This window comes from Paludisphaera borealis (assembly GCF_001956985.1).
GTDB classification, from domain to species: domain Bacteria; phylum Planctomycetota; class Planctomycetia; order Isosphaerales; family Isosphaeraceae; genus Paludisphaera; species Paludisphaera borealis.
The window spans coordinates 5643040-5700710 of sequence record NZ_CP019082.1 but is presented as its reverse complement, the minus strand read 5'-3'; the positions used below and the strand labels follow the sequence as shown (position 1 = coordinate 5700710).

The following is a 57671-nucleotide window of genomic DNA, read 5'->3' as shown; positions in this document are numbered from 1 at the left end:
GATGTACACGGCCGTATCCCATGCCGAGTCTTCGGCGTCGGCGATGATGAAGGTCAGCGTGTTGCCCTTGCTGCCCGCGACCACGGCGCCGCCGAAGTTCATGAACGGGTTGCCGCTCGGCCCGACCAAGAGACCGAGGAGGGGGGTCTCCTGGTACTGTGAACCGTCGGCGCCCCTGGGACTGCCGTTGTAGTCGTTATAGCCGGTGTTGACCATGAACGGATTATTTATGTTCACCGGCTTGCCGCCGGCGAACGCGATGTTGACGCCGTTCAGATAGAGACCGAACACGTCATTGTAACTGCCGACGTACTTCGGATATTCCGCCGAGGCGAAGACGACGCCGAAATTGACGCTCGTGGTGTCCGCGGCGACGTCGAACGTGATGGTCAACTGCGTCGCGTCGAAAAAGCGGCTCGTTCCGGGCGACAACGGTTGAAGCAACCCCATCTGAGCGGGCTCGGCGGGCAACCCGTAGCTGGTGTCCGGAAAATGGCCAGGAACATAGGGCCCGCTGCCGTCGTCAGCCGCGTTTCCCGTACTCAGTACGATGCCCGAGCCCGGTAGATTGTAGTTGTTCGGGCCGTTGGTCGTGTACAAACCAGTCGACGTTTCGCCGGTGCTCGCGCTCTGATTCAAAAGCGAATAACCCGTAACGTGAACCCCACCCGTCCCTCCGGCCAACAACGCATTCACCAGAGCGGCGACGTCGCTGGAATTGGTCACCGAGACGCCGCCGGCGTTCGCGGGCGCGCACATAGGCGCGAATGCCAGAACTGAGGCGAGAGCGACCCCAGCCCGAATCGACTTTGCCATAACATGCGACTCCAGAAGTTTAGATGCAAGGCGACGCGGCTGCGTGTTCTCTTCCTTGTGGCCTACCATGAGAGCGCCTGACATTGCATACGAAAAGCGCCAGCGTGTCAAGCACCGCACATATTAAAGCCTATTAAGTATCATCCTTTTAGTAACCGATAATTCTTCAGAAGATCCTCATTGGCCCTAGACCGGCGCAAAACGAAAAAATCCCCGAAAATCCAAGGGATTACAGGGGTTTGGCGAGGAACGGCGAGGAGGGACGGAGGCCGCCGCGGGCGTGAAGCCCTTCTCGGCGTCAGGCGAACTCGGACGTCCGTCGGATGATTCCGTCGATGATCAGATGAGGGTCGAGCCACCGTTGCTTGGGCGCGACGCGGGGCGCGTATCCGTCGGCGGATTCGGGTCGGAACCGGCGGATTTTCTCCAGGGTTCGGTCAATCGCCGGAATTCGGGCGGCGTCTAGTTTAGCGAGTACTTTGTCGTCTTCGCTGAGCAGGTCGTCGTCGACGAGCACGCCCTGGCGGAACCCCTCGCGGAGCGCGTCGGCGAACTCGTTGTAGATGAACGCCTCGATCGGGCTGGCCCACCAGTCGCGGTTCATCACGGCGAACAGGTCGACGACGGTCCGGGCCACCTTGACGTCCGAGAACACGATCGTCGCGTCGACGACCGATACGTCGCCGAGAATCCGGTCGACGTCGCCCCGCCTCACGACCTGGCAGGCCATGCCGTCCCGGAGGAAGTAGTCGAGTCGGTCGGCGCAGAGCCATGGCAACGGACGCTCGAGAATCGGGTACCGCGCGTCGTCGTAAAAATCCTCGGGCGCGAAGCCCAACCGGTCGAGGGCGTCGGCGACGTCGGGGCGGTTCAGCAGGATCGGCTTGAGGCTCTCGTGATGGTCTTGTTCGGCCGAGGTGACGAGAAAATCGACGGCGTGCGAGAACGCCGTGTGCGAAATGTCGTGCAACAGTCCCGCAACCTGCTCCTGGCGGCCCGCGCCGAGCCGACGCAGCAGGTGGAACACGCCCAGGCTGTGCTCGTAGCGGGTCACGTTCTTGAACGGGAAGGCGATGGCCGATGGCCCCGCCTGGCGAATCCCCTTCAGCCGCTGAAACGTCGGCCCCTCGATCAAGGCGAGAATCTTCGGGTCGGAGACCTCGACTCTCCCGTAGACCCGATCGTTCCAAACCATGAAGCTCGCCCCTACCCCGCTCCGGGCTCCGTCGCCGCGCCGTTCCCACTCCTTTGATGATCCGGCTCCAAACGGCGATTTGCAAGAGGAGTCGAGTACCGCCGGCCTGACCGATGGTTGAAACCGCGACGAATTCTGAGCCGGTTTTAACCCGTTCTCAGGAAGCGTTCTAAGGTCACAGACAGGGGTTCTTGCGCGACGGTTCCCGCCGCGCCCCACGCAGCTCATCAGTGTCCGGAGTCGAAGCGATGGTGAAGAAGCGTCGGATTCGCGGTAAGGACGGAGATCGGTCGCTCCAGCCAGTCGCCGAGCAACTCGAAGCCAGGACGTTGCAGGCCGCCAAGCCTCTCGCGGGAGGCGTGGACGCATTGGCCCTGGGGGACGTTAACGGCGATCGAGTCGTCGACCTGATCGTCGCGGGCCATGAGGGGTCGAACCACAGCGTGACGATCTACGACGGCATCGGCGCGAAGGACTCGTCGACCTCAACAGGGGTCGGCGTCAAGGTCCTCGCCAAGCTGGTCAATCCGCTCGGGGCGAACTCGGGCCCGCTGTCGATCGCCGTGGGAGACTTCAACGGCGACGGCGTGTCCGAGCTCGCCGTCTCGGCCCAGACCCGCGTCAACGCCGGACCGGCCAAGCTCGCGACGTACCAGTTCCAGCTCACGGGCGATCCCGATTCGCCGCTCGGCCAGCCGGTGACGTTCGTGCCGATGGCCCAACCGTTCGTCTTGCCGGCCGCGACGGTCAATAGCCTGTCGCTGGCATCGATCGATCTGAACAATGACGGAACCGACGAGATCGTCGTGGGGGCGTCGAAGGCGTCGACGCAGACGCTGTCCGTCTTGTCGTTCGGCAATGGCGCCTGGTCGCAGACAAGTTCGATCTCGCTCCCCTGGAGGATGTCGCACGGCGTCGGCCTGGGCGCCGGCGACCTGACAGGCGACGGCAAGGACGATCTCGCCGCGATCGACGAGTCGTCGGGCCGGGTCTCGGTGCTCGACGGCGGCTCGTCGACGTGGACGTCGTCGATCGCGCCGCTCAAGCGAAACAACAGCGGAGCCCGAGTGGCGGTGGTTGCGAATGAAAACGCGGCCGGGGCCCTCGTCGTGACCTCCGGCGGCGACCGCAACCCGACCGCGGCGATCGTGAACTGGTCGACGGGCAAGTCGCAAACAATCAAGCCCAGGTCGTCGCCGGGCAGCGGCGCGCTCGTGCCGCTTGGGGGCGGGTGGGTCTACCAGCGGAGCAACATCAAAATCGACGGCTCGTTCGCGGTGAGCGACGGCCCGAACACGCCGACCGTCCTGTTCGGCTCGACGCGCGGGCAGTCGGTCGTCGTGCAGGGCTTCGACGCCTCGCTCCGGCCCAGCAAGGCCGATACGACCGTCGAGCCGGTCCTCGGCAACGCGAAGAAGGGCGCGACGTTCTACTCGCTGCAGGCCCCCGACACGTTCTCGGAGACCGGCCAGACCAAGGTCGACGTGTCGCCGCTGGTGGCGTTCCCGAACCTCGTCTACAACTCCCCCTACTCGATCGACCTCTCGTCGATGCCGTCGTCGATCTACAACGGCCTGTGGACATCGACCCCGATCTCCACGACGACGAACGACCCGTGGGGGCCGGCTCGCGTCGCCAACACGCCCCCCACGATCCCTTCCAAGGACTCCGTCACTTGGCTCCAGGGCCGAATCCTCGCCGCCTACAACACGTTCAACGGCCAGGTGACGTACCAGCACCACTACGACCCGCGCTGGCTGCCAAGACAAGGTCAGCCCTGGAACGCCGTGACCACCGGCTACCAATGGCCGGGGGTCGACTGCACTAACTTCACGGCCTTCGCCTACGCCGACGCCCTCGGGATCACGATGAACAGCGCCACGACGGCCCAGGCCGCGATCACCTCGAACGCGGACGTCACCATTCCCGAGTCGATCGCCAGCCACGTCAATCTGCAAGTCCTCGGCCCCTGGACTAGCTATGAGGCGATGGTGAAGGACCTCCAACCGGGAGACATCCTCTACATCAATCCGAGCGCGAACACGTTGGCGCCGGGGTATGTAAGCGATCCCAGCAAGGTCACGCACGCCATCACCTGGCTCGGAAATTTCGGCAAGGGGGCGACGGAAGCCAACCAGTTCCTCATCATCGACTCGACGGTGGACGACCCGCCGCACGTCGACGCGAACAACCACCTCATCCCCACGGGCGTCCACATCCGCCCGTTCAGCCCGCCCGGTTCCGCGACGAACGCCTGGTACGCCTCCCACGTCGACCACGCGCTGCGGATCATCGCCGATTAAATCTCCAGTAAGACCCCGCACCGGCGGACCGGGCGGGGTCTTGACGGAGATTTCCTCACCGTCGACGCCGTTCATTGAAGTCCGACTACTCCGTTGCAATTGTCGGTGGGGCGAGTCACCATGATCGGTCTACGTCGCAAGCGCGTCTCGACGCGCGGCTTCCTGAAGACGCACCGGGGTCGACATCGCCCGCTCTGGGCGGCGAGGTTTCGCATGAGTAGGTTTACAGACCTGAGAGGGCGGGCGTCCGTCTTCGCCGTGGGGCTTCTTCTTTCGACGGCCGTCGTCGGTCTGACTGGCGCAATGAACGCGGAGGCTGGGACTTTGAGCAAGGTGGCATTCGGCAAGACGCCGGACGGCAAGACAGTCGACCTCTACGTGCTCCAGAACGGCCGGATCACCGTCAAGATTTCGACCTACGGGGCGATCATCACCTCGATCGAGGTTCCCGACCGCGACGGCAAGCTCGACGACGTCGTGCTCGGCTTCGACGATCTGACCGGCTACCTGGGCAAGCATCCGTACTTCGGCGCCACGGTCGGCCGCGTCGCCAACCGCGTCGCCAAGGGGAAGTTCACGCTCAACGGGCACGAGTACACGCTGGCGACCAACAACGGCCCCAACACGCTGCACGGCGGCCTCAAGGGCTTCGACAAGGTCGTCTGGAAGGCCGAGGAGCTGGAGAGCGGCGACGGGCCGTCGGTCCGGCTGTCGTACACGAGCCCCGACGGCGAGGAAGGCTATCCGGGCAACCTGTCGGTCAGTATCCTGTTCACCGTGACCGCCGACGACAAGCTGAAGATCGAATACACGGCCGAGACCGACAAGGCCACGCCGGTGAATCTCTCGAACCACAGTTACTTCAACCTCGGCGGCAAGAACAGCGACACGATCCGCGACCACGAGATCACGCTGAACGCCGACCGCTACACGCCCGTCGACGACACGCTGATCCCCACCGGCGAGATCGCCCCCGTCGCCGACACGCCGTACGACCTCCGCAAGCCGACCGTGATCGGCGCCCGGATCGATCGCCTTCAGAACGAGCCTCGCGGCTTCGATCACAACTTCGTGCTCAACAACCCGGACGGGAAGCTGACCCTCGCCGCGCACGTCTACGACCCGAAGTCGGGCCGCGTGCTGGAGGTGTCGACGACCGAGCCCGGCGTCCAGTTCTACACCGGCAACTTCCTCGACGGCACCGACAAGGGCAAGGGGGGCGTCGCCTACAAGCAGCATCAAGCCATCTGCCTGGAAACCCAGCACTTCCCGGACTCGATCAACCACCCGTCGTTCCCCAACACGGTCCTCGAACCCGGTAAAAAGTACTCCCAGACGACGGTTTACACGTTCTCGACGAGGTGAGCGCGGCCGACGTCTTCATGTCGGTCCATTCTTCACGGTCCCCTTGAGATTTCCCGAGAGACTTCGCGAGCGGCGGCGACCGACCCATTCAAGGCGTCGGAGCGCCCCCTTGCGTTCGACAGGAACGAGCATGCATACGACACTGGCGTGGATCGATTACTTGATCATGGTGATCTACTTCGCCTTCGTGCTGGGGATCGGCTTCGCGCTGAAGCGCTATATGAAGACCAGCGCCGACTTCTTCCTGTCGGGCCGGTCGATCCCCGCATGGGTGGCGGGCCTCGCGTTCATCTCGGCCAACCTGGGCGCCCAGGAAGTGATCGGGATGGCCGCGTCGGGCGCCAAGTACGGCCTCGCTACGTCGCACCTCTACTGGCTGGGCGCCATACCCGCCATGGCGTTCGTCGGGATCTTCATGATGCCGTTCTACTACGGCTCCCGCGCCCGGTCGGTCCCCGAATACCTCCGGCTGCGGTTCGACGAGAAGACGCGGGGGCTGAACGCGATCGCGTTCGCCCTGATGACCGTCATGTCGTCGGGCATTTCGATGTATGCGATGGCGCTGCTGATCGAGAACCTGCACATCTTCGACTCGCTGATGCAATCCCTGGGTCTGCCGATGAGCTGGATCTTCCATCTCAGCATCGTGGTCGCGGCGATCATCACGCTGGGATACGTCTACCTCGGCGGCCTCACCAGCGCGATCTACAACGAGGTGCTCCAGTTCTTCCTGATCGTGGCCGGCTTCTTCCCCCTGGTCTTGCTCGGGCTCAAGAACGTCGGCGGCTGGGACGGCCTGGTTCAGAAGGTGCCGAATGGTTTTACCCACGTCTGGCAAGGGATGACCAGCGCCGAGACCAGCCCGCTGGGCGTGGAGGTGTTCGGACTGGCGATGGGGCTGGGCTTCGTCCTCTCGTTCGGCTACTGGTGCACCGACTTCCTGGTGGTTCAGCGAGCCATGGCCGCCGATTCAATGTCGGCGGCGCGCCGCACGCCGTTGATCGCCGCCGTGCCCAAGATGATCTTCCCGTTCCTCGTCATCCTGCCGGGCTTGATCGCCGTCTCGCTCCCCACGCCGACGGCCGTCGAGGGGACGACCGTGAGCAAGGCCGAGGCGATGGGCAAGGGGATCATCCCGGCGAAGCTCGACGCGTCGGGCGAGGTCAAGCTCGACACCGACGGCAAGCCGGTGCTCGACTACGACCGGGCCATCCCGAACATGCTGCTCCACTACCTTCCGACCGGCATGCTCGGCCTCGGCCTCACGGCGCTCCTGGCCAGCTTCATGTCGGGGATGGCCGGCAACATCACGGCGTTCAACACGGTCTGGACCTTCGACATCTACCAGGCGTACATCAAGCCCCAAGCGAGCGACAAGCACTACCTATGGATGGGGCACTTCGCGACGTTGTTCGGCACTCTCGTCTCGATCGCGGCGGCCTACGTCGCGACGAGCTTCAACAACATCATGGACCTGCTCCAGCTCGTCTTCGCTTGCGTCAACGCCCCCCTGCTCGCGACGTTCCTGCTCGGCATGTTCTGGAAGCGGGCCACGGCCAACGGAGCCTTCTACGGCCTGCTCGCGGGCATCACGGCCGCGGCGATCCACCACGGCGTCAGCCTTCCGCAAGGCTCGACGGCCGGCGTCAAGGGGGGATGGATCAGCTACCTCTGGTCCGGCGTCCCCATCACCTCGTATCGCAACGAGATGGCCCAGAACTTCTGGGCGGCGATCTACGCCTGGACGGTCTGCTTCGTCGTGACGATCGTCGTCAGCTTCTTCACCAAGCCCCACAGGGAAGAAGACTTGACCGGGCTCGTCTACTCGCTGACGCCCCGAATCGTCGAGCATAACGTCGTCTGGTACAAGAAGCCCGAGGCGTTCGGCGTCGTCGTGGTCCTGGCGGCCATCGCCCTCAACGTGATCTTCAGATAAGGTTTGGATCCAGATGAATCTCGACATCCGCGTTCCCATCGGCCTCCTGTTCCTCTCGCTGGGGGCCTTGATCACCGGCTTCGGCGTCGTGACCCATTTCACCAATCCGGAGTTGTACGCGCGCTCGCTCGATATCAACGTCAACATCTGGTGGGGACTGGTGATGCTCGCCTTCGGAGCCGCCATGTTCTACTACGGCCGCCGGGCCACGATGCGGACGGCCCAGGCTCCTTCTCAAGCCCCTTGATCGAGGAGTCACTCCACCTATAGCGTTCGGGTGGAGCGACCGGCTGTCGGGTGCTCAGGGATTTTGTCTGGTCTCGGGGAGTGAGCGGTGATGCGGCCGTTGGCTCGACTTTGTGTACGCCAGCACGCCCGGAAGCGTCTTGAGGGCGTTGTCGATCCTGCTTGGGACGAGTACAAGCGACGACGTCATGTGTTCTGGCTGGCGCTCCTCCTGATACCGCTCTGGCTCTCCGGAGCCATCGTCCTGGAATTTCTCACCGGCCGCGAGTTTCCTCCCACCGGTTGGGTTACCTTACTGACTGTCTTACTGCCGCCGATGCTCTGCCTCATGGTCGCCCGTCTGAGGCTGATCTTCTGGCCCTGCCCATGTTGCGGACGACCTTTCTTCCTCAGGTTGGGCAACTACTGGTTCACTCGACGGTGCCTCCACTGCGGTCTGCCGAAGTGGGCGCCGGGCAAGGCAAAATCCTCCAAGTTTATCCCGTTAGATCAACGCGATTCGATCGTGACCGACGATTTCGATTACTGATCGTCGGTCGCCCAGGGTCCGTCGCCCAGAGGTCGGACTTGGATTTAGGTTCTTGATGTAAGCTTACCACCCTTCGCGGGCGAGAACGCCGCGTGCCGACCCGCCGGGGCATCGAGAGACGCCGCCATGCCAGTCTTCCCTCTGATCGCCGCCGCCGCCGCGCCCGCCGAATCGCTGTTCTCGCTCGGCGTCGCCGACCTGGTGATCATCGCCGCCTACTTCGCCATGGTGCTGGCCATCGGCCTGTACCTCAAGGGCCAGACCCAGACCGGCGAAGACTTCTTCATGGCCGGCCGCGAGATGACCGCCTGGATCGCCGGCCTGAGCTTCCTGTCGGCCAACCTCGGCTCCCTCGAACTCATGGGATGGGCCGCGGCGTCGTACCAGTACGGGCTGCTCGCCGTTCACTGGTACTGGATTGGCGCGATCCCGGCCATGCTCTTCCTCGGCATCGTGATGATGCCCTTCTATTACATCTCCAAAACCCACTCGGTCCCCGGCTACCTCCAGCTCCGGTTCGGCGAGCCGAGCCGGGCGCTCGCCGCGATCTCGTTCGCGTTCATGACCGTTCTGATGAGCGGCATCAACATGTACTCGATGGCCTTGGTGATGAAAGTGGTCCTGGGCTGGGACATCAACTTCAGCATCTGGGTCTCGTCGCTGACGGTCGCCGCGTACGTCGCGCTCGGCGGCCTCAAGTCGGCGATCTTCAACGAGGTGCTCCAGTTCGTCTTGATCTGGGCCGGCGCGCTCCTGATCCCGATCCTGGGCCTGTACGAGGCCGGCGGCTGGGCCGGATTGCAGGCGAGGATCGCCGAGCAGCTCGGCCGGACCGACTTCACGCACGCCTGGAGCACGCTCGGCGGGTTCCAGGACAACCCGATGGGCGTGCACTGGACGGGGATCGTCTTCGGCCTCGGCTGGGTGATCTCGTTCGGCTACTGGACCACCGACTTCCTGGTCGTCCAGCGGGTGCTCGCGGCCAAGGACCTCCGCGCCGCCAAGATGGCGCCGATCATCGGCGCGGCGTTCAAGATGATGGTCCCGTTCATCGTGATCGTCCCGGGCCTGCTGGGCCTGGCGCTCCTGCCCGACAAGCTCGTCGGCGAGGCCGAGGCGGTGGCGACCGGCGGTCACAGCTATAACGAGGTCTTGCCGCTGATGCTGGCCCGATACTGCGGGCCGGGGCTGCTGGGGCTGGGGATCACGGCCCTGATCGCCGGCTTCATGGCGGGAATGGCCGGCAACGTCAGCGCCTTCGCGACGGTCTGGACCTACGACCTCTACCGCGCCTTCATCAAGCCCGACGCCGACGACGCCCACTACGTCGCGATGGGCCGCTGGTGCACGATCCTCGGCGTCATGGCGAGCATCGGCACGGCGTACCTGGTCATGGAGTTCCAGAGCATCATGGACTACGTCCAGGCGCTCTTCAGCTTCTTCATCGCCCCGCTGTTCGGCACCGTGATCCTGGGCATGCTCTGGAAACGCGCAACGTCCGCCGGCGGGTTCTGGGGCTTGCTGATCGGCACGCTGTCGTCGATCGCCATGTGGGCCTGGGTGAAGCTCGACCCGAGCGCCTTGCAGTACGTGGCCCTCTCGCCGCACGCTAAGGACATGGCCGAGAACCTTTACCGGGGCCTCTGGTCGTGGATCATCTGCGTGGTCGTCACCGTGGCGGTCAGCCTCTGCACACGTCCCAAGCCCGATTCGGAGCTGGTCGGGCTGGTCTACGGCTGCACCTCGATCCCTTCCGAGCAGGACGTCGCGCTCTGGAGGCGGCCGATCTTCTGGGCGTACGCCGTCGCCATCGTGTTCGTGGCCCTCAACCTCTATTTCTGGTAAGGGGGAGTCGTCGATGAAGTCAAAGCCCGAAGCCGTCTCGATCTGGTTCTTCGTCGGCGTCCTGCTCGCCTTCTACGGCGTGGTCATCACCGGCGAGGGCCTCTACCATCTGGCCGTCCCCCCCGAGCGCCCGGTCGTCCTGGCCTGGCTGCACGCCGACCTCTGGTGGGGCGCCCTGCTTCTCGCGGCCGGCCTGTTCTATTGTTACCACTTCGCGCCCAGGAAGGTCGACCGCTCGGCCGAGAATGACGGGGCCTGAACGCGACGGGAGGCACTCGCATGCTCCGCGACGTCTGAACTCGATCAGAACGGGCAGCCGGTGCCGCTGGGGGCACGGCCTCCCGTCCGGGTCATGCTGGTGCTCGACCGAGCCTCGTCGAACGGCTCCGAGGACTCGATCTCAAGCAGCCAGCGCTCGAAGTCGGTCGAATTCAGGGTCGCCCGGGCGCGGTCCCAGCGTTGGTCGACCCAGCTCCAGAAGTCGAAATCGATCGTGGAGACGGTCGCCTGGATCGCGGCCCAGAGGGTCCAGCCGACGTTCGACAGGAGGATGTTGAGCTTCATCCGGGCGAGCCTGTCCGGGTAGGCGTCGCCGAAGTACGCGGCGCACGCCTCGACGACGCGAGGCTCGTCGTACTCCTGCTCCTGGCAGGTGTTGCCGAGGTCGAACGTCGGATCGTTGTTGCCGCTGTACTCGAAGTCGATCAGCCAGAGCCGCCGGCCGTCGTCCAGGATGTTGGCCGCCAGAAGATCGTTATGACAGGGGACCGTGGCGATCGGACGACGGGCGAAGGCGGACTCGATGCGCCCGACCATGGGCATGTAACCGAGATAGTCGTCCGGGATCCGAATCCGAAGCTCCTGCGTGATCCGAAGATAGCGCCGGATCACTTCGAACATGTTGAAGTCATGGAGGAAACGCGGCCCCGCGTGGAGATGCCCGAGCGCCCGGGCGATCTGAGTGGGCATCCCGGGGCGATGCATCGAGGCCAGCGTCATGGTCTCTGCGGGGATGAATTCGAGGATCAGGACGTTCAGATCGGGAATGTGATGGACGACCTTCGGAGAGATCCCCGTCTCGGCCGCGGCCAGCGTGTTGTGCAGTTCGTTGGCGCGGTCGATGGCTAACCATTCCGTCCCGTCGCCGGGAACGCGCACGACGAATTCCTCTCCGTCCACCGTAACGTGGTAGGCCTGGTTGGTCAGGCCGCCGATGAGAGGCTCGACGATGGGAGAACGGGTCGACCAGGCGGGAATTCGGTCGATGACCTGTTCAATCGAGATCGCCATGCATTCCAACCCTGGTAATGGTTCTTGAGGAGGCGACCCTTCGGCTCGCCTGGAGATCCAATCTCCTGGCGCGTCGAGGAATCGGTGCGATACGAAGGCGAGTTCCGCGGACGATTCGGCGTGACCTCAGAACGGGCAGCCGGTGAGCATTTCGCCCTGCGGAGCGCCGGTCGTGTCGATCGGCTGGACGTCCATGCCGGCGAACTTCGCGAGACGGGCCGAGACCTCATTGAGCATCTCGACCGAGTAGCCCGGCCAGAGTTTCTCGATCGTTCCGCCCTGCGAGACGAGCGCCAGGTACGCCGAGCTTTCCGCCTTGTAGTCGTGGATGATCGTCAGATCGACGTCGCTCAGGATCGGGAAAGCCGCATGGTTGACGCGCCCCCATTTCCCGGCGCGATTGACGGGGCCGTCGATGACGCCGAAGAACGGGACCTTGGCGCCGTAGGCCTCGAACAGCCGGTTGAAATAGGGCTGGGACTCGATGCTGCACGGGCAGCCTTCCTTGATGAAGGCGAGGACGACCGGGCCCTTGCGAGTCAGCTCGGCGAGGTCGTAGGTCTTGCCGTCGGTGGCCTCGGCCCGGAACGCCGGGGCGGTCGTCCGCGCAACCTTCTCGGTGGCGGCCAGCATCTCGGACGTGACCAGGTGCTGCTTTTCGCTCTCGATCACGACGAATCCCGAGCCCTCGTCCGGCTTCGGTCCGGTGCCGAGCACGGCCCACGAGTAGACGGCGAAAACGGTCGCGAGAACCGTGAAGGCGCCCACGATCGTCAGTTGGTTCTTCGGCACGGTGCGGTCTCTCCGATGAAATCGGCTAGCCGCCGCCGAGCGCTTTGAGGCGGACGGCGGCGGGCTTGGCATGCGGCGCGTCGGGGTGTTCCTTGGTGATTCGATTATACCGCTTACAGGCCGGCTTCGTTCGTTACAGCGCGTTCTGCGTCTCCGAAACCGTGTTTTCCGGCGAAAGCGTGCGCCGAACGCCCTCTTCCAGGGTTGTAGCCGGCTTCGAACACCCCGCGTCACGGAGCTTGCTCATCTCGGCCTGCGTGTAGTTCTGGTATTGCTTGCCGAGTTCGGCGGGCATATCGATGAACTGGATTCGGGGCTCGCGTTCGAGAGCCGCGAATACGGCCAGGACCAGGTCCTGGAACGTCCGGGCGACGCCCGTTCCACTATTGTACACGCCCGTCGTGTCGGGGTGCTCCCAGAGCCAGAGCATGTGGTCGATACAGTCCTCGACGAACACGAAATCGCGCCGCTGGCCGCCGTCGGGATAGGTCGGATCGTTCGACCGAAAGAGTCGGACCTCGCCGGTTTCGAGGATCTGCCGGCGGGCGTGCCAGACCACGCTCGCCATCTTCCCCTTGTGCCGCTCGCGGGGGCCGTAGACGTTGAAGAACTTGAGCCCCGCCCAACCGGCCGGCTCGGGCGCCCCCTTGGCGACCTCCGCGAGCGCCCAGACGTCGAAATCGTTCTTGCTCTTGCCGTACAGGTTCAACGGCCGCAGCTCGGTCGGCGGCGTGTGATCGCTGAACCCCTGCGAACCGTCGCCGTACGTCGCGGCGCTCGACGCATAGTAAAACGGCAGACCCACCTCGGCGCACCATTCCCAGAGCCGGCGGGTGTACTCCACGTTGTTGCGCAGCAAGTACGACCAGTCGGTCTCGGTGGTCGAGCTGCACGCCCCCAGGTGGAACACGGCCTCGACCGATCGATCGAGGTCGGGCAGATCGCCGAGGAACTGGTCGAGCGGAATGAACTGGAACCGGCCCAGTCCGGCCCAGTTGACGGCCTTGGCGGCGGTCGGCGGGTCGTCGACCAGCAGCAGATCATGCCCCAGCCTCGACAGCCGGTGGGCCAGGTTCGAGCCGATGAAGCCGGCGGCTCCGGTAATCGCGATCATCCGTGTCTCTCCACCGCGAGGCTGGCGTAAAGTGACGACTTTACCAACTGATTACTTCGTCAAGAAGCCCTGTCGAAACCATCCGGCCTCGCGGCGGATCCAGGCGAAGGCTCAGCGGCTCGCCGATCGCGACTTGCAACGGAGTCGCCAGGGTACTACGGTTTCGTTGAATCGGCGTCAATCTCGCATCGTAGAGCACGGCTGGTCGACCGATTCCGATCCGTCGGCCGCCTCCTGAGAAGGGAATTCCATGCGTATGGTGCGCTACCTACTGATGAGCTGCGTCGTCGTCCTGGCGACGGCCGCCGCGGTTCCTGTCGCCGAGTCCTGTTCCCGCATCCTGTGGAATGACAACGGCCTGGCCGTCGTCGTCGCCCGCACCATGGATTGGCCCGAATCGACGGAGCCGATCCTGACGGTCTTCCCGCGCGGCCTGAAGCGCGACGGTGGCCGGCTGGGGTCGGTCGACGTGGTCGAGGACAACCCGATGAAGTGGACGTCCAAGTACGGCAGCCTGGCGACCACCATCTATGGTATCGGCACGGCCGACGGAGTGAACGAGCGCGGACTGTCGGCCCATATGCTCTACCTCCAGGCTACGAACTTCGGCCCGCGCGATGCCTCCAAGCCCGGCTTGCACGCCGGTCTCTGGGCGCAGTACCTGCTCGACAACGCCGCCACCGTGACCGAGGCGCTCGAATCGCTTAACGCCGTCCAGGTGGTGATGATCGAGGCGCGCGGACATAAGGCCTCGGTGCATCTGGCCATCGAGGACGCCGGCGGAGACTCCGCGGTGATCGAATTCGTCGACGGCAAGCGAGTTGTCCATCACGGCCGCGACTACAAGATCATGACCAACGACCCGACGTACGAGGAGCAGCTCGCTCTGCTGAGAAAGCAGGACTTTTCCAGGCCCAGCAGCGACACGCCTCTGCCCGGCAACGTGAGCGCCGTCGATCGGTTTCAGCGAGCCGCCTACTTCAGTGCGATGCTCCCCAGGCCGAAGGACGACCGCGAAGCCGTGGCCGCGGTGCTTGCCATCGCCCGCAACGTATCGGTCCCGTTCGGGGCGCCCTATCGGAAATTCGGGATCTACAACACCGAGTACCGGACCGTGATCGACCTCACGAACAGGCGGTATTTCTTCGAGTTGGCCACCAGCCCGAACGTGATCTGGATGGATCTGGCGAAGTTGAATTTCGCTCCCGACGCCCCGGTCATGGTGCTGAACCCGGACGACCTCAGCCTCTCGGGAGAAGTCTCGGGAAGGCTCGCGAGAGCGCCCAAGGCACCGTTCTGAGCGGCCCCGTGATCGACGGCGGCATGAATTGGCCAGCGGCTGCTCTGGGCCGCGGTGAGAACGCGGCGCGGGAACCACTTTCGAGAAAGCGTCCCTTCGCACCTCAGGGTTTCATTGACGAACGCGAGGTGCTTTGGTAACTTGAGAGTCCCTTCGGCACGACCAATCCGGAGGGCCTGCCCGGTTCGAGGAGAGGTGGCTGAGTGGTCGATAGCGACGGTTTGCTAAACCGTTATACGGCTAACACCGTATCGGGGGTTCGAATCCCCCCCTCTCCGTTAAGCTTTACTACAACGCCCAGAACGAGGCCGTTCGCGCTAGCCTAGCACGGTGTTTTTTTTTATCCGCCGCACGTCACGCGCGGCGGACAGCCCCCGAGCCGATCGGCGGGCGTCATCCTCCCGCCGAGAGCGGAGAACGTTCGCAACTTCCGCCGGCCTTTGCCGACGGCTGCGTCTCCTCTGCCGGAATTCATGACGATGGTGCTTTCCGATGGACGACCTGACCGTCCAAGAAAGCCCACGGCGCGGGCCGAGTTCGCCCGCGCTCCGTGCCTTTTGAGGAGACCCTCCGCGCTCAGTTCTGGTCGATCCAGTTGACGCCGCTCGACCACCAGGAGGGCGTCCGGTTGACGCGCGGGGCGTAGTAGTTGCTGCGCGGCGTCGGATAGACCACCGGAGACAGCGCCGGCAGATTCGGGTTCGAGAACGAAACTCCCGGAACACCGCGAACGACGCCGTCGTAGCCGCGGCTGTACGTCATCACGGGTGCCGACTTCGAACGCATTGGCGAGAACGGGCCACTCAGGGCCATCGACCCGTCGCCGTAGATCCCCAACGGCGAATAGCCGCCGCCGATCGGCGACGCTCCACCCACCATAATGTAGGGCGTCGGCTCAAACGTCCCGAGCGTGGGGGGGCCGGCGCAGACCGCGCCCGGCGCGTCGCCGGCGGCCCGAAACGATTGACCAAAGGCCGTCGTCGCGGAGAAGGCCGACAGCACGACCAGCGCGCCTTGGACCCAGGCGGCGCGTGAGAGAACCACGGCGAGGCCGATGGCTCGCGAATGCGGATTCATGAAGTACCTCAGGGTGCAAGCTCAAGGGAAACCGCCAAGAAATCCTCGCCGGCCGTCCGACGAGGCGACTTGAGCAAATTTACCTCACGAATCACCGCCGAGGGGGGATTTCGCGGAAGGGACGCGAAATTCCGGATCGGTCAGCCTGAATGGCGCGCCCGCGGGATCAGCCCATGCAGGTCGTCAAGGATGCGAGCGACGCCCGCCCCGACCGGCGAATGCAAGAGGTCGTGGAGCTTCGACATCAGCTCCCCTTCCCGCATCAGGACGCCTTCGTGGTTCGCGACCGCCGCGCGGGCGACCGGCTCCATCGTGCGGACGCTTTCGCGCTCTTCGCTCAAGCCGCGGATTCCTCGGAGAGCGGCGGCCGGCAGGGTGAGCGGTCCGCCTTCGGCCGGAAACCAGTCGCGGATCTCCCGAGAGTGCGAAGCCGGCCGGGCCGGCTCGGAGCCGGCGCGAACCGCGGCCGCGTCGTCGTCGTCTCCCAGCAGCTCGTCCATCGAGACGTCGAGAGCCACCGCGATCCGTCTCAGCGTGCCCGCTCGTGGCAATCCGGTTTTGCCGCTTTCAATCTGGTACAACGCCGTGCGCGAGATCTCCGCGCGGTTGGCGAGTTCGTCAGGCCCCCATCCCTTGGAGTATCGGAAATCTCGAACGCGCTGAGCCAAAGAAATCATGGTTCATCCTCGCCGCTGAGGTCTCGAGATGGAATCGATCCCGATCGCACGATAGAACGCAAACAAAGGCAAGGCAACGCCACGCAGGGCTGCATCGACCCAACGCTGATTGTCTCAAATTAGCATAGCACGGATACCCGAAAATGTACGAAACATGGCTTTCGGCGTCAAGTCATCTATAAAACGCAAAACATGGCGTAAGAAGAAATCCCGCACTAACGGCACCGTAATCGCGATTCTCAATAGCTTTACGAATTCAACACCGACCCCGTCACCCGTCTAAGTTGGCTCGTACCTGGCTGAAGGAAAGTGCACCAGGATGCACCTATCAGCAACGCATCCCCCTGAGCGGCTCGACTTCAGCGCCCTGACGCGACCCGGATGAGAACGGGAAGAACGCACAAATCCGCTTGGACCCGCCTCGATCATTCTACGACACTTCGGGGGCGAAGGATCGAGGAATCGAGGATCTCCTCGACTTGTTAGGCTCGGGACGCTCGATTCAGAACGTGTGCGTCCGTCTCCACCGATTCGCCCAGATGAATTCTAGGTCGCGATCGTCGTGGGGGAAGGCTCTGAACGAAGGAATTCAGGCCTTTTGGTCGAGTTCCTTGAGAATGGCCACGAGGAGCTGAGGGTCGCGTTTGTCCAGCAGGTGGGCGATCCGAGATTCAGGAAACTCGAGTTTGGTGAGGGCTTCCTCGACGCGCTTCCAGAGCTTGTCTTGCTGTTTGCCCTCGGCCAGATAAAGGTCGGTGGCGAGTTCGGACAGGCGTTGAAACGCAATCGCGTCGAAGTTTTTGTAGTAGCGATCGATGATTTTCTTCTGATATCGCGAATAGTCAGCCATTGGTTTCATGCTCTCTCGGCTACGTTCTCTTATGGCCCGCAGCGCCCATCGTAGCGTTTCGGGCCCAAAATCCGCCAACCCTTTGGATTCCTCGTGTAAAGACGCGGGGCGTCACGGGTTCCGGCTTGGGAATCCGTGTCGCCCCGGTCGTTTCCATGCGGTCGATCGCGGAGGGCGGGAACCGATACGATCAGACCGCGCCGCCGACGGCCAGCGGGACCGCTGAAGCCCCGGTCGGGGCGTTCGATTGCGCAAGGTAGTCTTCGAGGGTGCGGTGCAGCCTGCCGGTCAGCTTCGAGGCGTTCTTGGCCGTCGGCAGTGTGACCACTTCGCGGGGGGCCGCGACGGGCGTGACCGTCCCTTGAGCGGTGACCTGAGGCGAGTAGTCGACGTTGACGTTCGTGGCCAGGCTCGGCGAGGCCACGTCGAGGCTCACGCTCGACGACGACGCGGGGACCGCGGTGGGGTCGAGGATGGCCGAGGGGTTGGTCACGGCCAGCTTTCGCAGGGCCGTGTACTGGGTGTCGATCTTGGAGTTCCTGTTCATCAGGAAACCCAGCCGGTTGCCGGCCCGCTGCGACGCGTACGGGACGTTGACCACCTGGTTCGACGAGACCACGTCCTTGCCGTCGAACGTCTTGGCCGTGAAGGTCAAGGTCTGGAGGCCGGGATCGGCCTGGATGTCCTTCGCGTTGAAGACGAAGGTCTGGCCGAGGAACGGACTACGGGGGAACCGGTGCGGCAAGGTCGCGATCGGCTTGGCCCCGGCGAAGTCGACCGTCGAAGGATCGATCGTCGCGGGATCGAAGCCGGACGTCCCCTGGATGTACACCCGGACCAGGTCGCGGTGGGTGTTGTCGATGATCCGGTGTTCATGCGGGTTGATCAGGATCGGCGGCGAGATCGGCGGGCAGACCACCGGCGGCGTCACGGGGGGCGTGGCCGCGCTCAGCAGCACGGGCTGTTCCGGGAAGAACGCCTCGCTGATCGGCCCGTCGACGCTCGACCCCGCGAAGGCGCCGACGTTGAACACCGCCGTCGGCGCGATCGGCTCGCCGGTGATCGTCTGGTAGAGCGTGTCGAAGTTGATGATCGACAGCTCCATGTTGGGATGGGCCGGATCGTTCTGGGTGTAAATGTTGCCCTGGAACTGCGGCAGTGGCGTCCCGAACGTCGGGGCGACGTTCGGCCCCGCCTGGTTGGCCGTCGCGACCTGGAAGACCTTGGCGTCGACCCCCGGCGGCGGCGTCTGCGGGAAACCGGCGACGATCTGGGCCGTGCCCGTGCCCAAGAAGTCGAGGTAGACCCCCATATACTCGGTGCCGCCGAAAGTCGCCGGGTCCTGAACGCCCAGGCCTAAAGCCGTCACAGCGGGGTTGACGCTTCCGGAGTTTCCGTTATTGTCTGCGTCACCGGCAATCACCGCGCCTGGATGATTCAGGCTCGGCGGTTGATCGATGCCGATGCTGAGCGTGCCGTTGTTGTCCGGAGAGTAGGAGACCCGCAGTCCGTTGATGTCGAAGCCCGACACCTTGACCAGGCTCTTGAGTGCCGCGTTCCCGATGACCGGATGCTGGACGTTCGCGTTGTCGGGCAGGATTACGACGCCTGGACTTTGTGTAGCGGGAAAATCGATTGGGACGTTTCCCGTGAAGGTAACGCTCAGCATTTGCCGATGATCAAGCTGTTCCATGGCGATGCCGGCGTTGCGGACGGTCCTCAGGCTGCCGCGACGGCGGCGCCACGAGCCAACAGCTTGCAGCAGTCTTGCGAATAGCGACATCGCGCCATCGTCCTTTCTAGCGGGGTCCTCTCCCTGGAAGGGGAGATCGTGGTGGGCCGATCCCGAACGATCCCTGGTGAGGCCGGGGGTCATTCGGACCGGCGGTAAGCATCGAATCGATCTGTCATCTTGGCCGTCGGGAGGAGCAATGGTTTGCTCGACTCGCCCGAGGTCGCTTGAACGCCTGGCATAGATCGTCCCGGCTGACGCAATTCCGCGTCACGCCCAACTCGGCTTCCGCGGGACGAATTGACCATACGTGGAAGGAGTCTCGTCATGGTTTACCGTCGCCTTGGCCCGTGGAGCCTCGCACTCATTGTGCTGATCGGAATCGGTTCCTCCACGAGCCGGGCCAGTGGCATCAACTTCACTGGCAACGTTGAAACCGATTTCCCCCAGAGCGATGAGTCCACCCAGATCGTTCCGGTCAACGCGAACCCCAACGACATCGGCCAATCGCAGTGGATCACCGATAACAAGTGGGTTTCCGGCTGGAGCGTGAAGGACATCCGCTTCAGTTGGGATCAGAAGAACGACGTCCTCTACGTCGGCATCAACAACTGGGCGAACCCCAATGGCGTCATCGCCCCGTTCGGCCAGGCCAACGGCAACCCCGCGGGCACGCCCGAGACCTACGACCCGTCCCATCTGGGTTACGGCAACGCCAACAGCGACAAGTCGGTCGCGGTCATGTTCTCGCGAACCGACCCCGTCAATGTCGACCAACCCGGCTCGCCTGTGATGATCGCCGGCGTCCCGGCCGACAAGTCGAAGAACGGCCCGGGCACCGACGGCTTCAACATCTCGACGGTCGACACAACCCGGTCGGATTCCGGCCTGGGCTACATGTTCGGCAAGAGCCTGATGGGGACGACCAGCGATTCCCTCACCGGCAACCTGGCCTACGACCCTTCGCCCGCTCATCCCCAGCTTGAGTTCGCGATCAAGAACTTCAGCAAGGTCTTCGACCCGACGAAGCCGTTCTGGATCGAGATGTACGCGGGCTCGGGCATCGACGGCGTCGCCGGCGAGTCTCATATCTCGTACAAAGTCCCCAGACTGGCTCCGCAAGAAACCCCGGAACCTACCACGATCCTGGCCTGGACGCTCATGTCCGGCGGCATCGCCTGGCGCGTACGCTCCAAGAAGCGTGCGAAGGTCTGAAGTGTGATTCGATAAGCATGAAGGCATAAAACGCTTCCCTGCGCAAAGCGGCGGCCCAATCCAGGGGTCGCCGCTTTTTTCATCGGTCCGCCTCGGGCTGTTGGTCTTCCTCTTTCTCCACTTCCTCCCATCTCCCCACCGCGCCCTTCTTACGTCTCATCCCGCTTCCCGAGACCGCGAATCTTCCCAGGGCCACGCGACCGAACCAGATCCCGCATCCTCCACCGTCGAACATCGATGGAGGAGGGTCGCCGCGCGTCGGGTTTGACGGGGATTCCCGGCGTTGGTTAGTTTGAGAATTGACGATTCATCGTCCGTTCCTCATTCGAGCGCTCACGAATATGCGACACCTCTTGCGCCGGCTGAGCCTGTCGGGATTCCTCTTCGTCGCGGCTGGGTCGGCCATGCCGTCGGGCTCGGTCGACGCTCAAGAGGTGCCCGAGTCCTCCCCTGCCCCGCAGCCCGCGCCCAAGTCGTCGGCGAAGAAACCGCTGGGGCTTCGCATCCTCGCGCCCGTGGTCTGCAAGTCGATCGAGGGCTACGAGGATTACGAGACGTTGCCCGACGCGGAGCTGACCAGCGATGAGAAGTTGCTGGTCTACTACCGACCGAAGGGCCACAAGGTCGTGCGCCAGGGCGACGAGTACGTCGCTCACCTCATGCAGGACGGCCAGGTGCGTCGACTCGGCCAGAAGAAGGTGTTGCTGCGGAAGGCGAAACTCCTCGACTACGAAGCCAAGAGCGACATCCCGCCCGACGAGATCTACATCCGCAACACGTTCTCGCTCAAGGGCCTCCCCCCCGGCGAGTACGAGTACGACATGATCCTCAAAGACCTCAACGCGAAACCCGCGACCGTGACCGTGACCGAATCCGTCAAGTTCCGGGTCGTCGCCGCCAAGCTCCCCGAGGCCGAGGCCCAGCCTGAAACCAAGCCGAGGTCTGGCGCGCGGTTCTAGAGCAGTCGTCGCGAGAATCCTTCTCTCCCCGGGAGAGGGAAAGGTTTGCCGATACGATAATGCGACGAAGCTACACACGCCGTCCCGCTCTTTCTTGTGGTTCGGGTAAAGTGGTGATCTCGATGAATTCGACCTGGATTTCAAGGGGGCCGAGGCTTGAACACGTTGCTACGGGCGATTGACGTGGAGCTGCCGATCATTCAGGCCCCGATGTCGGGGACCGCGACGCCGGCGATGGCCGCCGCGGTATCGAATGCGGGGGCGTTGGGTTCGATCGGGGTCGGGCCCGTGGGAGCGGAGACAGCCCGTCGGATGATCCGCGAGGTCCGGGCCGCGACGGATCGTCCGTTCAACGTCAACGTGTTCTGCAACCGTCCGGCCGTCGCCGACGAGGCGCGCGAGGCCGCCTGGCTCGCCAGGCTCGCGCCGGTCTTCGCACGCTACGGCGCATCACCCCCGAACGCTCTGAGGGAGATCTATTCGAGCTTCGTCGAGGACGACGCGATGCTCGCCGTGCTCGTGGAGGAACGGCCGAAGGTCGTGAGCTTCCACTTCGGCCTGCCTTCGGCCGACCGCATCGCCGCGTTGCGCGCGGCGGGCGTGGTCCTATTCGCGACGGCCACGAGCCTGGCCGAAGCGCGGGCGATCGCCGACGCCGGGATCGACGCGATTGTGGCGCAAGGCTACGAAGCGGGGGGCCATCGCGGCGTCTTCGACCCCGACGCCCCCGACGACCGCCTCGGGACGATCGCCCTGACGCGACTGCTGGTTCGCAATCTCGACGTCCCCGTCATCGCGGCCGGCGGGATCATGGACGGGGCCGGGGTCGCCGCCTGCATGCTCCTGGGGGCGAGCGCGGCGCAGTTGGGGACGGCCTTCGTCGCCTGCCCGGAGTCGGCGGCCGACGCGGGTTATCGAGCCGCGCTCCAGGGCGCTGGCGCGGAGCACACCGTCATGACGGCGGCGATCTCGGGCCGGCCGGCGCGATGTCTCGCCAACCGGATCACGGCCCTCGGCGCGGAGGCCGAGCCCAGCGCGGTCCCGGACTATCCGATCGCCTACGACGCCGCCAAGGCGCTCAACGCCGCCGCCAAGGCCGCCGGCGAGACGGGTTTCGGCGCCCAGTGGGCCGGCCAGGGCGCGCCGCTCGCCCGCGCGCTCCCCGCCTCGGCCCTGGTCGCGGCGATCCGCTCCGAGATGGATCAGGCGCTCGGGCGCGCGAACGGCTGAGCCCCACGGCTCACCCGTCGGGTCGTGCCCCCTTGTGTCAGGTCGAGCGGATCACCGTGATCCGCTCGCGGAACTGATCGCCCGAAAGCAGCTCCAGGGCCCCCTGAAGCGCGAGCTGCTTGGCGTGCCAGGTGCGGACTTCGCCGCTCACCATCACGAGCCCTCCCTTGTCTTCCTCCACAACCAGGTTGCGGATCCTCCCCTGCGTGTATTGGCGAACGTGGCACTCCACCTCGTGGGCAAGCGACGTTTGAGGAATCGACTCAGCGGTGGACATAAAGAGATGCTCCATCCAAGTTGTCTATCTTGGCGGCAATCGTGAATGGCATCGGGCGCTGGGGACCAGTCCAACCGATCTCTTCAGGATGTCGCAGCCATCTCGAAAGACAAGGAAATTCTATTCCGGAGCAGGAAGAATTTCAGGAAGATTCTCGCGCCGGCGCGTCCATGATCCAGATTCGTCCCGGCCCCGATGCAGGGGCCGCCGACCCACCCTTGCCTGGCATAGCGTGTTTACCATGGCGCGCGACCATCCGTGAGAAAGAGCAGCCTCGAAGGAAAAAGGCCCCTTCATCAATCCCGTCGTGGTTGCGAGAGTTGAACGAGGAGCGTCTCCAGGACGACTCGGGGGTCAAGGAGGCTGCCTCCCTTGATGTCGAGGTCGGCTTTGAGGAGGAGCGCCGGCAGTTGGTCGACGCGGGCGGGGCCGAGGTGTGCGTGTTGCTTGGCGGTGCGGTCGAAGGCGAACGGAGCGATGCCGGCGGTCCGGCAGGCGTCCGCCAGGCTGAGCCGGGCCGAGCGGAGGCGGCCGGCGTGATGGACCTTCAAAAGTGAGTAGGTCATCCCGGCGAGCAGTGGAACGGGGTGTTCGCCGGAGGCGATCAGGTCGTCGAGAAGCTTCGCCGCCATCGCGCCTTTGCCTTCGGTCGCGGCGTCGAGTACCTTCCAGATCGTCTCGATCCGGCCCGCTTCCACGAGTCGCGCGACGTCCGCGCGGAGGATCTTTCCGGAACCCGCGGTCGAGATCGACAGCTTATCGAGTTCGGCGGCCAGAACGCCCAGCTCAAGGCCGACCAGCTCAAGGAGCAGTTTGGCCGCGTCGGGTTCGAGCTTCGAGTCGAGCTTCGCCGCGCGGGCCGTCAACCAGGGGATCAGGTCGGCCTCCGTGGGGGTCGAGCAGTCGACGGCCAGGCCCGATTTCACCAGCAGCTTGGCGAGCCGGGTGTTCCCCGGCCACGATTTGACGACCAGAACCAGGTGACCCGTGGCGCTGGGCGACTCGAAGTAGCTCTCCAGCTCCTTGCGGTGGCTGGTCACGAACGGGTCGGCGTCGTCGATGATGACGACCCGGCGCTTGGAGAAGAACGGCAACGTGTACAGCTCGTCGACGACGTCGGCGAGCTTGGCCGCCGCCCCCTCGAACCGGCTGGCCCCGACCTCGTCCGGCTCGGGCAAGGCGGCCCGAACCACCGCGCGCACCGCCTCGCGACGCAGATAGACGTCGTCGCCGTAAATCACGTAGACCGGCTTCAACTCCTGCGCCGAGGCGCTACGCAACCATTCCAACCCCCGCATCGCCGCCCCCTCCCCGCTCCATCCGTTCCGAATCGAGGCTTTCGACCCACCGCGCATCGTCTCACAAAGCCGCTCCCCTGACGAGCGGGAAACCACCCGGAGTCCTCCATCGCGTCTTCTCCAAAAGAATCGTCAAGAGACGGTCTTGACCCGTCCGAACCAGATCATACACTTGATTGAAACGACTGTTTGAAACATCTGTTTTGGAGACGGAGCGGGGCGGCATGGCGGTTCAAGATCCGACGAAATTGCGATTGCTGGAAGCCGCGGGCGAGGAGTTCGCGGAGAAGGGGTTCGAGCTGGCGCGGGTACGAGCGATCTGCGAACGGGCGGGCGCGAACCTGGCGGCGGTGAATTACCATTTCGGCGACAAGGAGCAGCTTTATCGCGAGGTGTTGCTGGAAGCGCATCGTTGCGGGCTCGACCCTGCGTCCGAGCCGGCGGTCGCGCCGCTTTCGCCGGCCGACAAGCTGCGGGCGTTCATCACGCATTTTTGCGAGCACGTCATCGCGTTCGGCGGCGCCGATTCGTGGCAGACGCGGTTGATGATGCGCGAGATCGTCGACCCGACGCCGGCGCTCGAATTTCTGGTCCGCGAGTCGATCCGCCCCCGGTTCGAACAGCTCAAGGCGATCATGCGGGAGGTCCGTCCCGAGGCCGACGAGCAGCGGCTGGACGTCCTTTGCTTCAGCGTGATCGGCCAATGCCTGCATTACAAGACGGCGCGGCGGGTCATGGAGCGACTGATCGGCGACGACCGGTATCAGGCGCTCACCGCCTCGTACCTGGCCGATCACATCGCCGAGTTCACCCTTGCAGCGTTGGGGTTGGGTCCGCCGGCCGCAAGCCCGGTCGCCGTCGCCGAGGTCCGTTCTTAATCACGAGGATTCGATCATGAACTGGATCGCGCTCAAGATGCTGGTGGGCGACCGGGCCAAGTTCTTCGGGATCGTGATCGGCCTGACGTTCGCGGCGGCCCTGATCACGCAGCAAGGGTCGATCTTCTGCGGCCTGATGCTCCGAACCTGCGCCCAGGTCACTGACATCACCGGCGCCGACCTCTGGGTGATGGACCCGAGCGTCCGGTTCATCGACGACATCAAGCCGATGCTCGAGAACAACCTGCCGAGGGTTCGCGGCGTGAAGGGGGTGAAGTGGGCCGTGCCGCTTTACAAGGGGAACGGCCGGGCGAAGCTGACCTTCCTCCCCGACGCCATGAAGGTGAAGACGTTCCCGGCCGATCGGCTCGAACGCGACCGCCAGCGCGCGAAGCAGTCCGCCGCGCCGTCGAACGCGTTCACGAAGGTGCTCGACCTGGTGGCCCCGAGCGGCGAGGAAGCAGCGACGCCCCCGGCCCGGTGGTACAGCCCGAAGCTGATCAACGTGATCGAACAGGTGATCCTGATCGGCGTGGACGACGCGTCGATGGTCGGCGCGCCTCCCGGCGGCCCGATGATCGGCGCGGAGCCGAAGGGTCGGATGTGGGTCGGCTCGCTTGAAGACCTGCGCCGGCCCGAGTCGATCGTCGTCGACCGGGTCGGTCTGCGGAAGCTGTACCCCGGATGCCATCTCGACGAGCCGTTCGCCGACCCGCCCGAATCCGACGACGCGTACGTCGCGCGGTTGCGACGGTTCGTCGAGTCGACCCCGGAAATCGAGATGAACGACCGTCGCGCGGTGATCGTCGGCGTCTGCGAGGCGACCCGGACGTTCCAGTCGAGCCCCGTCGTCTACACGCTCTACAGTCGGGCCAAGCAGTTCATCCCGATGGAGCGGAAGATGCTCACGTTCATCCTCGCTCAGACGGCCGACGACGAGAACGGCGCCAAGATCCCGCCGGCGGTCGTCGCCGAGCGCATCCAGCGGCAGACCGGCCTCGGCTCGCTCACGAGTGAAGCCTTCATGTACCGGACGATCAAGTATTATTTGATTTACACGGGCATCCCGATCAACTTCGGGATCACGGTCTTCCTCGGCTTCCTGGTCGGGACGGCGATCGCCGGCCAGACGTTCTACAACTTCACGATCGAGAACATCCGTCAGTTCGGCTCGCTCAAGGCCATGGGGGCGTCGAACCGACGGATCGTCGGCATGATCCTGTTGCAGGCGGCGGTCGTGGGAGCGATCGGCTACGGGATCGGCGTCGGGTTGTCGACGCTGTTCGGCTTCAAGACGCTCGACCGCTGGGGGAACCCGACCGAGCTGGCCTACTTCACCCCCTGGCAGCTCCTGCCGACCACGGCCGCGGCCATCATCTTCATCTGCGTCCTGGCCAGCCTCGTGAGCGTCCAGCGCGTCATCCGGCTGGAGCCGGCCATCGTCTTCCGGAGCTGATCGCTCAGCCTGATCGCGGGGAAGGCTCGTCTCGGTGCGAACAGGGGAGCGGGGGATCGTCATGTCGGGCGCATTAGCTACAACCAGGGCCGGCGAGGGGGCTGCGGGCCTCCAGACGGCCGTGCGGATTCGAGAGCTGACGAAGCACTTCGGCTCGGGCGATCAGCGGGTCCAGGCTCTCGGCGGGATCAATCTCGACCTGTACGCCGGCCAGATGTCGTTGATCGTGGGCCCATCGGGATGCGGCAAGACGACGCTGCTTTCGGTGATCGCCGGCATCCTCAACGCCGACCAGGGCGAGGTGACGATCTTCGGCGAGGACGTCACCAAGATGAGCGACCGGGCCAAGACGAAGTTCCGGGCCCGGCGGATCGGCTTCGTGTTCCAGCAGTACAACCTGTTGCCGGCGCTGACGGCCGCGGAGAACGCGTCGATCCCGCTGGTCATCGCCGGTTGGAGCAAGGCTCCGGCGGTCCGTAAGGCGGGCGAGGTGCTGACGGCCGTCGGCATGGGCAAGAAGCTCCAGAGCCTGCCGTCGCAGCTCTCGGGCGGCCAGATGCAGCGCGTGGCCATCGCCCGGGCGCTCGTCCACGACCCCCACCTGCTCGTCTGCGACGAGCCCACCGCGGCGCTCGACCACGACACGGGCCTGACGGTGATGGAGTTGATCCGCGAGTCGGTCGTCCGGCCCGACCGCGCCGTGGTCGTCGTCACCCACGACAACCGCGTCTTTCATTTCGGCGACCGGATCGCCCACATGGACGACGGCCGCGTCGTCGAGATCGAGGACCGCGACCGTCACGCGGCCGCCTGATTCGACACGACCTGATCCCTTCCGATCCTTCACGTCTCTTCCTATCGGACTCGATCTCATGATCACGCGAATCGTGCTGCCGCTGGTCGCCGTTCTCGGAGTTTTGCTGGCGGTCCAGAGCGTCTTGCCCTACGAGATGAGCCTGAAGTCCGGCAAGCCGGTCTTCAAGAGCAAGGCGCCCCCGGCCTCGACCCCGTTACAGCCCCCTCCGGAGCAGCCTTCCCGATTCCGCGAGAGCATCCACGGCATGGGCCTGGTGGAGTCGCAGCGTGAGAACATCCCGATCGGCACCTCCGCCCCGGGCCTCGTCACCGAGGTCTACGTCGACGGCCGGCCGGACTACCGGCCGCCGCACAAGCGGGTCGGCGACCGCGTCAAGAAGGGCGAACCCCTCTTCAGCATCGACGACCGTGAGCTGAAGGCCGAATTGCAATCGCGCTCGGCGGCGCTGCTGGCGGCCGAGGCGCAACTCGGGAGGCTCGAACGGATGCCGAGGGCCGAGGACGTCCCCCCGGCCGAGGCGGCCGTCGAGGAGGCGCAGGCCAAACTGCTCGACGCCGAGGCGGCCTTCAACCGCGACTCTCAGCTTTTCCAGCGGAAAATGCTCGCCGCCAGCGACTACGACCGTGACCGCTACACGGTCCAGGCGGCCAAGGCGGCCCTGGCCAGGTCCGAGGCCGACCTGGCGAAGCTCAAGGCCGGCGCGTGGAAGGAAGACATCGCGGTCCAGCGCGCGGCGGTCGTCGAGGCCCGCAGCCAGGTCGAAAGCGTCAAGATCATGCTCGACCGCCTGGTCGTCCGCGCCCCGGTCGACGGCGAGGTCTTGCAAGTCAACGTCCGCCCCGGCCAGCTCGCGACGCTGTCGTGGAAGGAGCCGATGGTCGTCCTCGGCGAGGTCAAACGCCTCCACGTGCGGGTCGACGTCGATGAGAACGACCTCTTCCGGTTCCGCGAAGGCGCCCCCGCCGTCGCCACCCTCAAGGGGCAGGTCAAACCCGAATTCCCCCTCGAATTCTTCCGCATCGAGCCCTACGTGATCCCCAAGCGAAGCCTCACCGGCGACAACTCCGAACGTGTCGACACCCGCGTCCTCCAGGTCCTCTACATCCTCCCCGACAACCCTCCCGCGCGGGTGTACGTCGGCCAGCAGATGGACGTGTTCCTCGACGTCGGCGGCTCGTGAGCGTGCGTTCCTCGGGCGTCGGAACCGGCCCAGGCCGACTTGTCCTCATATCCGCGCCGAAGCGACTCCTCTCCCTCAAACGTCACGCCAAAAGAAGAGCGCATCCCATCGTAAATTAAGGGGAGACGCTCTTTCTCAATCCGGCGAACGAAGAAATTCGTTGACGGCCGCCCCCAGGTTTTCAGCGACAAATCGTCATGCCCCAGTTTGGGGCGCCCGACCTCATGAAAATGGGAACTGGGTCGTGCCGTGAACACCCTCCGAAGCAAGCCCGAAGCGCCAGCGAGTGAATCAGCGTGGGGCCGTCGGAACCATTCACTCGCTGGCGCTTCGGGCTTCCATTCCACTCGGTCCGAATACAAGCTCGAAGCGCCAGCGAGTGAATTTCCCATCGGCGGGTCGAATCCATCCACTCGCTGGCGCTTCGGGCTTCCATTCCACTCGGTCCGAATACAAGCTCGAAGCGTCAGCGAGTGAATTTCCCATCGGCGGGTCGAATCCATCCACTCGCTGGCGCTTCGGGCTTCCATTCCACTCGGTCCGAATACAAGCTCGAAGCGTCAGCGAGTGAATTTCCCATCGGCGGGTCGAATCCATCCACTCGCTGGCGCTTCGGGCTTCCATTCCACTCGGTCCGAATACAAGCTCGAAGCGTCAGCGAGTGAATTTCCCATCGGCGGGTCGAATCCATCCACTCGCTGGCGCGTCGAGCTTGTATCGGGGCAGGCCTTCGCGAGGCCATTTTCAGATCAACAATTCGCGATTCTCTGGAACCGATTACGAGCCTGAAGCGCCAGCGCGTGAATCATCACGACGGCGGACACGGAATTCACTCGCTAGCACTTCGGGCTCGTATTTCGATGGCTCGAAAGGGAACCGTCGCGACTCGTCCCGTGCCCCGGGGATCGCCCACCCCTCATCTGCAAATCGGCGAGATCGAAGCCAATCCGCCCGGTTCGCTCGGCACCGCTCAGGACTGCGACGAGCGATCTCGACAGCCCGAATCCACAGTCGTTTCCAGCCGATCGAAGCCAATCCGACGTCCCAACATAAGCGACGAACAGACCTGACGTTGCGTCGAATCGGCAACTCAATGGCCGACGACGAACGAAGCCAATTCGCCACCCCACGCCACCACCTGGCGGCGAGAGTGGACATCAGGTTGACCGTGTCGTTTCGGCGCGAACGAAGCCAATCCGCCCGGCTCGCTCGGCTGGACGTGGAAGCGACCAGGACGGACGACATGCCGGGAGACGTTTGGGCTCGAAAACAGGACGAACGGACCCAATCGGCCGGGGTCGCTCAGGTGGTGTACTCGGCGTTGAGGCGGATGTATTCGGCGGTCAGGTCGCAGGTCCAGAACCGGATCGAGGCGTCGCCCCGGGAGAAAAGCAGGCGGAGGTGGACGTCGCGGTTGGCCCGGATGTCGGCGGAGAGGGCCGAGGCGTCGAAGGCCGTCGGCGTTCCCAGAGCGTAGACCGAGACGCCGTTGATCCAGAGGGAAAGCTCGGTCTCCTCGAAGGGGACCCCCGCGTAGCCCGCGGCCGAAACGATCCGTCCCCAGTTGGGGTCGGCGCCGTGGATGGCGGTCTTCACGAGCGGACTGTCGGCCACGGCCCGGGCGAGGTTCCGGGCCTCGTCGCGGTCGGCGGCTCCCTCGACGTCGATCGTGATGAAGTGGGTCGCCCCCTCGCCGTCGTCGGCCATCTCCTGGGCGAGGGTCCGGCAAGCCGAGCGGACCATGTCGGCGAACGGCTTGAGGTCGTCGCCCCGAAGGATGTCGTTCGAGGCGGCTCCACTCGCGAGCAACAGCACCGTGTCGTTGGTGCTGGTGTGGCCTTCGACCGAGACGCAGTTGAAGCTCTCCTCGACGGCTTCGGAGAGGATCGGCTGGAGGTCGTTGGGCCAGACGGGGGCGTCGGTCAGCAAGAAGGCCAGCATGGTCGCCATCCGGGGGCCGATCATCGCGGCTCCCTTGGCGATGCCCAGCAACGAGTACGCCCCCGCCCCCTCGCCGTGTTGGAGCGAGACGATTTTCGTGCGGGTGTCGGTTGTAAGGATTGCCTGGGCGGCGGTCCGGAAGCTCTCGGGATCGGCCGACAACCCCGGCGCGGCGGCGACCAGGCCGGCTTCGATCCGGTCCATCGGAAGCTGATGGCCGATCACGCCGGTCGACGCGATCAGGACCTGCCGGGCCTCGCAACCGAGCAAGGCGGCCGCCCGCTCGGCCGTCTGGCGGACGCTCGCCTCGCCCTGGGCGCCCGTGGCCGCGTTTGCGTTCCCCGCGTTGACCACGATCGCCCGGACGTCGTCGGCCGGTAGGTTCTCGCGGCACCAGCGAACCGGCGCGGCGCACACGCGATTGGTCGTGAACGTGCCGGCCGCCGCGCAAGGGCCGTCGGCCGCGAGGAACGCGAGGTCCAACCCTCCCGAAGGCTTGACGCCCGCCTTGACCGCCGACGCACGAAAGCCCCGGGGCACGACGATAGGCGGCGACTCGCTCATGGACCTCGGCCTCGACGCAAAAACCAGAGAAAACGACCCGTTTCCAGCCATCAACTTACTTCAGGACAACCCAGATGCCTAGTGCCCCTGCACCTGAATCCCCCGGATACAAACCACCAGGACGCCGTCGGGCCCCCCAACCTCATGATAAAGGGCTAGCGGCCAGCGGCGTCCGAATACAAACCCTCATGACGCTGCTGGGACACCCGGCCTCATGAAAATGGGGATCGCGGTCGGCCGGGTCCGGTAGGGGCGCCCCTTGTGGGTGCCCGGTTCGTTTCACGCCGACCGCTCACGCTCGGCGATCGGGCACCCACAAGGGGCGCCCCTACGGCAAACCACAGACCGGTGTTTTTAGAGCAGCCCGAAGCGCCAGCGAGGGATGATTTTCAATTTCGCCGAGGCGATCCCCTCGCTGGCGCGTCGGGCTTGTACTTCGGAGGACCCTCTCGGCCCCCTTGCTCTCGAACCGCATGCGCCGACGAGGCCGATCTTGCGGGCTGACTCGACTCTGCCGATACGATCGATTGCATGACGTTTACTGAAAATGCAGGCGGGATAAGTAACTGACGTAACATCTGGGAGGGAAGTGCGGCCTGGGGAGCCTGGACCACTAGGATATTTAGGTAAACATCCTGAAGGGGGAGCCGGTGGCGCGACGAACAGTAAAGGTGGTTGGCGGCCCCGTTCCCGAGGCGGAGTCTCTGGGCTCGAAGGTCGTATGAGCGCCGAAGTCAGTCGGGAGTGTATCGTGGAGCGTCCGATGTTGAGAAAACTACCGTGGCTCGCCCTGCTGGCCCTAGGACTGGGGCTCGGGGCCGTCACTCGCCCGGCACAGGCTAGTTATGCTGGTGGTGCCTCGCTGCGCATCTGCCCCGTGCCCCAGGAATGTTGCGGGCACACCCAATATCAACTTCAGCGTCAGACAGTCCTCCGGAACGTGCAGGAGACCGTCTATGAGACGCAACAGGTCCCGTACACGCGGACCGTCTGCGAGACGGTCATGCAGCCGCGGACCGTTCAGACCGTCCGGAACATCGTGCAGAATCACGTCCGGGAAGAGGCCTACACGGTCAATCGCCCGGTGTATCGCACGGTGAGCCAGCAGGTCAATTACACGGTTCAGCGGCCGGTCACCCGGACCGTCTGGAAGAGCGTCGCGTACACGGTCCAACGGCCGGTCCGCGAGACGCACTATGAGACGCGGGCCTACACGGTCAGCCGACCGGTGCGGGAAACGACCCTGAAGACGTGCTACTACAACGTCAACCGGCAGGTCCGCGAAACGTCGTTCAAAGACGTGACGTACAGCGTCTGCCGGCCGGTGCAGGAGACCGTCTTCAAGACCGTCAACGAGACCTTCTGCCGTCCCGTGCAGGAGACGGCGTACAAGACCTGCGTCTACACGGTGTCGCGACCGGTCCAGAAGACCTGCTACCGGACGGTGCCGTACACGGTGCAAGTGCCGGTCCAGACGACCGTCATGCAGAGCCAGCCGTTCACCGAGATGGCGCCCGTCCGTCAGACCGCCTACAAGCAGGTGGCTTACACGGTCTCGCGCCCCGTCCGCGAGACGGTCATGAGGGAGTGCCGCTACACCGTGCAAGTGCCGGTGAAGCGGACCGAGATGCGGACCTGCTCGTACACGGTTTCGCGGCCCGTCCGCGAGACGGTCATGAAGGAGTGCCGCTACACGGTCTGCCGTCCGGTCCAGACCACGACCCTGAAGACGGTCTCCAAGACGGTCTGCCAGACCGTCACCGAGACGGTCATGCGAGACGTCTGCGAGACGGTCTGCGTCCCCAAGACGATCGTCAAGCAGGTCTCCAAGACGGTCTGCGAGCCGGTCACCCAGCAGTACTACGTCCCCGGCAAGACGGTCTGCATCAACGGCTGCCTCGTCCAGACCCCTGGAACCTGGTGCACCCGGACGGTCAACTGCCCGCGCACCGTCGTCGAAGACGTGGTCTGCACGGTCTACGAGTCGCAGACGGTCCGCAAGCAGGTGCCGGTCACGGTCTGCAAGCAGGTGCCCACCACGGTCACCGAGCAGATCCCCGTCACCACCTGCCAGATGGTCTCGGAAGAGGTCGTCAAGCAGGTGCCGGTCACGACCTGCCGGATCGTCAACGAGGTCCAGACCAAGCAGGTCCCGGTCACCGTTTGCGAATACGTGGCCCAGGAAGTCGTCAAGCAGATCCCGACCACGGTCTGCCGGACCGTCCAGGAAACCTGCACCAAGACGGTTCCGTACACCGTCTGCACGATGCAGCCCCGCACGGTCACCCGGTGCGTGCCGGTGAGCGTCACCAAGCTCTGCTCCAAGACCGAGTACCGTCAAGACCCGTACACGGTCACGACGTATGTTCCTGAGCAGTGCGTCAAGCAGGTGCCCTACACGGTCACCAAGCTGATCCGCGAGTGCCGCACCAAGCAGGTGCCGGTCACCGTCACCCGGATGGTGCCCCAGTCCTGCGTGAAGCGGATTCCGATCACGACCTGCCGCAACGTGACGGAGACCCTGTCCAAGCAAGTTCCGGTGACGACCTGCCGGATGGTTAGTGAAACCCGCACCTGCCAGGTGCCGGTCACGACCTGCCGGATGGTCGCCGAGCAGTGCGTCAAGCAGGTCCCGCAAACCATCTGCGAGACCGTGACCGAGCAGCGCGTCAAGTGCGTCCCGGTGACCGTCTGCGAAATGCAGCAGGTCGCCTGCACCCGCAAGGTGCCGTACACGACGTGCAGCCAGGTCGTCGACAGCAAGGTGGTCTACGATCCCGTGACCGTCCAGCGCCAGGTGGCCGACACCAAGACGGTCTGCGTCCCCCGGACGATCTGCAAGCAGGTCCCGGTGGAAGTCTGCGTCAAGGTCCCCGTCGTCACCCAGTGCCCGCCGGCCGTGCTGCCGTCGTCGCAGACCGTGGTGGCCTCGCCGCAGTCGACCATGCCGCTGACCACGCTGCCCGCGTGCGACGCCTGCGACGCCAAGCACCCGTTCTTCAGCAAGGGCCTCCGCCTGTTCCACTAAGCCCCAGCCGACAGAACCGGCGCAACCAACCCAACCCCCCGATTCAGGACAGCCCCTTCGGCGCTCCCTGAACGACGAACGTCCACCGGCGGCTCACCCGCTTCCGGTGGACGGCTCGTTTCGAAGCCGGCCCGACCCGGCCCGGCTCAGCCCGAGGCCAGCTCGGCGATCAGCTTTTCGAGCCGGGGGCGAAGGTGGGCGAAGGCTCGCGACCGGTGGCTGAGCTGGTGCTTGACCAGGGGGCTCAATTCACCGAAGGTCTTGTGGTATTCGGGGATAAGGAACATCGGGTCGTACCCGAAGCCCCCTTCGCCGCGCAGCTCGCGGATGATCCGGCCGCGGCATTGGCCGTCGGCTTCCAGCCGGATGTTGCCCTCGGGGTCGGACACGGCCAGGGCGCACCGGAAGGCCGCCCCGCGCTGGGCGTCGGCGGTCGCGGCGAGGGCCTCCAGGAGCTTGCGGCAGTTCGCCATGTCGTCGCAGGGCTCGCCCGCGTACCGGGCCGAGTAGACCCCCGGCGCGCCGTCCAGCGCGTCGACGGTCAGCCCCGAGTCGTCGGCGAGGACCCATTTCCCTGTCGCCAGGGCCGTCTCCGACGCCTTCTTGCGGGCGTTGCCGGCGAAATCCGGGGCGTCCTCGACGACCTCGGGCAGGTCGGGATAGGCGTCGAGCGACCCGATCTCGATCCGATCCATCCACGGCCGACGTTCCCAGGGGGGGGCGATCAGGTCCGCCATCTCGCCGCACTTCTTGCGGTTGCGCGAACCCAGCACCAGGCGGATCAAGGGAGCGGACGCAGGCGAGGACGCGGTCGGAGCGCTCATGGGGGATCGTCAACCCGGTCTCGATGACGCCGCGGCGCGGGCCGCGACGAGGGTGGAAACGAACGAAGTCGCCGCCGTCGCCCTCCCTGTCGGGACGGCGCGGCGACGACTTATTCTCGCTTACGGCGAGTCGAGCGAGAAGAGGCGGCCAGCGCCTCCCCGGCTCATTTCTCGAACTGGGTCTTAATGACCGAGAGATCCGTCAGCATCGTGGCCGGCACGATCATCGTGTCGACGGCTCCGCCGGTCCGCTTGCGATCCATCAGAGGAACGGCCATTTTCACAAGGGCTTCCCGGACTTGCACGGCCTGCGGATCGCGATCGGACTGGAACGAGCCGATGTAGACCCGGCTGGCGGTGCGGTCGTGGAAGACGTAGATCGGCTGGCCCAGTTGCTGGACTTCGCGGTCTTTCTTGAGGGCCGCCGCGAGTTCCTCGGCCTCGCCGGCGGCCTTCCGCAGCGGGCTGTTCAGCAGCGCCAGCGGACCGCGGAAGTTCTCGTCCTTCTCGTTGAACGTCGTGCGGCCCGAGAACTCGGCGACCTGGAGAGTGTACTGGCCAGGGCAGTTGGCGATGCTCCAGGCGGTCGTGTTCATCCGCACGATCAGGTCGTCTCGCTTGTGGGGATACAGATCCTGGGCCGAGACGTACGGGTTGGTCGTGCGGATCGACTTGATCAGGCCGTCGCGCCAGGGGAAGATCGACGACATGCCCTCAAGGCACTTGGGTTTGATCTTCTTGACCTTGTGGTGCAGTTGCTCGCTGGCCTTCAGGGTCTTCTCGTCGCCGACGAGGACGGCCGCCTCGTCATACGTCCGGAACTTCTCGGGTATTTTGACATTGCCTTGAATGGCGCGAGGATCGGCCTGCGGGGGAATCCCGCGAATGTTGTGCTTGCCCGGCCAATCCTTGTCGCGGAGGATGTAGGCGGGTAGGTGGTATTCCTCGCGCAGCTCCTTGCACAACGCCAGCGCCATCTTCTGGCTGTCGGGACCGCGGAACACCTTGGCCATGACCATGAACGGCCCGTTGTTCTTGGTGAGCAGGTAGGGCTCGATCGGGTCGTTGGGCAAGTCGATGGTCGGGGCCTTGAGCTGATCGACGGGCGTCGGCTCGGGAACGGCCGTGACGGTCGGCGCGTTGATCGCGCTCTGGACGGCGTCTTCGTGCAACTCGGCGGCGGCCGGCGGCTCGGATGCGGCCCGTTTCGGGGCGGTCTGCGCCCAGGCGGTGCCGCCCGCCAGGGAGCCGAGCAGCGCCAAGGTGGCAATCGGCGATTTCATGGGCGATCCCCTTCCATGTCGGATCATGAAGTGGGAATGCGTCGTAGACCGAATCGGTCCATCGTCCCACTTCGAGTTCTGGCCCCGGTCATCCTTGCCGGTGGTCGGATTTCGGCCGGGGCGGGCGTCCCCTCCGGCAAGACATGGGCGGGACTTTAGCAAAAGATCCGAACCTTGCCCAGAGCGATTCCGCCCTCCCAACCCAGGAGAGGGACCGGGATCACGCGGGCCACGGCCAGTCGGCACCGAGGGCCTCTTTTTGGAGCGTGGCGAGGCGGTCGATTCCGGCTTCGGCCAGGTCGAGCAGCTCGGCGAGTTGGGGACGCGAGAAGACGCCCCCCTCGCCGGTCCCCTGAACCTCGACCAGTCCCCCGCCGCCGAGTCGGACGACGTTGACGTCGACGTCGGCCGTCGAGTCTTCGGGGTAGTCGAGGTCGAGCACCGGACGGCCCGCCACGATGCCGACGCTGACGGCCGCGATGCTGTCGCGAAGGATCGTCCCGGCGCGATCGCCGAACTTACGCTTGAGTGCGTCGGCCACGGCCACGAACGAGGCTGTGATCGCCGCGGTCCGCGTGCCGCCGTCGGCGTTGAGCACGTCGGCGTCGACGTGGACCGTACACGGGCCGAGCGCCTTGCGGTCGACGATCGCGCGCAGGCTCCGGCCGATCAGCCGCTGGATCTCGGTCGCGCGGCCGTCGGTCCGGCGCTGGACGCGGGTCGGCGTGCTGCCGGGGAGCATCGCGTACTCGGCCGTCAGCCAGCCCACCCCCTTGCCATCCAGGAACGGCGGCACCGAGTCGGAAATCTGGGCCGTGACCAGCACCGTCGTCGCCCCGGCCTTGAAGAGCACGCTCCCCGAGGCGTTGGGCGTGAACCCCCGAACGATCTCGACCGGCCGAAGTTCGTCGTCCCGGCGTCCCTGCGTGCGTTCCATGAAATCATGTTCCTTGACGGGTTAGAGACCGGGCTGGGTTTGGCCGGAGCTTCAGCCGATCGACCCGCATACGAGCCATTCGAGGAGGGCCATCTGGAAGTACATCCGGTTGGCCGCCTGGGGGATGACCTGGCTCTGGGGGCCGTCGAGCACGCCCGATGCCACTTCCTCGCCGCGGTGGGCCGGCAGGCAGTGGAGGAAGACGGCGTCGGGCCGGGCGCGGGCCATCAGGTCTTCGTCGACCTGGTACGGGGCGAAGATCTCGCGCCGGTGATCGGCCTCGCTCTCCTGCCCCATGCTGGCCCAGACGTCGGTGTAGAGGGCGTCGGCGCCCTCGGCGGCCGCCTTGGGGTCGTGCGTGGTCTGGAGCGGAACCCCGGGGAACCGCGCGGCGAAGCGGGTCGCGAACTCCTTGGGGAATTCATACCCCGGCGGGCACGCCAGGATGAACTCGACGCCCAGCAGGGCCGAGGCGACGGCCAGCGACCGCGCCACGTTGTTGCCGTCGCCCACGAAGCACAGTCTGACGCCTTCGAGCCGATTCTTGATCTCAAGAATCGTCATCATGTCGGCCATCGCCTGGCACGGGTGCGCGTCGTCGGAGAGGGCGTTGACGATCGGAATCGTGGCGTGGCGGGCCAACTCCTCAATGGTGGCGTGCGCGAAGGTGCGGACGGCCAACGCATCGACGTACTGGCTGATGACGCGGGCGAAGTCGGCGACGCTCTCGCGCACGCCGATGCCCACGTCCTTGCCCCGGAGGAAGATCGAACTCCCCCCCAGCCGGGCGAAAGCCGCCTCGAAGCTGACGCGGGTGCGCAGCGACGGCTTCTCGAAGACGAGGCCCAGGCTGCGTCCCAGGAGCGGCGTCGTCCGCCTCGGCTCGTGCCCGCCGGCCTTGAGCACGACGGCGCGGGCCAGCAGAGCGTGAGCTTCCTCGGAGCTGATGTCGAAGAGATCCACGAAGTGTCGCCGCGCGCGATCCTCGGCGCACACGGGCGGCGAGGACGGAGACGACGACGGCGGGGAGCCGCCGCCGTTGAGGCGGTTACGGCCGTCGGGACCGGCGGCGTGCTGGGGGTCGGACTTCTTGGAGCGTTTCAGATCACTGCCTCCCGCAAGACGTCGGCCAGGATGGCGCACCCTTGGTCGATCTGGTCGTCGCTGATGGTCAGAGCCGGCAAGAGCCGCACGACGTGCCCGTGCGTGGCGTTGATGAGGAGCCGGCGCGACAGGCACTGGGCGACCACGTCCGAGGCGTCGAACGTCAGGTCCAGGCCGATCATCACCCCGAGGACCCGGATGTCGCGGATCTTCTCGGGAAGCTCCTGGCGAAGGGCCTCGAACTGCGACCGGAACCGCGCTCCGATCGCCTTGCCGCGTTCGAGCAGGCCGTCGTCCTCGATCGTCTCGATCGTCGCCAGGCCGGCTCGGCAGGCGATCGGGTTGCCGCCGAAGGTCGACGCGTGCATCCCCGGCTTGAAGACCTCGGCCACCTCGGGACGGGCGATCATGACGCCGGCGGCGACGCCCCCCGCCAGGGCCTTGGCGCAGGTCAAAACGTCGGGAACGACGCCGGAATGCTGGTAGGCGAACCATTCGCCGGTCCGCCCCATCCCGGTCTGAACCTCGTCGAGGATCAACAGCGCGCCGCGGTCGTCGCAGATCCGCCGCAGGCCGGCCAGATAGCCCGGCGAGGGGATCTTGACGCCCCCCTCACCCTGGATCGGCTCGACCATGACCGCGGCCGTCTGGTCGTCGACGGCCTGGGCCGTCGCCTCCAGGTCGTCGTACTTCGTGTAGACGAAGCCGGGGACCATCGGCTCGAAGCCTTCGTGGTACTTGGGCTGGGCCGTGGCGGTGAGCGCCGCGAAGGTTCGGCCGTGGAAGCCCCCTTCCATGGTGACGATCTTGTAGCGTCCCTTGGAATGGCCGTAGGCCCGAGCCAGCTTGATGGCGGCCTCATTGGCCTCGGCTCCGCTGTTGCAGAAGAAGCACTGACCGCCGAAGCTCCGCTCGGAGAGGGCCTGGGCGAACGCCCCCTGGGATTCCATGTACCAGGTGTTGGGGACGTGGATCAACTGGCCGATCTGCTCGCGGACGGCCTCGACGACCTTGGGCGGGCAGTGACCGATCAGGTTGCAGCCCCAGCCGGGGAAGAAGTCGAGGTAGCGATGCCCCTCGGCGTCCCACACCCAGGAGTTCTCGCCCCTCACCAGCGCGACCGGATACCGTCGATAGTTGGGGACGACGTAGCGGTCGAACTGGGCGATGGTCTCCCGCGAGCTTTGATGCGCGAGCTGAGCGTGTGCCAACTGAGGGACTCCGGATGGGGGAAACACCGCCGTTTGCGGAAAAGGCCGCGGCGGAAACGCGGAAGACGAACCGAGAAACCAACGTTCAGCGGACGACCACGGGCCGCCGGCCGGGGGGAGACGATCGGCCGTCGTTCTCCTCCTGGACGATCTCGGTGCCGACCCCGGTCTCGGTGAAGATCTCGAGCAAGAGCGAGTGGCGGAGCCGGCCGTCGATGACGTGGGTCTTGCGGACGCCCGCTTCCAGACTCGTCAGGCAGGCCTCGACCTTGGGGATCATGCCCTTGTCGATAATCCCGCGGTTGATCAGGTCGCGACACTCGCCGGGGGTCAGACCCGTGATCAGACTGGAGGGTTCGTTGCGATCGAGGAGGATGCCCGGCGTGTCGGTCAGGAAGATAAGCTTGTCGGCCCGAAGCGCCTGGGCGACGGCGGCGGCGGCGGTGTCGGCGTTGACGTTCAGGAGCTTGCCGTCTTCGTCTTCGTCCTCGGCCAGCGAGGGGAGCACGGGGACGACCCCGGCCAGGCAGAGGTTCTCGATCGGCGGGATGTCGACCTCGGTCACGTCGCCGACCCGCCCCAGGTCGACCAGCTCGCCGTCTTCGCCTGGCAGGAGGAGCTTGCGGCCGTAGAGGCATTGATGCGTCTTGTGATGCAACCCCGAAGCCCGGCCGCCGAACTTGTTGATGTGCCGCTCGATGTCGGAGTTGATCTCCTCAGCTAGGACGCGGGCCACGATGTCGAGGGTCGCGTCGTCGGTGTACCGCCGTCCCTTGACCCAGCGCGGGGTCAGCCCGGCCCGTTCCATGGCCACGGTGATCGCCTTGCCGCCGCCGTGGACCAAGACCGGGCGCATCCCCACCGTCTGCATGAAGACCACGTCGACCAGGAGCGCCCGCAGCGACTCGGGATTCTCCATCACCGAGCCGCCCACCTTGATCACTATGAACCGGCCGTGGAATTTGCGCATGTACCCAAGCGCTTCGACCAGAACATCGGCCTTGCGGATCGCCTCTTCATGCACGGTTTGGCCCCTCGACCCCGAAGACATACAGCACGCGAATCGGGCAAACTCCTATTCTTTCCATCCGGGATCGAAAAGTAAAGTGCTCTCGGCGACGTCTTCACAGAGTATTAACCCTCATCGGAACCAAGGTTTACGGCTGCCCCGCCTGCGCTCCGCGGCGAATCATTCCCAAGTCGAAAACCCGGTGTACAATGAAGTATTCGCTATGACGACGGACTGCGGCTTTGGAATGCTGGGAGATTGAGGGATGACGCGGAATGCGACTTTGACATTCAATGGCCGGACGATCGATCTGCCGGTCGTGGAAGGCTCAGAGGGCGAACTGGGCCTGGACATCGCGCGTCTTCGGTCCGAGACCGGCTTGATCACCCTCGACCCCGGCTACGGCAACACCGGCGCCTGCACGAGCGCCATCACTTTCATCGACGGCGAGAAGGGCATCCTTCGCTACCGCGGCTATCCGATCGAGCAGCTCGCGAAGAGCTCCAGCTTCATCGAGGTCGCCTGGCTCTTGATCTTCGGCAAGCTCCCCAACCAGGCCGAGCTTGACGTGTTCCGCGAGCGGCTCACCCGCAACGCGCCGCTGCACGAGTCGTTCAAGCACCACTTCGAAGGCTTCCTGGTCGATTCGCCGCCGATGGCCATCCTGTCGGCCATGGTCAACACCATCGCCTGCTTCCCGAGCCAGAACGAGTGCGACGGATCGGACGAAGAGTGCTTCGCGGAGGACGCCGCGCGGCTGATCAGCAAGGTGCGGACGATCGCCGCCTACTCATACCGCCGCGCGATGGGTCTGCCGTTCAACTATCCCGACCCCAAGCTGTCGTACGTCGCGAACTTCCTGCACATGATGTTCTCGATGCCCTACGACCAGCACGTCGCCGACCCCGAGGTCGTCGACGCGCTCAACCTGATCCTGCTGCTGCACGCCGACCACGAGCAGAATTGCAGCACGTCGACCGTCCGCACCGTCGGATCGAGCCAGGCGAACCTCTACGCCTCGTGCGCCGCGGCCGTGGGAGCCCTCTGGGGCCCGCTGCACGGCGGGGCCAACGTGGCGGTCCTCGAGATGCTCGAGAAGATCCACAAGGGGGGCATCAGCGCCGCCGACGCTCTCAAACTCGCCAAGGACCACACCAGCGGCTTCCGGCTGATGGGCTTCGGCCACCGGGTCTACAAGAACTTCGATCCCCGCGCCAAGATCCTCAAGCAGAGCGCCGACAAGGTGCTCGCCCAGCTCGGCGTCAAGGACCCGCTGCTCGACGTCGCCCGCCAGCTCGAAGAGATGGCCCTCAAGGATTCGTACTTCGTCGAACGCAAGCTCTACCCCAACGTCGACTTCTACAGCGGCATCATCATGCGGGCCATCGGCATCCCCACCAACATGTTCACCGTGCTGTTCGCCATCGGCCGCATGCCCGGCTGGATCGCCCAGTGGCGCGAGCAGAACGAAGACCCCAAACGCCGGATCGCCCGCCCCCGCCAGATCTACACCGGCCCCAACGTGACCGACTACGTCCCCATCGAGCAGCGGAAGTGACGCCGTTGGGACGCCCGGCCTCATGAAGGGCGGGAATCGCTTTCGGCCGGGTCCGAACACGAGCCCGAAGCGCCCAGCGAGTGAATCGACGGTAGACCGTTGAAATCATTCGCTCGTTGGCGCTTCGGGCTCGTAATGCATCATCGCCGCTGCCTGCCGGACGCTCACGACTTGGGCCGAGCCCTTGGCAGGTCTTTGAACCGCTTCGATTCGTAGCGGACGACCCCCTCGGGGGTCTCGCGGGTGAAGATCGCCGCCGCGCCGGGAGTGTCGTCGATGAGCTTCAGCCCTTTTTCGGGGCCGAGCAGGTAGACCGAGGTTTCGAGCGCGTCGGCGGTCGTGCCGTCGAGAGCGAAGACGGTGACGCTGGCGCGGTCCTCGACAGCCTGGCCAGTGACGGGGTTGATGATGTGCGAGTAGCGGCGGCCGTCGATGACGACGTACCGCTCGGCGTCGCCCGAGGTCGAGATCGCCCCGTCGTGGAGCGCGAGGTAGATCTCCGGCTCGGTCGTGTTCGGCGTGAGCGTGGCGACGCCGATCGTCCAGCCGTCGGCGCCCGGGGGCGGGCCGGAGAAGACGATGTCGCCCGCGCCGCCGACAAGGGCCCGGTCGATCCCCTCGGCCCGCAAGACGTCGATCGCCTGCTGCGAGGCGATCCCCTTGGCGATCCCGCCGACGTCGAGCTTCATTCCGGGCTTCGTCAGCCGGACCGTCTTGGCGACGGGGTCGAGGATCATCTTGTCCGCGCCGACGAGTTCGCGGGCCTCGGCTAGTTTTTGGGGATCGGGGAGCTTCCGCTCGCGGATCGCCCGCCGCCAGAGCCGGCCGACCGGGGCGATGGTGGGATCGAGAACGCCGCCGGTCTTCTCGTAGTAGAACTTGCACTTCTCCAGGACGTCGAACAGCTCGGGGCCGACCGCGACGGCGGGGCCGCCGGCCTTCACGCCCAGCCGCGAGAGTTCGCTGTCGACCTGGTAGTCGCTCAGGATCGCGTCGAGCCGGGCGATTCGATCGAAAGCCGCGCGGGAGGCGCGTCTAGCGGTCGCCGGGTCGGTTGAGTATAAGAGTATTTTGAAGGAGCTTCCCATGTGCGTCTCGATGAACTCGAAACGCTCAAGCTCTCCCGCCGATCCCGAACCGACGAGAACCAAAGCCAGGACTAAGACGCTCAGGCGACCGCTCATGGGTGATGGGACCACGGAACCTCCCCGGCCGAATTCGCCTCGCCCGTCACGCGTGGGTCCTGGCTGTACCTCGACCTGCTGGAGCATATCAAACGTGAGCCGTTCGACGCATGCCTTTTATCGCGCCGGTGCGCTGATCGCCCTCCTGGGATGGAGCCTCCAGGCGCCCGCATCGGCCCAGGAATCCCTCGCCAAGACGGCCGCCGAGATGAAACCGTACACCCAGCAGATCCCGGGTGTGGAGGTCAAGTTCGACCTGGTGCCGATCCCCGCCGGCGAGTTCGTGATGGGCAGTCCCGCCACGGAACCGAAGCGAGGCGAAGACGAAGGCCCGCAGCACCCGGTGGCCATCGCCCCGTTCTGGATGGGCAAGTACGAGGTGACTTGGGACGAGTACGACCTGTTCTGCTTCTCGTTGGACCTCAAGAAGAAGGAACGCGAGAAGGTCGACCTGGCAGGTCAGCCCGACACCGAGAAGAAGGCCGACGCCGTCACCCGGCCGACGCCCCCCTACGCCGACATGACGTTCGGCTACGGCCACAAGAACCAGCCGGCCATCTGCATCACCCACCATTCGGCCATGGAATACTGCCGCTGGCTGTCCGAGAAAACCGGAGTGCTCTACCGCCTGCCGACCGAGGCCGAATGGGAATACGCCTGCCGGGCGGGCTCGAAGACGGCCTACTTCTTCGGCGACGATCCCGCCGGCCTTGAAGAGTACGGCTGGTACGTCGAGAACGCCGAGAAGCCCATGCCGATCGGCAAGAAGAAGCCCAACCCCTGGGGCCTCTACGACATGCACGGCAACGTCGCCGAGTGGTGCCTCGACCACTACGTCCCCGATTTCTACAAGCAGTTCGCCGGCGACAAGCCGACGCTCGAACCGTTCGCCGCCCCCTCGGCCAAGGAATACCCCTACGTCGCCCGCGGCGGCTCGTGGGACGACGACGCCGACAAGCTCCGCAGCGCCGCGCGGCGGTCGTCGAACCTGGAGTGGAGCGTTCAGGACCCCCAACGCCCGCAGAGCATCTGGTGGCACACCGACGCCACCTTCGTGGGCTTCCGGATCGTCCGACCCCTCAATGAACAAGAGAAGCTCAAGGGCATGAAGTCGCTGGTCGTCAAGGGCAAGGGGACCCGCTGAGAAGCCCTGTCGCCACGCCTGGCCCGCCGTCGCGCAACACCTGGATTCCGAAGCCTTGATTGTTTTGGATGGAACGCTCGCTTCCTGAGGCGGAGACGGTCGTAAGCCGTGTAGTGCTCGGATCGTCCCGCCCTCACTTTCCCGGGAGAATGAGACTCATGACCGATCCCAATCGTCGCGTCTTCCTTAAGGCTTCGACCGCGGCCACGGCCGGGCTGGGCTTCCTCGGCAACGCGCACGCCCGCGGCAACGACGTCATCAAGGTCGGCCTGGTCGGCTGCGGCGGTCGGGGCAGCGGTGCCGCCGACAACATCTGCGAGGCCGCCGGCACCAGCTACAACATCAAGATCCACGCCCTCGGCGACGTCTTCGAGGACCATCTCAAGAACTGTCGCGAGGGCATCAAGAACAGCCCCAACTCGAAAGAGAAGTACGACGTCGCCGACGACCGTTGCTTCGTCGGCCTCGACGCCTACAAGAAGGTCATCGAGGTTTCGGACCTGGTGATCCTGGCGACCCCGCCGGGCTTCCGTCCGGGCCACATCGAGGCCGTCATCAAGGCCGGCAAGAACCTGTTCACCGAGAAGCCGGTCGCCGTCGACGGCACCGGCATCCGCCGGGTCCTCGCCGCGGCCGACGAAGCCAAGGCCAAGAAGCTGGCCGTCGTTGCCGGCACCCAGCGCCGGCACCAGCCCGGCTATCTTGAGAGCATGAAGCGAATCCACGAAGGTGCCATCGGCGACGTGGTCGGCGGCCAGGTCTACTGGAACCAGGGGAACATCTGGGCCCACAAGCGCCAGCCCGGCTGGAGCGACGTCGAGTACCAGATCCACAACTGGTATCACTTCCTCTGGCTCTGCGGCGACCACTTCGTCGAGCAGCACGTCCACAACCTCGACGTCGCCAACTGGGCCATCGGCGCCCACCCCGTCCGCGCCGTGGGCATGGGCGGACGCCAGGTGCCCGGCGGCCCCGAGCACGGCCAGAGCTACGACCACTTCGCCGTCGACTACGAGTACCCCAACGAAGTCCACGTGATGTCGATGGCCCGCCAGATCGAAGGCTGCGAGAACAACGTGTCGGAGACCATCGTCGGCTCCGCCGGTCGGTTCCAAAGCAACGGCTACCGGTTCAGCGGCAAGGACAAGTCGCGCGTCCGCGTCAACGACGGCAACGCCTACGTCCATGAGCACGTCCACCTGCTCGAAAGCATCGTCTCGGGCAACCCGCTCAACGAGCTGAAGCAGGTCGCCGAGAGCACGCTGACGGCGATCATGGGCCGGATGTCGGCCTACACCGGCAAGGCCGTGACCTGGGAGCAGGCGCTTGAGTCGAAGCTCGACACTTTCCCCAAGCACCTCGACATCAAGGGAAGCCTTGAGGAGCCCCCGCTCCCCCGCCCGGGCGTCACCGAGCTGATCTGACCTGATCCCGACTGAAAACCAAGGGACGGAACGTCGCGACCTTCCAACCGGCCGGCGTTCCGTCCCTTTTCGCGATCGACGTCTCACACAATCTCAACGCAACCGAGGATGAACCATGATCCGGAAGCTATTCATCGGCTTGTCGGCCCTCGGCCTGTCAGCGCTGCTCGCCGCGCCGGCCGAGGCCGCCGACACCGCCAAGATCGTCCTGATCGCCGGCAACCCGAGCCACGGCCCCGGCGACCACGAGTTCAACGCGGGCTGCAAGCTGCTGGCCAAGTGCCTGAAGGAAATCCCGGGCGTCGAGCCCGTCGTGGTCACGGGCGGCTGGCCCAAGGATGAATCGGTCTTCGACGGCGCCAAGGCGCTCGTCTTCTTCATGGACGGCGGCGGCGGTCATCCGGCCGTCCAGCCCGGCCGCCTCGACAAGCTCCAGAAGCTCGTCGACAAGGGCGTCGGCCTGGCCTTCTTCCACTACGCGGTCGAAGTCCCCAAGGGCGAGGCCGGCGACAAGTTCCTCGACTGGATCGGCGGCTACTACGAGACCGGCTACTCCACCAACCCGCACTGGAAGGCCCAGATCGAGACGCTGCCCAGACACCCGATCACGAGCGGGGTCAAGCCGTTCGCGATCAGCGACGAGTGGTACTTCAACATCCGGTTCCGTCCCGAGGGAAAAGGCGTGACGCCGATCCTCGTCGCCAAGCCCGACGACCTGACCCGCGAAGGCGTTTCCGCCTCGCCGCGCGGCCCGTACAAGCACATCGTCGAGGCCAAGGGCCGTGAAGAAGTCCTCGCCTGGGCCGTCGAACGGCCCGACGGCGGACGCGGCTTCGGCTTCACCGGCGCCCACGCCCACAAGAACTGGGGCGATCCGAACTTCCGCAAGCTCGGCCTCAACGCCATCCTCTGGACCGCCGGCCTCGACGTCCCCGCCGACGGCGCCCATTCCGAAGTCACCGCCGAGGAACTCAAGGAGAACGTCGACCCGAAGAAGTAAGTAGCCCTATCGACCATCCCCCGGCGACCGCGCCGGGGGAATTTCATCTTCGCACATCCGCTCGCCCCGTCGCGGGCTCCTCTCGACGGGCGGCGCGACGAGGCTCTGGGGAGTGACTGATAGATATCGGTCGCCCTGGGCTTTTTTGGAAAGTAGACTGACGCCAATCGCGGCGATTCACGCTTTCCGCCTCGACGGACGGCCTCTCTCGCATTCTCAACAAAAGGAAGCGTTCACGTGAGCAGATCCCTCTGGATTCGTGTCATGGTCGGCCTGGCGCTCGTCGGCGCCGTCGCCGCGTCGAAGGCCGAGGCGAGCGACCCCGCCGCCCCCCGGTCGGGAGTCGAGAGCACCGGCTTCGACAAGGAAGTGCGTCCCCAGGACGACTTTTTCCGGTACGTCAACGGCGGCTGGATCAAGAAGACCGAGATCCCGCCCGACCAGGCGCGGTGGGGATCGTTCAACAAGCTCATCGACGAGAGCGAGGCCAACCTCCGCGCGATCATCGAGGAAGCCGCCAAGGCCGACGCCCCCGCCGGGTCCGAGGCCCGCAAGATCGGCGATCTGTTCAAGAGCTTCATGAACGAGGCCAAGGCCGACGATCTGGGCTTCAAGCCGGTCGAGGCCGACATCCATCGGATCTTCGCCGCCGGCGGCAAGGCCGAGTTCCTCCGGGTCCTCGCAAGCCTTCAGCGCGAGGGGGCCTCGGGCCTCTTCGGCGTCTACGTCGACAACGACGCCAAGCAGTCCGACCGCTACATCGTGTATCTCGGCCAGGGCGGGCTCAGCCTCCCCGACGAGTCGTACTACCGTGACCCGAAATTCCAGCCGATCCGCGACAAGTTCGTCGCCCACATCGAGAAGATCGCCAAGCTCGCCGACGCCCCGGATCCGAAGGACGCCGCCGCCCGCGTGCTCGCCGTCGAGACCAGGATCGCCAAGCACCACTGGGACCGCGTCAAGCGCCGCGACCGGACCCTGACCTACAACAAGAAGACCCTCAAGGAGCTTCAAGCGCTGGCGCCGGGGATCGACTGGGCGTCGTACTTCAAGGCCATCGGCGCGCCCGACCTCGCCGAAGTGATCGTCTCCGAGCCCGACTACTTCACCGCGCTCGCCAAGCTGCTCGACGAAGTCCCGCTCGACGACTGGAAGATCTGGCTGGCCTGGCGCGTCGTCCACGACGCCGCCCCGCTGCTGAGCAAGCCGTTCGTCGACGAGAACTTCGAGTTCTACAGCAAGACCCTCTCGGGTGCTCCCGAGATCCGCCCGCGATGGAAGCGGGGCGTAGATCTGATCTCGGGCGCGATGGGCGAGGCCGTGGGCAAGCTCTACGTCGAGAAGCACTTCCCGCCGGCCGCCAAGGCCCGGATGAAAGAACTGGTCGGCAACCTGGTCGCGGCCTACCGCGAAGACATCGGCACGCTCGACTGGATGAGCCCCGAGACCCGCAAGAAAGCCCTCGACAAGATGGGCAAGTTCACCCCCAAGATCGGCTACCCGGACACGTGGCGCGATTACTCCAAGCTGGAGATCAAGGGCGACGACCTGCTGGGCGACGTCCGGCGCGCCGAGGCGTTCGAGATCGCCCGCAATTTCAACAAGCTCGGCAAGCCGATCGACCGCTCCGAGTGGGCGATGACGCCGCACACGGTCAACGCCTATTACAACCCGTCGATGAACGAGATCGTCTTCCCCGCCGCGATCCTCCAGCCGCCGTTCTTCGACATGAACGCCGACGACGCGGTGAACTACGGCGCGATCGGCGCGGTGATCGGCCACGAGATCGGCCACGGGTTCGACGACCAGGGGTCGAAGTCCGACGGCGACGGCAACCTGGTCAACTGGTGGACCGACTCCGACCGCAAGGAGTTCGACGCCCGCGCCAAGATGCTCATCGACCAGTACAGCGGGTTCGAGCCGCTCCAACTCCCCGGCCAAAAGGTCAACGGAGCACTCACGATCGGCGAGAACATCGGCGACCTCGGCGGCCTCACGATCGCCTACAAGGCGTACAAGCGGTCGCTCGACGGCAAGGAAGCCCCGGTGATTGACGGCCTGACGGGCGACCAGCGGTTCTTCCTCGGCTGGGCCCAGGCCTGGCGTGGCAAGATCCGCGACGCCGACCTGGCGCGTCGGCTCGCCACCGACCCGCACTCGCCCGCCGAGTTCCGCTGCAACGGCGTGCTCCGCAACATGCCCGAGTTCTACGCCGCGTTCGGCGTCAAAGAAGGGGACAAGCTCTGGCTGCCCCCCGCCGAGCGGGTTCGGATCTGGTGAGCTTCGACCCACGGGGAGGGCTGCGTCGCCGCGATCGGCCAGGCCAGCCTCTCTCTCGTCGCTGACGACCCGAATTTATTCCGGGAGCCGACAGTCCGCTAGGTGCGAATACGAGCCCGAAGCGCCAGCGAGTGAATTCCCGATCGGCGGGTCGAATCGATTCACTCGCTGGCGCTTCGAGCTGCTCTGAAAACTCCGGTCCGTGGTTCGCCGTAGGGGCGCCCCTTGTAGGTGCCCGATCGCCGAGCGGCCTGACGGAGATTCACCCGCTGGCGCTTCGGGCTTCTATTCTGAGGCCGCCCGCGTGAATCCTCCCGACGGCGCTAAAGCTGGCTGTAACCGCGCCGGCCGATCTCCTCGTAGAAGAGGGCGAGCGACAGCACGTAGAGCGGGGCCGTCACGAGCACGCCAACGCCCAGGAAGAAGACGCCGCACCCGGCCGCCGCGGCGAGGAAGAGATGAAAGATCGTGACCGGCAGCCATTCCGCCTTGAGCGTGTGGTAGCTCTTGATCATCGCGCCCGTGGCCGGCAGATCGGCGTCGACGATCAGCGGGAAGGTCAGCATGAGCAGGCCGGCGGCGATCAGCCCGGGGATCACCAGGACCGCCAGGCCGAACGAGACGAGGACGGCCATCAGCACCGAGCCGAGGGCCAGGTCGAACCAGTTGTCGGGAACCTCGAACAGGTCCATGACCCGAGGCCGCCGGCCCCGAATCTGACCGAGAGCCATGCGGACCGCCCCCCCCGCCAGGAGGCCGGCGATGGAGATGCGGACCAGCCAGAACAGGAACGAGTCGTCCGGGGAACCATGGCCCAGGAACCAGCCGAAGTAGCTGGAACGGGCCGCGAGCCAGACGATCCTCAGGATCAGCTCCCCGGTGCCCGCGGCGGCGATCGCGGCGAGGGTCGTCAACGACCAGGTCAACCACTCCATGCGGTAGAGGCTCCAGGCGTCGCCGAGGACCTGGAAGCGGACGGTGGGGCGAGCCGTCGGCGCGGCTGTCGCTGTCGCGGCCTGTGTCATCGCGGGACTCCTTGACGGGTTCGTGATCGAAGCGACGTCTCGGCGCGCAACGGGGGCGCGGAAGTCGACGACGCGAGGTGCGCCTCCGACTTCGCGCCCTTGGACCAGAAGGCGTTGGGACGGCTGCTTTTTATTCGGCCCGACGGATCGAATATTGAGGCCGTCTTACTTCGAGGCGGGCGACTTCTCGGCCGGCTTCTCCGCGGTCTTCGCTTTCGAAGCCGGGATGCTCACGGGGGGGATGAGCTTGCGGACTCGCGGCTCGCCGTACGGCCAGCTCGGCTTCTGGTCCTTGGGCTCGACGACCTTGTGCTCCTGGTCGAGCGCGACGTCGGCCAGCTCGGTGACGATCCCCGACGGCCAGACGATCGTCATCTTCTTGATCGGGTTGGCACCGACGCCGATCAGGAGCCGGGGGTCGTTGGCCGATTCGAGGCTCACGCCCCCCTTGACCTGCCGACAGATGATCCGCTTGCCGTTGTCGACCATGACCAGGGTCCCCACGGCGTCTCGGTTGCTCTTGGTCCCCTGGAGGGCGAGGCGCACCCAGTGGTTCTTCGTCGGCGTGTCGTTGCGGAGGACGGCGGCGTGGCGGTCCTTCTCGTTGATCACGATATCGACGTCGCCGTCGTTGTCGAGGTCGCCGAACGCCGCGCCTCGGCCGACGTGCTTCTGGTCGAAGTACGGACCGACGTCGCGGGTCGAGAGCCGGAACCGCTTGCCTTCAAGGTTGCGGAAGAGAAGCGGAATCTCCTCGTACTCGACGGGCTGGTTGAGCAGTTTGCGGTTGTCGTCGACGTGGCCGTTGGTCACGAAGGCGTCGGGCCAGCCGTCCTTGTCGAAGTCGAACAGCCCCGTGCCCCAGCCGACGAACGGCATCGTATCCGACGCCATCCCGAAAAAGGCCGTGTTGTCGAAGAAGACCCCCTTGCCGAAGTTCTGGTAGAGGGTGTTGTATTCGTTGGCGAAGTTGGTGACGTACAGCTCGGGCAGGCCGTCGCCGTCGACGTCCTCGGCGTCGACCCCCATGCCCGACTGGGCCGTGCCGTTGTAGTCGTACGCCGCCCCCGAAGCTTCCGAGACGTCGTCGAACGTGCCGTCGCCGCGGTTGAGGAACAGGTAGTTCGGGGTCATGTCGTTGGCCACGTAGAGGTCGATCAGGCCGTCGTCGTTGAGGTCGGCCGCGACCACGCCGAAGCCGTGCGCGTCGGCCCGGGGGTTGGGCACGCGCTTCTTGACCACGACGTCGACCATCGTCTTCGAGCCGGTCTTGGGGTCGACCACTTCCTTCTGACCGGTCACTTCCTCTTTTTCGACCGTGATGACGTGGTCGTAGACGTCGGTGAACGTGCCGTTTCCATTGTTGTGATAGAAGAAATGCTTGGTCGTCTTGATCGTGCGAGGCGACGAGTAGAGCCAGATCTGCTTCGCGGCGTCACCGACGTTGTGGTGGTCCTCGGGATACTTCCAGATGCCGTAGTTGGCGACGTAGATGTCGAGGAAGCCGTCGTTGTCGTAGTCGAGCATCGCGCCGCCGGACGACCAGCCGTAGACGTCGATCCCGGCCGACTTGCTGATATCTTTGAAGGTGCCGTCGCCGTTGTTGAGATAGAGCTTGTTGTGATCGTAGTTGCACAGGAAGACGTCGCGGTCGCCGTCGTTGTCGATGTCGCCGACGATGATCCCGTGGCAGTAGCCGCGAAAGCCCAGGCCCGACCGCTCGGTGGCGTCCTCGAAGCGTCCGCCGCCGAGGTTCTTGTAGAGCCGGTTGGGCCCCTTCTCACCCGTCCCCAAAGGGAGCAAGGTCGCCGACGCGAAATAGATGTCGAGCAGGCCGTCGCCGTCGTAGTCGAAGACCGCGACGCCCGAGCCGTTGGCCGTCGGAAAGTGCTTCTCGTGCTGCGTGCCCGAGAAGTGGGTGAAATCGACGCCCCATTCGCGCGCGACTTCCGCGAATCGGAACGGGCTGGGCTCGGTCTGTTTCGTCAGCGTGACCGAGGTCGTCAGGACCGACATCCGGTCCCCCTCGATCGACGAGACGGCCTTGGTCCGCGGTTTGCTAGTGGCTAACGAACCGAGCGGGGACGACTTGGCGTCGGCCGCCGCGACCGGTGACTGTGCGCCTTTTGTGTTGCCGGGCTCTCCCGAGGCGTCGGGAGAGCCGCAGCCGGCGACCGCGGCCAGCATCACCGCGAATCCCCAAGCGCCGATCCGTCCAGCGTCGCGCGACGCCAGACCCAAGCGAGTCGTCCAACGCATGACAAGCCCTCGGGACGCCTGCTCATCCCCGGCAACCAAAGACTTGATGGATGATGTCGCGATCGATTCCAGCGCCGACCCCTCCGGAATGCCGCAGGCGTCGTATGGTTTTGTCGCAATTGCGGGTCGGCGTTCGGATTGTATCACGACCAGGTTCGTCCTGTCTCACCCTACCGGCCCGGCGTTTCGACGCGCGTCGCCGGCCGTCGCTGGGATCGGCCTCTTGAGCATCGTCGAACGAGCCCCGCCTGTTTACGCATTCGCCACAAAGTGTGTATCTTACAGAACGGTCATGCGAACCGCCTGACTATCCGGTGAAACGGTCAAGTTGGGCTCAAGTCGGCGACGCCTATCGAGAATTCCATCAACTGAGACCAGCGCCCGAGCGATAAAGCGATGAATAGAACGTCGAGGTCGGGCGCCAATCAACCGGGGAGTGAACGAATGCATCGTCTCGTAACCGCAACAATTCTGGCGGGCGTCATCGCCGGTCCAGGATTATTCGGCGAGCAGGGGGCTCAGGCCGCGCCGGCACCCTCGAATTATTCGAATATCGAGAAGTCGATCTCAGTGATCCGCCAGGGTTGGGCGCGACCGGGGGCGACTCAAGATCCCAACGCGCCGGGATGGAACGTTTTCTTCACCGCGATCCTCGACGACCTGAAGGCGTATTCGCAGGCCCCGACGCCCGCCGACCGGCTGACGCCGCTGAACCGTCTGTACCAGATGTCGGCGGCGATGGCCGTCGTTCCCTGGCAGCCAGCGCAGACGGTTCGCGAGGAGCTGCGCGCATGGCTGCGGCCGCGCGTCCGGCTCGCCTGGGCCGAGCGCCGCCTCGACGACACGGTGCGCGGCTTGCCTCCCACGACCGATCCCTCGGTCCAGGCGAACCGCCAGCGGTGGGTCGACTTCGTCGACAACGACCTGGGGCAGGCCCTGGGGCAGTTCCACGCCGCGACGACGGTCGCTCAGCGGCAGGCCGGCCTCAATCACATCCACCAGGCGCTCGGCACTCTCAACCAGCGCAACGCCGAACGCCCATGGCAGCCTTCCGCCGATCTTCAGACCGCCATCAACGACCTGTTCAACCAGCCGAACCTCGACGTCACGGCCGACCTCTCGATCGTCGGGCCGATCTTCGACCAGAACCTCGTGACCTCGGGGCCGATCTACCGCAAGGGCTACTGGTCGCAGGTGACGGCCGGTCCCAAGACGGGTTTCGGCTTGCTCGCCAGCGACGACGGCATCGCGTTCTACAACAGCCAGCAGCTCCAGAGCTCGACGCCGATCACCGACTTCCAGAACCAGATCGCCTCGGACCAGCAAGGCCAGCGGGTCGCCAAGCTCTACCAGTTCACGGCGACCACCATCGACCAGGCCGAGCAGACGATCTACGCCGTCTTGCGGACCTCGGGCCTGACGCTCACCCCGGCCAGCACGCACAACGTCAACGCCCAGATCTGCTCGAACCCGCAGCCGGGCAAGGGCTTGCCCCGGGCGATCGGCGGCCTCCTCGGATTCAACCAGAACAAGATCACCGACCTGGTGTATCAAAACGCCCTGCCCCAATTTCAGCAGCGAATCCCCGTGGAAGCGCAAGAGGAAGCGGAAGAACGGATCGCCGCCGAGCTCGCCCAGCGCAACGCCGACATCAACCGGTTCTTGATCGGCAATAACACGCTCGCGGTCCAGGAGTTCCTGGTCAGTGGCCTGTCACTGCGGTCGCGTCCCGACGCGGTTTACGTGGGCGGCCTGTTCCAGTCGCGGGCCGGTGACAAGCAGCGCGGGGCCGACGCGCCGCAGCCCGCTCAGCTCGCGGTCCCGGCCGCCGGTCTGACCGCCGACATCCATCTGGGGTCGGTCCTCACCAGCGCCGTCGACGGCCTCTACCAGCGCGGGCCGGTCCAGTCGATCCAGAACGTGATGATCGTCACCCACGACGTCCCCCCGGGGACGCCCCCCGCTCAGGCGGCGACGGTCACCACCAACGTCGACTTCCCGACCTACCTCAAGGCCGTTGACGAGGCCGTAAAGGCCAAGAACCCCAAGATCCAGGCGATCCGGATTCGACGTCCGGCCCAGCCCCCGGAATTCGCCGCCGACGCGCGCGGCTTCGTCGTGGCGATCCTCCACGACCTGGAGATCGACGTCCCGGCTCCCGATCCGACTTCCCGGACGGGCGCGGCCGTCGGCGCCAATGCCAAGGTGTTGCGAATCAAGATTCCTCAGGCCGAGACCGCGTTTTCCTACAAGATCGAGTCGGCGTCCGCGACGTCGCACTACGTCCGCGCCCGGGTCGAGGAGTTCACCCCGGCGACGACCTCGATGGTCCTGGCAATCAAGGACGACGAAACGAAGCCGACCACGCTTAACCGGTTCAGCGGCGCGCTCGTCATCAGCGCCCTGGCCGCCAAACTGCGCAGCCAACCGCTCAACGCGAACCTGGACAACCTGAAGCTCCGGGGCTTCGCCATCCAGTCGATCTCGCCGCTCGACCCCTCGGGCTGGGTCCGGCTGAATCTCGTGAAGGCCTACGAGGCACCCGCGCCGGTGAACCCGGTCCAGCCGGTGACCGAACCGATGGCGGCTCCTGAAATTCCCGTGGCCCAGCCGGCCGAACCAGGCGCGATCCCGGTTCAGGTTCAGGTCCCCGCGCAGGCGGCGGTCGTGACGTACCCGCAATGACCTGACGCCAATCGGAGAATGACGATGAACGTCGGCGGCATCCTGGAGACGGCCTTGTACGTCGCCGACGTTCCCCGTTCGGCCGAGTTCTACCGGCGGCTGTTCGGGTTCGGCACGCTGCTGGACTCCGAACGGCTCGTGGCCCTCGACGTCGTGGGCCGGAACGTTCTGCTCCTGTTCCAGGCGGGGGCCACTTCCGAACCGTTCAGCCTGCCAGGCGGCGGGGTCATCCCTGGCCACGACGGATCGGGCCGGAACCATCTGGCGTTCTCAATCGCCGCCGAGGACGTCGAGCCGTGGCGGCGACGCCTCGAAGCGGAGGGCGTTCCCGTCGAGAGCGTCGTGACCTGGCCGGGCGGCTGCCGGAGCCTCTATTTCCGAGACCCCGACAATCACCTCGTCGAGTTGATCACCCCCGGCTTCTGGCCGATCTACTGATCAATAAACCAGCGTCAGAGCCGTGATCATGGCGGGTTCGAGCTGCCGGATCACGCCGGCGGCGAACTCGACGTCCTCGCGGCTGACATCGAGATGCGTGCAGGCCCGGATCACCTGGGCGCCGAGGACCGAGACCAGCACGCCGTGCGACTTCAGGTACGCGGCGACCTCGGCCGCGGTCCCCAGGCTCGAATCGACGTCGACCCAGACCAGGTTGGTCTCGACCGGCCCCGATTCGAGACGCAGCCCATCCGTCTCGGAGAACGCCGAGGCCAGGATCTGCGCGTTGGCGTGGTCTTCGGCCAGCCGCTCGACGTTGTTCTCAAGAGCGTAGGTCGCGGCGGCGGCGATCACGCCCGCCTGGCGCATCCCGCCCCCCATCAGCTTGCGGAGCTTGCGGGCCTCGCGCATGGCTTCGACCGTCCCCGTCAAAGCCGACCCCACCGGCGCGCCCAGCCCCTTGGAATAGCAGATCGACACCGTGTCGAAATAGCGCGCCCATTCCTTGGCTGGAATTCCCGTGGCCACCACCGCGTTCATCAGCCGGGCGCCGTCGAGGTGCATGGCCAAGCGGTGATCATGCGCCCATCGCGCGATGCCGGCTATGCTCTCGATCGGGTGAATCCGGCCGCCGCCGCGATTGTGCGTGTTCTCGAGCCAGACCAGCCGCGTCCGGACGTAATGCGGATCATCGGGACGGACGGCGTCGTCAATCTCGATCGGGGAGAGGATTCCGAAGTCCCCCTCGAAGGTCCGCGCCGTCACGCCGGAATGCCGCGCGATTCCGCCCGCTTCCCACAGGTAGACGTGCGACGTTCCCGCGCAGACCAGCTCGTCGCCGGGCCGGGTGTGCACGCCGACGGCGATCTGGTTGGCCATGGTGCCCGACGGCATATACACGGCGGCTTCCTTGCCCAGCAGCTCGGCCGTCTTTACTTCGAGCGCCTTGACGGTCGGATCGTCGCCGAACACGTCGTCGCCGAGTTCGGCCTCCGTCATCGCCTTGAGCATGGCGGCCGTCGGCCGGGTCACCGTATCGGACCTGAGATCAATCGGCGGTCGGCTCATGATGGTGTGTCCGTCAGGTTTTCGAAAGCGGCTCGCGGCGATTCCTCGGCCCGTTCGTTCGTCCTCGATTCTCCAACCACGCAGTCGACGCGGTCAACCCGGAATCGCGGTCGCATCGACGACCGGGCCTCGAGATCGTATCCTGGCGTACCGCAACCCAACCCTTGCCCGACCGTTTCGAGGACCCGCCCGGATGGGCTATCGCTCGCTTGCTCAGTGCGTCCGTGATCTCGAACAGACCGGCCGTCTCATCGCCGTCGACGACGAGGTCGACCCGCACCTCGAAGCCGCCGCGATCCAGCGCAGGGTCTACCAGGCGGGAGGGCCGGCGATCCTCTTCCGCAGGGTCAAGGGGACACCGTTTCCGATGGTCGGCAACCTGTTCGGGACTATCGAACGCGCCCGATTCCTGTTTCGCGACACCCTCGATGACGTCCGCCGGCTCGTCGATCTCAAGGTCGATCCGTCCGTCGCGGCCCGACGCCCCTGGCGCTATTATCGCCTGCCGCGCACGCTCTGGACGCTCTTGCCCAAGGTGGTCCGTCGCGGGCCGATCCTCGACCATCAGACGACGATCGACAAGCTCCCGGCCCTCACGTCATGGCCACTCGACGGCGGTCCGTTCATCACGCTCCCCCTCGTGTACAGCGAAGATCCCGACCGCCCCGGCCTGGCACGATCGAACCTGGGGATGTACCGCGTCCAGCTCTCGGGAAACGCCTATGAGACGAACCGCGAGGTCGGCCTTCATTACCAGATCCACCGGGGGATCGGCGTCCACCACGCGGCGGCGATCCGGCGCGGCGAGCCGCTGCGTGTCAACGTGTTCGTCGGCGGCCCCCCCGCCCTGACTCTCGCCGCCGTCATGCCGTTGCCCGAGGGAATGCCGGAATTGGCCTTCGCCGGAGCGCTCGGCGGACGCCGCGTCGCGATGGTCGCGCCCGAGGGTTGCCTGCCGATGCCGGCCGAGGCCGATTTCGTGATCGCCGGCACGATCGACCCGCACGCCCGCAAGCCCGAGGGGCCGTTCGGCGATCACCTGGGCTATTACAGCCTCGCCCACGACTTCCCCGTGCTCCGCGTCGAGCGTGTCTACCACCGCGCCGGGGCGATCTGGCCGTTCACAACGGTCGGCCGCCCTCCCCAGGAAGATACGACGTTCGGCGAGCTGATCCACGACCTGACCGGGCCGATCATCCCGACCGTGCTGCCGGGCGTCCACGCGATCCACGCCGTCGACGCAGCCGGCGTCCACCCGCTGCTGCTGGCGATCGCCAGTGAGCGCTACGTCCCCTACGCGGCCGTTCGGAGGCCGCAAGAAATCTTGA

The 57671-nt window shown here is 65.4% G+C and carries 46 protein-coding genes and 1 tRNA gene (2 of these 47 only partly in view); 25 read left to right on the top strand and 22 right to left on the bottom strand.

Features of this window, described 5'->3' with window-relative positions:
• A protein-coding gene (locus BSF38_RS21985) for a choice-of-anchor L family PEP-CTERM protein (protein WP_168189428.1) crosses the window boundary here: on the bottom strand, positions 1 to 816 show its 5' portion. The gene continues 120 nt to the left of window position 1, outside the view; only the first 816 of its 936 coding nucleotides appear in the window; the start codon lies at positions 814 to 816; its stop codon lies off the left edge, out of view.
• 298 nt (positions 817 to 1114) lie between these two features.
• Entirely contained in the window at positions 1115 to 2011 is an 897-nt protein-coding gene (locus BSF38_RS21980) for an HD domain-containing protein (RefSeq protein WP_076349251.1), read from the bottom strand.
• A 248-nt stretch (positions 2012 to 2259) separates the two neighbouring features.
• Here BSF38_RS21980 and BSF38_RS21975 point away from each other — a divergent pair, with 248 nt between their 5' ends.
• The 7 genes from BSF38_RS21975 to BSF38_RS21945 all read left to right on the top strand — a co-directional run bounded on the left by BSF38_RS21975 (position 2260) and on the right by BSF38_RS21945 (position 10494).
• Entirely contained in the window at positions 2260 to 4314 is a 2055-nt protein-coding gene (locus tag BSF38_RS21975) for an FG-GAP repeat domain-containing protein (RefSeq protein WP_076349249.1), read from the top strand.
• A gap of 213 nt (positions 4315 to 4527) precedes the next feature.
• Positions 4528 to 5679 carry an aldose epimerase family protein gene (locus BSF38_RS21970; protein ID WP_076351285.1) on the top strand — a complete coding sequence of 384 codons (1152 nt, stop codon included), beginning with the start codon at positions 4528 to 4530 and terminating at the stop codon, positions 5677 to 5679.
• Between the two features lie 130 nt (positions 5680 to 5809).
• Positions 5810 to 7615 carry a sodium:solute symporter family protein gene (locus tag BSF38_RS21965; protein WP_076349247.1) on the top strand — a complete coding sequence of 602 codons (1806 nt, stop codon included), beginning with the start codon at positions 5810 to 5812 and terminating at the stop codon, positions 7613 to 7615.
• A gap of 13 nt (positions 7616 to 7628) precedes the next feature.
• Positions 7629 to 7862: a hypothetical protein gene (locus BSF38_RS21960; RefSeq protein WP_076349245.1), complete on the top strand. Its 234-nt coding sequence runs from the start codon at positions 7629 to 7631 to the stop codon at positions 7860 to 7862.
• 90 nt (positions 7863 to 7952) lie between these two features.
• Positions 7953 to 8390, top strand: coding sequence for a hypothetical protein (locus tag BSF38_RS21955; RefSeq protein WP_076349243.1), 438 nt, complete (start codon positions 7953 to 7955; stop codon positions 8388 to 8390).
• 126 nt (positions 8391 to 8516) lie between these two features.
• Entirely contained in the window at positions 8517 to 10235 is a 1719-nt protein-coding gene (locus BSF38_RS21950) for a sodium:solute symporter family protein (protein ID WP_083713237.1), read from the top strand.
• A gap of 13 nt (positions 10236 to 10248) precedes the next feature.
• The gene (locus BSF38_RS21945; protein WP_076349241.1) at positions 10249 to 10494 is read left to right on the top strand and encodes a hypothetical protein; all 246 of its coding nucleotides are present in this window, start codon (positions 10249 to 10251) and stop codon (positions 10492 to 10494) included.
• Between the two features lie 44 nt (positions 10495 to 10538).
• On the opposite strand, the gene BSF38_RS21940 is transcribed toward BSF38_RS21945, so the two are convergent.
• The 3 genes from BSF38_RS21940 to rfaD form a co-directional block, all read right to left on the bottom strand.
• Positions 10539 to 11525 carry a phosphotransferase gene (locus BSF38_RS21940; protein WP_076349239.1) on the bottom strand — a complete coding sequence of 329 codons (987 nt, stop codon included), beginning with the start codon at positions 11523 to 11525 and terminating at the stop codon, positions 10539 to 10541.
• Positions 11526 to 11651: 126 nt separating this feature from the next.
• Entirely contained in the window at positions 11652 to 12317 is a 666-nt protein-coding gene (locus BSF38_RS21935) for a peroxiredoxin family protein (protein WP_076349237.1), read from the bottom strand.
• A 133-nt stretch (positions 12318 to 12450) separates the two neighbouring features.
• Positions 12451 to 13431 carry an ADP-glyceromanno-heptose 6-epimerase gene (gene rfaD, locus BSF38_RS21930; protein ID WP_076349235.1) on the bottom strand — a complete coding sequence of 327 codons (981 nt, stop codon included), beginning with the start codon at positions 13429 to 13431 and terminating at the stop codon, positions 12451 to 12453.
• A 256-nt stretch (positions 13432 to 13687) separates the two neighbouring features.
• Here rfaD and BSF38_RS21925 point away from each other — a divergent pair, with 256 nt between their 5' ends.
• Positions 13688 to 14731 (top strand): linear amide C-N hydrolase, encoded by a 1044-nt coding sequence (locus BSF38_RS21925; RefSeq protein ID WP_076349233.1) that lies wholly within the window; start codon positions 13688 to 13690, stop codon positions 14729 to 14731.
• Positions 14732 to 14920: 189 nt separating this feature from the next.
• A tRNA-Ser gene (locus tag BSF38_RS21920) sits at positions 14921 to 15009 on the top strand.
• 298 nt (positions 15010 to 15307) lie between these two features.
• Here BSF38_RS21920 and BSF38_RS21915 read toward each other — a convergent pair.
• From BSF38_RS21915 to BSF38_RS21900, 4 genes are all read right to left on the bottom strand, one after another.
• Positions 15308 to 15808, bottom strand: a complete 501-nt coding sequence (locus BSF38_RS21915) for a hypothetical protein (RefSeq protein WP_099092012.1) — start codon at positions 15806 to 15808, stop codon at positions 15308 to 15310.
• A gap of 140 nt (positions 15809 to 15948) precedes the next feature.
• Positions 15949 to 16485 carry a helix-turn-helix domain-containing protein gene (locus BSF38_RS21910; protein ID WP_237170565.1) on the bottom strand — a complete coding sequence of 179 codons (537 nt, stop codon included), beginning with the start codon at positions 16483 to 16485 and terminating at the stop codon, positions 15949 to 15951.
• Positions 16486 to 17074: 589 nt separating this feature from the next.
• Entirely contained in the window at positions 17075 to 17335 is a 261-nt protein-coding gene (locus BSF38_RS21905; RefSeq protein ID WP_076349231.1) for a hypothetical protein, read from the bottom strand.
• Positions 17336 to 17525: 190 nt separating this feature from the next.
• A complete protein-coding gene (locus BSF38_RS21900) occupies positions 17526 to 19118 on the bottom strand; it encodes a hypothetical protein (protein WP_145952268.1) in 1593 nt (530 codons plus the stop codon).
• Positions 19119 to 19394: 276 nt separating this feature from the next.
• Here BSF38_RS21900 and BSF38_RS21895 point away from each other — a divergent pair, with 276 nt between their 5' ends.
• The 3 genes from BSF38_RS21895 (at position 19395) to BSF38_RS21885 (ending at position 22471) form a co-directional block, all read left to right on the top strand.
• Positions 19395 to 20282, top strand: coding sequence for a hypothetical protein (locus tag BSF38_RS21895; protein ID WP_145952267.1), 888 nt, complete (start codon positions 19395 to 19397; stop codon positions 20280 to 20282).
• A gap of 341 nt (positions 20283 to 20623) precedes the next feature.
• A complete protein-coding gene (locus BSF38_RS21890; protein ID WP_076349225.1) occupies positions 20624 to 21241 on the top strand; it encodes a hypothetical protein in 618 nt (205 codons plus the stop codon).
• 156 nt (positions 21242 to 21397) lie between these two features.
• Positions 21398 to 22471, top strand: a complete 1074-nt coding sequence (locus tag BSF38_RS21885) for an NAD(P)H-dependent flavin oxidoreductase (RefSeq protein WP_076349223.1) — start codon at positions 21398 to 21400, stop codon at positions 22469 to 22471.
• A 37-nt stretch (positions 22472 to 22508) separates the two neighbouring features.
• Here BSF38_RS21885 and BSF38_RS21880 read toward each other — a convergent pair whose 3' ends face one another.
• Together BSF38_RS21880 and holA are read right to left on the bottom strand one after the other, a co-directional pair.
• Positions 22509 to 22748, bottom strand: a complete 240-nt coding sequence (locus tag BSF38_RS21880; RefSeq protein WP_145952266.1) for a hypothetical protein — start codon at positions 22746 to 22748, stop codon at positions 22509 to 22511.
• Between the two features lie 296 nt (positions 22749 to 23044).
• Positions 23045 to 24046, bottom strand: coding sequence for a DNA polymerase III subunit delta (gene holA / locus BSF38_RS21875; protein WP_076349219.1), 1002 nt, complete (start codon positions 24044 to 24046; stop codon positions 23045 to 23047).
• A 224-nt stretch (positions 24047 to 24270) separates the two neighbouring features.
• Between holA and BSF38_RS21870 the strand changes: the two genes are divergently transcribed.
• The 4 genes from BSF38_RS21870 (at position 24271) to BSF38_RS21855 (ending at position 28377) form a co-directional block, all read left to right on the top strand.
• The gene (locus BSF38_RS21870) at positions 24271 to 24924 is read left to right on the top strand and encodes a CerR family C-terminal domain-containing protein (protein ID WP_076351277.1); all 654 of its coding nucleotides are present in this window, start codon (positions 24271 to 24273) and stop codon (positions 24922 to 24924) included.
• A gap of 16 nt (positions 24925 to 24940) precedes the next feature.
• A complete protein-coding gene (locus tag BSF38_RS21865) occupies positions 24941 to 26380 on the top strand; it encodes an ABC transporter permease (protein WP_076349217.1) in 1440 nt (479 codons plus the stop codon).
• Between the two features lie 61 nt (positions 26381 to 26441).
• On the top strand, positions 26442 to 27194 hold the full coding sequence (locus BSF38_RS21860; protein ID WP_076349215.1) for an ABC transporter ATP-binding protein: 753 nt from the start codon (positions 26442 to 26444) through the stop codon (positions 27192 to 27194).
• 58 nt (positions 27195 to 27252) lie between these two features.
• Positions 27253 to 28377, top strand: coding sequence for an HlyD family secretion protein (locus BSF38_RS21855; protein ID WP_076349213.1), 1125 nt, complete (start codon positions 27253 to 27255; stop codon positions 28375 to 28377).
• A gap of 1302 nt (positions 28378 to 29679) precedes the next feature.
• On the opposite strand, the gene argJ is transcribed toward BSF38_RS21855, so the two are convergent.
• Complete coding sequence (argJ, locus tag BSF38_RS21850) at positions 29680 to 30882, bottom strand: bifunctional glutamate N-acetyltransferase/amino-acid acetyltransferase ArgJ (protein WP_076349211.1); 1203 nt, start codon at positions 30880 to 30882, stop codon at positions 29680 to 29682.
• Positions 30883 to 31645: 763 nt separating this feature from the next.
• Between argJ and BSF38_RS21845 the strand changes: the two genes are divergently transcribed.
• Positions 31646 to 33910 (top strand): hypothetical protein, encoded by a 2265-nt coding sequence (locus BSF38_RS21845; RefSeq protein ID WP_237170564.1) that lies wholly within the window; start codon positions 31646 to 31648, stop codon positions 33908 to 33910.
• A gap of 146 nt (positions 33911 to 34056) precedes the next feature.
• On the opposite strand, the gene rdgB is transcribed toward BSF38_RS21845, so the two are convergent.
• The 6 genes from rdgB to argB all read right to left on the bottom strand — a co-directional run bounded on the left by rdgB (position 34057) and on the right by argB (position 40320).
• Positions 34057 to 34734, bottom strand: a complete 678-nt coding sequence (rdgB, locus tag BSF38_RS21840) for an RdgB/HAM1 family non-canonical purine NTP pyrophosphatase (RefSeq protein ID WP_076349209.1) — start codon at positions 34732 to 34734, stop codon at positions 34057 to 34059.
• Between the two features lie 164 nt (positions 34735 to 34898).
• Positions 34899 to 36017 (bottom strand): hypothetical protein, encoded by a 1119-nt coding sequence (locus BSF38_RS21835; protein ID WP_076349207.1) that lies wholly within the window; start codon positions 36015 to 36017, stop codon positions 34899 to 34901.
• Between the two features lie 220 nt (positions 36018 to 36237).
• Complete coding sequence (gene rph, locus BSF38_RS21830; RefSeq protein WP_076349205.1) at positions 36238 to 36954, bottom strand: ribonuclease PH; 717 nt, start codon at positions 36952 to 36954, stop codon at positions 36238 to 36240.
• Positions 36955 to 37005: 51 nt separating this feature from the next.
• Positions 37006 to 37950 (bottom strand): ornithine carbamoyltransferase, encoded by a 945-nt coding sequence (gene argF / locus BSF38_RS21825; RefSeq protein WP_076351273.1) that lies wholly within the window; start codon positions 37948 to 37950, stop codon positions 37006 to 37008.
• A 104-nt stretch (positions 37951 to 38054) separates the two neighbouring features.
• Entirely contained in the window at positions 38055 to 39269 is a 1215-nt protein-coding gene (locus BSF38_RS21820; protein WP_076349203.1) for an aspartate aminotransferase family protein, read from the bottom strand.
• Positions 39270 to 39354: 85 nt separating this feature from the next.
• Positions 39355 to 40320, bottom strand: a complete 966-nt coding sequence (gene argB, locus BSF38_RS21815) for an acetylglutamate kinase (protein WP_076349201.1) — start codon at positions 40318 to 40320, stop codon at positions 39355 to 39357.
• 223 nt (positions 40321 to 40543) lie between these two features.
• Between argB and BSF38_RS21810 the strand changes: the two genes are divergently transcribed.
• A complete protein-coding gene (locus tag BSF38_RS21810) occupies positions 40544 to 41836 on the top strand; it encodes a citrate synthase (RefSeq protein ID WP_076349199.1) in 1293 nt (430 codons plus the stop codon).
• Positions 41837 to 42000: 164 nt separating this feature from the next.
• On the opposite strand, the gene BSF38_RS21805 is transcribed toward BSF38_RS21810, so the two are convergent.
• Positions 42001 to 42924 carry an FAD:protein FMN transferase gene (locus BSF38_RS21805; protein ID WP_237170561.1) on the bottom strand — a complete coding sequence of 308 codons (924 nt, stop codon included), beginning with the start codon at positions 42922 to 42924 and terminating at the stop codon, positions 42001 to 42003.
• A gap of 190 nt (positions 42925 to 43114) precedes the next feature.
• Between BSF38_RS21805 and BSF38_RS21800 the strand changes: the two genes are divergently transcribed.
• The 4 genes from BSF38_RS21800 (at position 43115) to BSF38_RS21785 (ending at position 48868) form a co-directional block, all read left to right on the top strand.
• Complete coding sequence (locus BSF38_RS21800; RefSeq protein WP_076349195.1) at positions 43115 to 44164, top strand: formylglycine-generating enzyme family protein; 1050 nt, start codon at positions 43115 to 43117, stop codon at positions 44162 to 44164.
• Between the two features lie 158 nt (positions 44165 to 44322).
• Positions 44323 to 45588: a Gfo/Idh/MocA family protein gene (locus BSF38_RS21795; protein WP_076349193.1), complete on the top strand. Its 1266-nt coding sequence runs from the start codon at positions 44323 to 44325 to the stop codon at positions 45586 to 45588.
• 115 nt (positions 45589 to 45703) lie between these two features.
• On the top strand, positions 45704 to 46588 hold the full coding sequence (locus tag BSF38_RS21790) for a ThuA domain-containing protein (protein WP_099092011.1): 885 nt from the start codon (positions 45704 to 45706) through the stop codon (positions 46586 to 46588).
• Positions 46589 to 46852: 264 nt separating this feature from the next.
• On the top strand, positions 46853 to 48868 hold the full coding sequence (locus tag BSF38_RS21785; RefSeq protein WP_076349191.1) for a M13 family metallopeptidase: 2016 nt from the start codon (positions 46853 to 46855) through the stop codon (positions 48866 to 48868).
• Positions 48869 to 49191: 323 nt separating this feature from the next.
• Here the strand turns inward: BSF38_RS21785 and BSF38_RS31460 are convergent, their stop codons facing one another.
• Positions 49192 to 49893, bottom strand: coding sequence for a hypothetical protein (locus BSF38_RS31460; RefSeq protein ID WP_076349189.1), 702 nt, complete (start codon positions 49891 to 49893; stop codon positions 49192 to 49194).
• A gap of 165 nt (positions 49894 to 50058) precedes the next feature.
• On the bottom strand, positions 50059 to 52152 hold the full coding sequence (locus tag BSF38_RS21775) for a CRTAC1 family protein (protein ID WP_076349187.1): 2094 nt from the start codon (positions 52150 to 52152) through the stop codon (positions 50059 to 50061).
• Positions 52153 to 52596: 444 nt separating this feature from the next.
• Here BSF38_RS21775 and BSF38_RS21770 point away from each other — a divergent pair, with 444 nt between their 5' ends.
• Together BSF38_RS21770 and BSF38_RS21765 are read left to right on the top strand one after the other, a co-directional pair.
• Positions 52597 to 54837 carry a hypothetical protein gene (locus BSF38_RS21770; RefSeq protein ID WP_076349185.1) on the top strand — a complete coding sequence of 747 codons (2241 nt, stop codon included), beginning with the start codon at positions 52597 to 52599 and terminating at the stop codon, positions 54835 to 54837.
• 24 nt (positions 54838 to 54861) lie between these two features.
• Complete coding sequence (locus BSF38_RS21765) at positions 54862 to 55275, top strand: VOC family protein (protein ID WP_210405628.1); 414 nt, start codon at positions 54862 to 54864, stop codon at positions 55273 to 55275.
• Here BSF38_RS21765 and ltaE read toward each other — a convergent pair whose 3' ends face one another.
• A complete protein-coding gene (ltaE, locus tag BSF38_RS21760; RefSeq protein ID WP_076349181.1) occupies positions 55276 to 56343 on the bottom strand; it encodes a low-specificity L-threonine aldolase in 1068 nt (355 codons plus the stop codon).
• Between the two features lie 193 nt (positions 56344 to 56536).
• On the opposite strand from ltaE, the gene BSF38_RS21755 reads away from it, so the two are divergent.
• Positions 56537 to 57671 carry the 5' portion of a UbiD family decarboxylase gene (locus BSF38_RS21755; RefSeq protein ID WP_076349179.1) on the top strand. 695 nt of this gene lie beyond the right edge of the window, so only the first 1135 of its 1830 coding nucleotides appear in the window; its start codon is at positions 56537 to 56539; the stop codon falls past the right edge of the window.

Excerpts from the sequence above, each read along its gene's own strand:
- BSF38_RS21980 (WP_076349251.1), bottom strand. The coding sequence starts at position 2,011 with ATGGTTTGGAACGATCGGGTCTACGGGAGAGTCGAGGTCTCCGACCCG.
- BSF38_RS21975 (WP_076349249.1), top strand. The coding sequence starts at position 2,260 with ATGGTGAAGAAGCGTCGGATTCGCGGTAAGGACGGAGATCGGTCGCTC.
- BSF38_RS21970 (WP_076351285.1), top strand. The coding sequence starts at position 4,528 with ATGAGTAGGTTTACAGACCTGAGAGGGCGGGCGTCCGTCTTCGCCGTG.
- BSF38_RS21965 (WP_076349247.1), top strand. The coding sequence starts at position 5,810 with ATGCATACGACACTGGCGTGGATCGATTACTTGATCATGGTGATCTAC.
- BSF38_RS21960 (WP_076349245.1), top strand. The coding sequence starts at position 7,629 with ATGAATCTCGACATCCGCGTTCCCATCGGCCTCCTGTTCCTCTCGCTG.
- BSF38_RS21955 (WP_076349243.1), top strand. The coding sequence starts at position 7,953 with ATGCGGCCGTTGGCTCGACTTTGTGTACGCCAGCACGCCCGGAAGCGT.
- BSF38_RS21950 (WP_083713237.1), top strand. The coding sequence starts at position 8,517 with ATGCCAGTCTTCCCTCTGATCGCCGCCGCCGCCGCGCCCGCCGAATCG.
- BSF38_RS21945 (WP_076349241.1), top strand. The coding sequence starts at position 10,249 with ATGAAGTCAAAGCCCGAAGCCGTCTCGATCTGGTTCTTCGTCGGCGTC.
- BSF38_RS21940 (WP_076349239.1), bottom strand. The coding sequence starts at position 11,525 with ATGGCGATCTCGATTGAACAGGTCATCGACCGAATTCCCGCCTGGTCG.
- rfaD (WP_076349235.1), bottom strand. The coding sequence starts at position 13,431 with ATGATCGCGATTACCGGAGCCGCCGGCTTCATCGGCTCGAACCTGGCC.
- BSF38_RS21925 (WP_076349233.1), top strand. The coding sequence starts at position 13,688 with ATGGTGCGCTACCTACTGATGAGCTGCGTCGTCGTCCTGGCGACGGCC.
- BSF38_RS21915 (WP_099092012.1), bottom strand. The coding sequence starts at position 15,808 with ATGAATCCGCATTCGCGAGCCATCGGCCTCGCCGTGGTTCTCTCACGC.
- BSF38_RS21910 (WP_237170565.1), bottom strand. The coding sequence starts at position 16,485 with ATGATTTCTTTGGCTCAGCGCGTTCGAGATTTCCGATACTCCAAGGGA.
- BSF38_RS21905 (WP_076349231.1), bottom strand. The coding sequence starts at position 17,335 with ATGGCTGACTATTCGCGATATCAGAAGAAAATCATCGATCGCTACTAC.
- BSF38_RS21900 (WP_145952268.1), bottom strand. The coding sequence starts at position 19,118 with ATGTCGCTATTCGCAAGACTGCTGCAAGCTGTTGGCTCGTGGCGCCGC.
- BSF38_RS21895 (WP_145952267.1), top strand. The coding sequence starts at position 19,395 with ATGGTTTACCGTCGCCTTGGCCCGTGGAGCCTCGCACTCATTGTGCTG.
- BSF38_RS21890 (WP_076349225.1), top strand. The coding sequence starts at position 20,624 with ATGCGACACCTCTTGCGCCGGCTGAGCCTGTCGGGATTCCTCTTCGTC.
- BSF38_RS21880 (WP_145952266.1), bottom strand. The coding sequence starts at position 22,748 with ATGTCCACCGCTGAGTCGATTCCTCAAACGTCGCTTGCCCACGAGGTG.
- holA (WP_076349219.1), bottom strand. The coding sequence starts at position 24,046 with ATGCGGGGGTTGGAATGGTTGCGTAGCGCCTCGGCGCAGGAGTTGAAG.
- BSF38_RS21870 (WP_076351277.1), top strand. The coding sequence starts at position 24,271 with ATGGCGGTTCAAGATCCGACGAAATTGCGATTGCTGGAAGCCGCGGGC.
- BSF38_RS21865 (WP_076349217.1), top strand. The coding sequence starts at position 24,941 with ATGAACTGGATCGCGCTCAAGATGCTGGTGGGCGACCGGGCCAAGTTC.
- BSF38_RS21860 (WP_076349215.1), top strand. The coding sequence starts at position 26,442 with ATGTCGGGCGCATTAGCTACAACCAGGGCCGGCGAGGGGGCTGCGGGC.
- BSF38_RS21855 (WP_076349213.1), top strand. The coding sequence starts at position 27,253 with ATGATCACGCGAATCGTGCTGCCGCTGGTCGCCGTTCTCGGAGTTTTG.
- argJ (WP_076349211.1), bottom strand. The coding sequence starts at position 30,882 with ATGAGCGAGTCGCCGCCTATCGTCGTGCCCCGGGGCTTTCGTGCGTCG.
- BSF38_RS21845 (WP_237170564.1), top strand. The coding sequence starts at position 31,646 with ATGTTGAGAAAACTACCGTGGCTCGCCCTGCTGGCCCTAGGACTGGGG.
- rdgB (WP_076349209.1), bottom strand. The coding sequence starts at position 34,734 with ATGAGCGCTCCGACCGCGTCCTCGCCTGCGTCCGCTCCCTTGATCCGC.
- BSF38_RS21835 (WP_076349207.1), bottom strand. The coding sequence starts at position 36,017 with ATGAAATCGCCGATTGCCACCTTGGCGCTGCTCGGCTCCCTGGCGGGC.
- rph (WP_076349205.1), bottom strand. The coding sequence starts at position 36,954 with ATGGAACGCACGCAGGGACGCCGGGACGACGAACTTCGGCCGGTCGAG.
- argB (WP_076349201.1), bottom strand. The coding sequence starts at position 40,320 with ATGTCTTCGGGGTCGAGGGGCCAAACCGTGCATGAAGAGGCGATCCGC.
- BSF38_RS21810 (WP_076349199.1), top strand. The coding sequence starts at position 40,544 with ATGACGCGGAATGCGACTTTGACATTCAATGGCCGGACGATCGATCTG.
- BSF38_RS21805 (WP_237170561.1), bottom strand. The coding sequence starts at position 42,924 with ATGGGAAGCTCCTTCAAAATACTCTTATACTCAACCGACCCGGCGACC.
- BSF38_RS21795 (WP_076349193.1), top strand. The coding sequence starts at position 44,323 with ATGACCGATCCCAATCGTCGCGTCTTCCTTAAGGCTTCGACCGCGGCC.
- BSF38_RS21790 (WP_099092011.1), top strand. The coding sequence starts at position 45,704 with ATGATCCGGAAGCTATTCATCGGCTTGTCGGCCCTCGGCCTGTCAGCG.
- BSF38_RS21785 (WP_076349191.1), top strand. The coding sequence starts at position 46,853 with ATGGTCGGCCTGGCGCTCGTCGGCGCCGTCGCCGCGTCGAAGGCCGAG.
- BSF38_RS31460 (WP_076349189.1), bottom strand. The coding sequence starts at position 49,893 with ATGACACAGGCCGCGACAGCGACAGCCGCGCCGACGGCTCGCCCCACC.
- BSF38_RS21775 (WP_076349187.1), bottom strand. The coding sequence starts at position 52,152 with ATGCGTTGGACGACTCGCTTGGGTCTGGCGTCGCGCGACGCTGGACGG.
- BSF38_RS21770 (WP_076349185.1), top strand. The coding sequence starts at position 52,597 with ATGCATCGTCTCGTAACCGCAACAATTCTGGCGGGCGTCATCGCCGGT.
- BSF38_RS21765 (WP_210405628.1), top strand. The coding sequence starts at position 54,862 with ATGAACGTCGGCGGCATCCTGGAGACGGCCTTGTACGTCGCCGACGTT.
- ltaE (WP_076349181.1), bottom strand. The coding sequence starts at position 56,343 with ATGAGCCGACCGCCGATTGATCTCAGGTCCGATACGGTGACCCGGCCG.